Annotated in this window: 40 protein-coding genes, 1 tRNA gene and 1 riboswitch (1 of these 42 running past the window's edge); of the genes, 16 read left to right on the top strand and 25 right to left on the bottom strand. The window is 61.5% G+C overall.

The genetic code is table 11. The annotated features are described in order from the left end of the window. Both AB5Z20_RS04105 and pknB read left to right on the top strand, forming a co-directional pair. A protein-coding gene (locus AB5Z20_RS04105; protein ID WP_368156366.1) for an FtsW/RodA/SpoVE family cell cycle protein crosses the window boundary here: on the top strand, positions 1-2,489 show its 3' portion. 382 nt of this gene lie to the left of the window's left edge; 2,489 of the gene's 2,871 nt are visible here — the last part of the coding sequence; the start codon falls outside the window, past its left edge; the stop codon is at positions 2,487-2,489. Between the two features lie 132 nt (positions 2,490-2,621). After that, positions 2,622-4,559 carry a Stk1 family PASTA domain-containing Ser/Thr kinase gene (pknB, locus tag AB5Z20_RS04100; RefSeq protein WP_368156365.1) on the top strand — a complete coding sequence of 646 codons (1,938 nt, stop codon included), beginning with the start codon at positions 2,622-2,624 and terminating at the stop codon, positions 4,557-4,559. Between the two features lie 306 nt (positions 4,560-4,865). Here pknB and AB5Z20_RS04095 read toward each other — a convergent pair. The 7 genes from AB5Z20_RS04095 to AB5Z20_RS04065 all read right to left on the bottom strand — a co-directional run bounded on the left by AB5Z20_RS04095 (position 4,866) and on the right by AB5Z20_RS04065 (position 12,027). Then, positions 4,866-4,941: transfer RNA gene (locus AB5Z20_RS04095), tRNA-Arg, on the bottom strand. Between the two features lie 135 nt (positions 4,942-5,076). After that, positions 5,077-5,475, bottom strand: coding sequence for a DUF956 family protein (locus tag AB5Z20_RS04090; RefSeq protein ID WP_238022763.1), 399 nt, complete (start codon positions 5,473-5,475; stop codon positions 5,077-5,079). Between the two features lie 120 nt (positions 5,476-5,595). Beyond that, the gene (locus AB5Z20_RS04085; RefSeq protein WP_343006488.1) at positions 5,596-6,516 is read right to left on the bottom strand and encodes a PTS system mannose/fructose/sorbose family transporter subunit IID; all 921 of its coding nucleotides are present in this window, start codon (positions 6,514-6,516) and stop codon (positions 5,596-5,598) included. 16 nt (positions 6,517-6,532) lie between these two features. Further along, a complete protein-coding gene (locus tag AB5Z20_RS04080; protein WP_271739911.1) occupies positions 6,533-7,351 on the bottom strand; it encodes a PTS mannose/fructose/sorbose transporter subunit IIC in 819 nt (272 codons plus the stop codon). A gap of 18 nt (positions 7,352-7,369) precedes the next feature. After that, positions 7,370-8,359 (bottom strand): PTS sugar transporter subunit IIB, encoded by a 990-nt coding sequence (locus AB5Z20_RS04075; RefSeq protein WP_148332486.1) that lies wholly within the window; start codon positions 8,357-8,359, stop codon positions 7,370-7,372. 371 nt (positions 8,360-8,730) lie between these two features. Continuing rightward, positions 8,731-9,159 carry a hydrogenase maturation nickel metallochaperone HypA/HybF gene (locus AB5Z20_RS04070; protein WP_196022362.1) on the bottom strand — a complete coding sequence of 143 codons (429 nt, stop codon included), beginning with the start codon at positions 9,157-9,159 and terminating at the stop codon, positions 8,731-8,733. 90 nt (positions 9,160-9,249) lie between these two features. Next, positions 9,250-12,027 carry an FAD-dependent oxidoreductase gene (locus tag AB5Z20_RS04065; RefSeq protein ID WP_368156364.1) on the bottom strand — a complete coding sequence of 926 codons (2,778 nt, stop codon included), beginning with the start codon at positions 12,025-12,027 and terminating at the stop codon, positions 9,250-9,252. Between the two features lie 189 nt (positions 12,028-12,216). Here AB5Z20_RS04065 and AB5Z20_RS04060 point away from each other — a divergent pair, with 189 nt between their 5' ends. The 3 genes from AB5Z20_RS04060 (at position 12,217) to AB5Z20_RS04050 (ending at position 15,686) form a co-directional block, all read left to right on the top strand. After that, positions 12,217-12,879: a TetR/AcrR family transcriptional regulator gene (locus AB5Z20_RS04060; RefSeq protein WP_368156362.1), complete on the top strand. Its 663-nt coding sequence runs from the start codon at positions 12,217-12,219 to the stop codon at positions 12,877-12,879. 63 nt (positions 12,880-12,942) lie between these two features. After that, on the top strand, positions 12,943-13,950 hold the full coding sequence (locus AB5Z20_RS04055; RefSeq protein WP_368156361.1) for a DUF5692 family protein: 1,008 nt from the start codon (positions 12,943-12,945) through the stop codon (positions 13,948-13,950). 239 nt (positions 13,951-14,189) lie between these two features. Further along, positions 14,190-15,686, top strand: coding sequence for a hypothetical protein (locus tag AB5Z20_RS04050; RefSeq protein WP_368156360.1), 1,497 nt, complete (start codon positions 14,190-14,192; stop codon positions 15,684-15,686). A 73-nt stretch (positions 15,687-15,759) separates the two neighbouring features. On the opposite strand, the gene AB5Z20_RS04045 is transcribed toward AB5Z20_RS04050, so the two are convergent. From AB5Z20_RS04045 to AB5Z20_RS04030, 4 genes are all read right to left on the bottom strand, one after another. Beyond that, entirely contained in the window at positions 15,760-17,112 is a 1,353-nt protein-coding gene (locus tag AB5Z20_RS04045; RefSeq protein WP_368156359.1) for an ATP-binding protein, read from the bottom strand. Positions 17,113-17,433: 321 nt separating this feature from the next. Next, positions 17,434-17,628: a hypothetical protein gene (locus AB5Z20_RS04040; RefSeq protein ID WP_368156358.1), complete on the bottom strand. Its 195-nt coding sequence runs from the start codon at positions 17,626-17,628 to the stop codon at positions 17,434-17,436. Between the two features lie 133 nt (positions 17,629-17,761). Continuing rightward, positions 17,762-20,389 carry an ATP-dependent chaperone ClpB gene (gene clpB / locus AB5Z20_RS04035; protein WP_368156357.1) on the bottom strand — a complete coding sequence of 876 codons (2,628 nt, stop codon included), beginning with the start codon at positions 20,387-20,389 and terminating at the stop codon, positions 17,762-17,764. A gap of 183 nt (positions 20,390-20,572) precedes the next feature. Beyond that, the gene (locus AB5Z20_RS04030) at positions 20,573-21,244 is read right to left on the bottom strand and encodes a hypothetical protein (RefSeq protein WP_368156356.1); all 672 of its coding nucleotides are present in this window, start codon (positions 21,242-21,244) and stop codon (positions 20,573-20,575) included. A gap of 234 nt (positions 21,245-21,478) precedes the next feature. Between AB5Z20_RS04030 and AB5Z20_RS04025 the strand changes: the two genes are divergently transcribed. Beyond that, positions 21,479-22,147, top strand: a complete 669-nt coding sequence (locus AB5Z20_RS04025; protein WP_195232853.1) for a hypothetical protein — start codon at positions 21,479-21,481, stop codon at positions 22,145-22,147. 473 nt (positions 22,148-22,620) lie between these two features. On the opposite strand, the gene AB5Z20_RS04020 is transcribed toward AB5Z20_RS04025, so the two are convergent. The 5 genes from AB5Z20_RS04020 to dnaK all read right to left on the bottom strand — a co-directional run bounded on the left by AB5Z20_RS04020 (position 22,621) and on the right by dnaK (position 29,496). After that, positions 22,621-24,921 carry a hydratase gene (locus tag AB5Z20_RS04020; RefSeq protein WP_368156354.1) on the bottom strand — a complete coding sequence of 767 codons (2,301 nt, stop codon included), beginning with the start codon at positions 24,919-24,921 and terminating at the stop codon, positions 22,621-22,623. Between the two features lie 274 nt (positions 24,922-25,195). Then, on the bottom strand, positions 25,196-25,612 hold the full coding sequence (locus tag AB5Z20_RS04015; protein WP_117746523.1) for a heat shock protein transcriptional repressor HspR: 417 nt from the start codon (positions 25,610-25,612) through the stop codon (positions 25,196-25,198). A 72-nt stretch (positions 25,613-25,684) separates the two neighbouring features. Next, complete coding sequence (locus AB5Z20_RS04010) at positions 25,685-26,650, bottom strand: DnaJ C-terminal domain-containing protein (RefSeq protein ID WP_006235211.1); 966 nt, start codon at positions 26,648-26,650, stop codon at positions 25,685-25,687. Positions 26,651-26,758: 108 nt separating this feature from the next. Further along, on the bottom strand, positions 26,759-27,601 hold the full coding sequence (locus AB5Z20_RS04005; protein WP_320676777.1) for a nucleotide exchange factor GrpE: 843 nt from the start codon (positions 27,599-27,601) through the stop codon (positions 26,759-26,761). Between the two features lie 2 nt (positions 27,602-27,603). Further along, entirely contained in the window at positions 27,604-29,496 is a 1,893-nt protein-coding gene (gene dnaK, locus AB5Z20_RS04000; protein ID WP_055310046.1) for a molecular chaperone DnaK, read from the bottom strand. A 544-nt stretch (positions 29,497-30,040) separates the two neighbouring features. Between dnaK and AB5Z20_RS03995 the strand changes: the two genes are divergently transcribed. Then, a complete protein-coding gene (locus AB5Z20_RS03995; RefSeq protein WP_118080210.1) occupies positions 30,041-30,226 on the top strand; it encodes a DUF362 domain-containing protein in 186 nt (61 codons plus the stop codon). A gap of 198 nt (positions 30,227-30,424) precedes the next feature. On the opposite strand, the gene AB5Z20_RS03990 is transcribed toward AB5Z20_RS03995, so the two are convergent. From AB5Z20_RS03990 to AB5Z20_RS03970, 5 genes are all read right to left on the bottom strand, one after another. Then, positions 30,425-30,970, bottom strand: coding sequence for a transcription repressor NadR (locus tag AB5Z20_RS03990; RefSeq protein ID WP_368156352.1), 546 nt, complete (start codon positions 30,968-30,970; stop codon positions 30,425-30,427). Then, on the bottom strand, positions 30,970-31,830 hold the full coding sequence (gene nadC / locus AB5Z20_RS03985) for a carboxylating nicotinate-nucleotide diphosphorylase (protein ID WP_368156351.1): 861 nt from the start codon (positions 31,828-31,830) through the stop codon (positions 30,970-30,972). The genes AB5Z20_RS03990 and nadC overlap by 1 nt, the downstream gene beginning before the upstream one ends. Before the next feature lie 3 nt (positions 31,831-31,833). After that, the gene (locus AB5Z20_RS03980; protein ID WP_368156349.1) at positions 31,834-33,210 is read right to left on the bottom strand and encodes an L-aspartate oxidase; all 1,377 of its coding nucleotides are present in this window, start codon (positions 33,208-33,210) and stop codon (positions 31,834-31,836) included. A 56-nt stretch (positions 33,211-33,266) separates the two neighbouring features. Continuing rightward, on the bottom strand, positions 33,267-34,292 hold the full coding sequence (gene nadA, locus AB5Z20_RS03975) for a quinolinate synthase NadA (protein WP_368156347.1): 1,026 nt from the start codon (positions 34,290-34,292) through the stop codon (positions 33,267-33,269). A 264-nt stretch (positions 34,293-34,556) separates the two neighbouring features. Continuing rightward, complete coding sequence (locus tag AB5Z20_RS03970) at positions 34,557-40,790, bottom strand: MBG domain-containing protein (protein ID WP_368156346.1); 6,234 nt, start codon at positions 40,788-40,790, stop codon at positions 34,557-34,559. A gap of 242 nt (positions 40,791-41,032) precedes the next feature. On the opposite strand from AB5Z20_RS03970, the gene AB5Z20_RS03965 reads away from it, so the two are divergent. Continuing rightward, positions 41,033-41,755 carry a LytR/AlgR family response regulator transcription factor gene (locus AB5Z20_RS03965; RefSeq protein WP_368156344.1) on the top strand — a complete coding sequence of 241 codons (723 nt, stop codon included), beginning with the start codon at positions 41,033-41,035 and terminating at the stop codon, positions 41,753-41,755. Here AB5Z20_RS03965 and AB5Z20_RS03960 read toward each other — a convergent pair. Beyond that, the gene (locus AB5Z20_RS03960) at positions 41,719-41,973 is read right to left on the bottom strand and encodes a hypothetical protein (protein WP_368156342.1); all 255 of its coding nucleotides are present in this window, start codon (positions 41,971-41,973) and stop codon (positions 41,719-41,721) included. The genes AB5Z20_RS03965 and AB5Z20_RS03960 overlap by 37 nt on opposite strands. A gap of 149 nt (positions 41,974-42,122) precedes the next feature. Between AB5Z20_RS03960 and AB5Z20_RS03955 the strand changes: the two genes are divergently transcribed. After that, positions 42,123-43,031 carry a sensor histidine kinase gene (locus AB5Z20_RS03955; RefSeq protein ID WP_368156341.1) on the top strand — a complete coding sequence of 303 codons (909 nt, stop codon included), beginning with the start codon at positions 42,123-42,125 and terminating at the stop codon, positions 43,029-43,031. A gap of 60 nt (positions 43,032-43,091) precedes the next feature. On the opposite strand, the gene AB5Z20_RS03950 is transcribed toward AB5Z20_RS03955, so the two are convergent. Beyond that, a complete protein-coding gene (locus AB5Z20_RS03950) occupies positions 43,092-43,667 on the bottom strand; it encodes a hypothetical protein (protein ID WP_368156339.1) in 576 nt (191 codons plus the stop codon). A gap of 136 nt (positions 43,668-43,803) precedes the next feature. On the opposite strand from AB5Z20_RS03950, the gene trxA reads away from it, so the two are divergent. The 7 genes from trxA (at position 43,804) to hypE (ending at position 50,129) form a co-directional block, all read left to right on the top strand. Then, positions 43,804-44,124 (top strand): thioredoxin, encoded by a 321-nt coding sequence (gene trxA / locus AB5Z20_RS03945; protein WP_368156337.1) that lies wholly within the window; start codon positions 43,804-43,806, stop codon positions 44,122-44,124. 220 nt (positions 44,125-44,344) lie between these two features. Continuing rightward, positions 44,345-44,593 (top strand): hypothetical protein, encoded by a 249-nt coding sequence (locus tag AB5Z20_RS03940; RefSeq protein ID WP_006235225.1) that lies wholly within the window; start codon positions 44,345-44,347, stop codon positions 44,591-44,593. A gap of 1 nt (position 44,594) precedes the next feature. Next, the gene (gene nikR / locus AB5Z20_RS03935) at positions 44,595-45,101 is read left to right on the top strand and encodes a nickel-responsive transcriptional regulator NikR (protein WP_117583644.1); all 507 of its coding nucleotides are present in this window, start codon (positions 44,595-44,597) and stop codon (positions 45,099-45,101) included. A 29-nt stretch (positions 45,102-45,130) separates the two neighbouring features. Then, positions 45,131-47,539 carry a carbamoyltransferase HypF gene (hypF, locus tag AB5Z20_RS03930; protein ID WP_368156336.1) on the top strand — a complete coding sequence of 803 codons (2,409 nt, stop codon included), beginning with the start codon at positions 45,131-45,133 and terminating at the stop codon, positions 47,537-47,539. Between the two features lie 134 nt (positions 47,540-47,673). Beyond that, the gene (locus AB5Z20_RS03925; protein WP_195920097.1) at positions 47,674-47,934 is read left to right on the top strand and encodes a HypC/HybG/HupF family hydrogenase formation chaperone; all 261 of its coding nucleotides are present in this window, start codon (positions 47,674-47,676) and stop codon (positions 47,932-47,934) included. After that, positions 47,934-49,046 carry a hydrogenase formation protein HypD gene (gene hypD, locus AB5Z20_RS03920; protein WP_368156335.1) on the top strand — a complete coding sequence of 371 codons (1,113 nt, stop codon included), beginning with the start codon at positions 47,934-47,936 and terminating at the stop codon, positions 49,044-49,046. Before AB5Z20_RS03925 ends, hypD begins: the two co-directional genes overlap by 1 nt. A 48-nt stretch (positions 49,047-49,094) precedes the next feature. After that, positions 49,095-50,129, top strand: a complete 1,035-nt coding sequence (gene hypE / locus AB5Z20_RS03915; protein WP_368156333.1) for a hydrogenase expression/formation protein HypE — start codon at positions 49,095-49,097, stop codon at positions 50,127-50,129. A gap of 181 nt (positions 50,130-50,310) precedes the next feature. Here the strand turns inward: hypE and AB5Z20_RS03910 are convergent, their stop codons facing one another. Further along, on the bottom strand, positions 50,311-54,834 hold the full coding sequence (locus AB5Z20_RS03910) for an FIVAR domain-containing protein (protein ID WP_368156332.1): 4,524 nt from the start codon (positions 54,832-54,834) through the stop codon (positions 50,311-50,313). Positions 54,835-55,002: 168 nt separating this feature from the next. Then, a riboswitch (cobalamin riboswitch) is annotated at positions 55,003-55,129 on the bottom strand. A 362-nt stretch (positions 55,130-55,491) separates the two neighbouring features. Then, positions 55,492-57,671: C69 family dipeptidase (locus AB5Z20_RS03905; protein WP_368156331.1), on the bottom strand; the 2,180-nt coding region annotated here is incomplete at its 5' end.

Raw genomic sequence — 57,671 nt, 5'->3', positions numbered from 1 at the left:
TCATCCTGCTGATGCTGCCGATCTTTATCGGCACCACGATCTCGGGCTCCAAGCTGTGGATTCGCATCGCGGGCTTCACCATCCAGCCCGGCGAGTTCGCCAAGGTCTTCATAGTCTTGTTCCTGGCAGGCTATCTGGCCGAGAACCGCGAGCTGCTCTCCATCTCCAACCGCAAGATCCTGGGACTCAAGATTCCGCGCTTCCGCCTGCTGCTGCCGCTGTTTGCCGTGTGGGGCGTGTGCCTGCTCATCGTCGTCTTCGAACGCGACCTGGGCTCGGCCGTCCTGTTCTACACCATCTTTTTGCTGATGCTCTATGTTGCCACGGGACGCTTTTCGTACGTCATCATCGGCCTTGCGCTGCTGGCCGTTGGAGCCGTGGGCGCCTACAAGTTCCTGTCGCACGTGCAAGTGCGCTTTCAGGTCTGGGTCGATCCGTTTAAGGACGCCCAGGGCCAGGGCTACCAGATCGTACAGTCACTTTACTCGCTGGCTGACGGCGGCCTGGTTGGCGTCGGCATCGGCAATGGCATGGCAAACAACATCCCCGTCGTCGAGTCCGACTTTATCTTCTCGGCCATCGGCGAGGAAATGGGCCTTTTGGGCGGCGGCGCCGTGCTCATCCTGTTTATGCTTTTTGCCGTGCGTGGCCTCACCACAGCCGCCCGCGCCAAGTCCGACCTTGCCGCCTTTAGCGCGACCGGCCTTACGGCGGCCATCAGCTTCCAGGCATTCTTAATCGTTGGCGGCGTAACCCGCCTGATCCCGCTGACCGGCGTCACCCTGCCCTTTATGAGCCAGGGTGGCTCCTCGCTGCTGGCGAGCTTTATCATCGTCGCGCTGCTGCTGCGCGCCGGCGACGAGGCAACCGGACGCGAAGCCGAGCTCACCGGCACCGGCACCATGGCCGCCATCACCGATGACCAGGTCGCATCCGCTGCCGCCCCGACCGGTACGCGTTTTGCCAACGCATCTTCCTACAGCCACGGCAACCACTCCGCGGGTTCTCGCATGCGTCGTCGCCTGCTCGACACGCCTGAGTCCGGCGTGCTCGGCCGCGTGGCACTTGCCAACCGTCTGACTCGTACCGTGCTTGCCTTCACGGCGCTGTTCGCCATCCTTATCGGCAACCTCACCTATGTCCAGGTCATCAAGGCGAAGGACTATCAGGACATGCCGACCAACAACCACACCATCGCACGCTCCAAGTACATCCAGCGTGGCTCCATCATCACGTCCGACGGCGTGACACTAGCCGAGTCGCTGCAACAGGAGGACGGCACCTACGCCCGCTCCTATCCCAACGGCAACATGGCCGCGCACGTGGTGGGCTACGTGAGCCAGCAATACGGCACTGCCGGCATCGAGAGCGTCATGAACGATACGCTCACTGGGTCCAAGGATTACTCCAGCTGGAACAACGCCATCGCGTCGCTCGCGGGGCAGACCCAGCCGGGCAATACCGCCAAGCTCACCATCGACTCGCGCATCCAGACGGCTGCCGAGCAGGCGCTCAAGGGCTTTAAGGGCGCTGTGGTGGTCATGGATCCGCGCACCGGTGCGGTCCTTGCGTGCGCGAGCTCGCCCACCTACGACAACACCAACATCGACGCGTTGCTCCAGTCGGGCGGCGGCGAGGACGGCTCCATGTACGACCGTGCCATGGACGCGCTTTACACCCCGGGCTCGACCTTTAAGGTCGTCACACTCTCCGCGGCGCTCGAAACCGGCACCGCCAGCCTTACCAGCACGTACCAGGCGCCCGGCTCCATGGACATCGGCAACGCGCCGGTCACCAACGATGCCAACGAGAGCTACGGCACCATCAGCCTGCAGCAGGCCTTCGCCGTGTCGTCCAACGTCGTCTTTGGCCAGGTGGCCAACGAGGTCGGTGCCAGCTCGCTCGTCCAGTTTGCCAATGCCTTTGGCTACGGTCAAAAGCTCGGTCAGGATCTGACCACCGCGGCTTCCATCATGGCCGACCCGTCGCTTATGACCGAGTGGGAGACCGCTTGGGCAGGCGCCGGCCAGCCCGTCGGCATGGACCACACGCCTGGCCCGCAGACCACCGTTATGCAGAATTGCGTGATTGCTGCGGCTATCGCCAACAGCGGCGTAGTCATGGATCCGTTCTTTGTGTCCCAGATACTCGCCCCGGACGGAACCGTGGTTAAGACCACGCAGTCCCGCTCGCTGGGCCAGGCTGTCAGCTCTGCCACGGCCGACCAGGTTAAGCAGGCCATGCTCGCCGTCGTCCAGTCCGGTACCGGCACCGATGCCCAGATTCCGGGCGTCAAGGTTGCCGGCAAGACCGGTTCGGCCGAGACCGGCGGCACCAACGTCAACTCTATGTTTGTTGGCTTTGCACCTTACGATTCACCCACGGTTGCCATCTCGGTGGCCTTGGAGGATTACGACAAACACGACGTCGAGGCGGCCAAGATTGCCGGCATCGTCCTGACCGCGGCGCTCGCCGCACAGGGAGCGTGATGCCCATGATCAAAGCGGATACTTATGGCGCGCCGCGGCCGATGAGCTAGCGGCAACGCTCCACACGGCCCCAGCGGCCACACATTTGGTACTACACACATCGTTGAGCGAATAGTTATGTTAGGAGCAGGAATGGAACAGAGGGTCCTCGGGGGAAGATACCTCCTCAAGGATAAGGTGGGAACGGGCGGTATGGCGACCGTCTTCCGTGCACAGGATCAGGTCCTCGACCGCACGGTTGCCGTCAAGATCATGCTGCCGCAGTATGCCGGCGATGCCACCTTCGCCGCCCGCTTTAAGCAGGAGGCCCAGGCAGCTGCCGGCCTGTCCTCCCCCTATATCGTGGGCGTCTACGACTGGGGCAAGGACGGCGACACCTATTACATCGTCATGGAGTACCTGCGCGGTACCGACCTTAAGAGCGGCATCAAGAGCCACGGCGCCCTCGATCCCAAGAAGGTCGCGCAGATCGGCTCGCAGATCAGCTCCGCGCTTTCGGTCGCACACAAGCACGAGATCATCCACCGCGACATTAAGCCGCAAAACATCATGGTGCTGCCCGACGGCAACATCAAGGTCATGGATTTTGGCATCGCACGCGCCAAGAACAGCCACCTCACGCAGGATAACAACGTGCTGGGCACCGCCCACTATGTAAGCCCCGAGCAGACCCGCGGCCAGGACCTCGGCCCCACCTCGGATATCTACTCGCTGGGTGTCGTCATGTACGAGTGTGCCACCGGCCGCGTACCCTTTGACGGCGACGACGCCATCTCGGTCGCGCTCAAGCAGGTCAACGAGCTCCCCATCCCGCCGAGCCAGATCAACTCCGGCGTCGATGCCGACCTGGAGCGCATCATCCTCAAGTGCATGGAGAAGGACCCGGCAAACCGCTTCCAGACGGCCGACGAGCTGCGCCAGGTGCTCAACAGCTACCTTTCCGGCCGTGCCGTCAACGTCTCGGAGCCCACGCGCATCATCGGTGCCGCCGGCGACCTGGGTGCCACCAAGACCCGCGAGCTTTCCGACTCAACGCGCGCTATGGTTCGTCCCGTCTCGGGCGTGAGCGGTCAGAACACCGCCCGTAGCGCTGTCTCGGGCTCCACGGGCTCCTACGAGGTCGAGAAGCCTAAGTCCAACAAGAACAAGATCATCGCCGCCGTGATTGCCGCCGTCGCCGTGATTGGCGTTGTGGTGGCCTTTGCCACGGGCATGTTCAGCGGCGAACAGGTCACGGTGCCCGATGTGCTGGGCAAGGACCAGGAAACCGCTATTGAGTTGATCAAGGAAGCCGGCCTTGAGGTTGGCACCGTCGACCAGAGCTACAACGACGATGTCGACGAGGGAAAAGTCGCCGAGCAGACCCCCAACGGCAACACCAAGAAGGCCAAGGGCTCGAGGGTGAACCTGGTAATCTCCAAGGGCCCTAAGCCCTCCGAGAAGGTTGAGGTTCCGCAGCTCGTCGGCCTGACCAAGGACCAGGCCGAGGCCGCACTGGCAAGCGTGGGGCTGAAGGGCAGCGCTTCGGAGGAAGCCAATGAGGCCGAAGAGGGCCAGGTCTTTGAGCAGGGCACTGCTGCCGGCAAGGAGGTCGAGAAGGGCACGACCATCTCGTACAAGGTCTCTGGCGGCCCGGACACCACCTCGGTGCCCGATCTGACCGACATGACCGAGGCCCAGGCGCGCAACGCTCTCGACATGGCTGGCTTTGGCGTCGACGTGAGTTACCAGGAAAACGACTCGGTTACCGAGGGCACCGTAATTAGCTGGAACCCCAGCGGCAAGCAGAAGCCCGGTGCCACGATCACCGTCGTCATCGCCAAGAAGTCCGGCAAGGCCAGCGTCCCGGGCAACCTGTACGGCAAGAGCATCTCCGCCGCCGTCACCGCGCTCAACAACGCCGGGTTCTACAACATCGCATTCTGCGATCAGAACGGCAACCCTGTGAGCGGCAACGAGAATGCCACCGTTACGGGCGTCTCCCCCACTGGTAAGCAGTCCACCGACAGCACGATTACGCTGACGGTTTCCATCTCCGGTTCCGGCGACGACTCCGAGTCTAGCAACTAACGTCAATCGTTTGTTGCTCCGAGCGGTTTAGACCGCAAACACATTCGCTCAGAAGCGCCCGCTTGCTCCCCCAGCAAGCGGGCGCTTTTCTTTTGATGTGGGATTGCCGCCCATGGATGAACGCGGCTTTAAACCAGAAGAGCCCGGCACCATGGCGGTACCGGGCTCAATAAATCTCTGGTGCCCCCGGGCGGATTCGAAAACTCCCCCCGCGGGGAAATTGGTGACGCGGGTGTCGACGGCCCGAATCCGGCCCTTAGACCAGAAGAGCCCGGCACCGTGGTGGTACCGGGCTCGGCAGATCTCTGGTGCCCCCGGGCGGATTCGAACCGTCGACACCCGCTTTAGGAGAGCGGTGCTCTATCCCCTGAGCTACGGAGGCATGTTGTACTAGTGTAGCAGATTTACTGCATCGCCATACACCCCATGACCAGACTTCAAAGTTGCGGTGGAATAGTTCCTGCCTAAAGCATCTAAAGCCGCATTTAAGAACTATTCCACCGCAACTTATGAGGGGCTAGTTGCCTTTGTGGAAGAGGCTTTTGATAACGGAGGGGATGCTCTTCGCGCCCTTGGCGGTCACATCGATAAAGTCGGGCGAACGCACGAGCTTATCCTCATCGACGTACTTACGAACCGCACGAAGCGTCTCTTTGTCGTCGCGCGTCGAAAACGTAAAGTGACCGTTGTCCTTGGTGAAGATGGCAAAACGCGTGATTTTCTTGGTGCCGCGCAAAACCTCAGCGGCAATATAATCGACCTCGTCCCACGGGATTTGAATATAATCCTCGGGATTGCGCTCGTTATAGTACTCAAACGCCTTATTGCCCACCATCACGTTACCGTGGCTGGTAAGCCCCATCAGGCAGGTTGCCGGCGTTGCCAGATCGACCGTGCTGTTCTGAGATTGCGCCATACGCGCCTCGCCCTCCAAATAAAACAATCGGACCGCATCCAGTGTACCCACCGGGTGCGGTCCGTTTCAATGGCTCATAAGCCCTTGCCTAGCAACTCTCGGTCTTAAGCCGAAGCGTGCTTACATGAAGCCGCAGACGCGACCGATGATGCCGACGGCGAAGAGAGCCAGGATGATGACGATCGGGCTGACCTTCTTCTTGAGGAGCTTGCAGACCAGCAGGGTCAGGCACACAGCGGCAAGGCCGGGGATGAGCTGATCGAGGTTGGCCTGAAGCGTGGTGACCTTCACCTGATCAAGGGCGTTAGCACCGATGGAGTTATACATCGTCAGTGCTTCCTTGACACCCTCGGAGCCGGAGGGCAGGTTAGCCCAGTCGATAAAGGCGCCAGCAGACTGCGTGACCTTGGAGACGACCGGGGTGAAGGAGATGGACACCCAGCGCTCGACCAGGGCGCCGATGATGAACATACCCAGGATGGAAGCGCCCTCGGTGACCTTGCCCATCAGACCGCCGGAGAGGTCCTTGGCGATGGAGGAGCCGACCTTGTAGCCAAACTCCTGCGTGTACCACAGGAAAGCGTAACGGATGATGTTCCACGCGAAGAAGAACAGCAGCGGGCCGGCGATGCTGCCGGACAGGGCCATGGAAGCGCCCAGAGCGCCCAGAATCGGGCGAAGGGTGAACCAGAAGGCGGGGTCGCCGACGCCGGCGAGCGGGCCCATCATACCGACCTTGACGCCCTGGATGGCGACGTCGTCGATCGGAGCACCGTTGGCGCGCTCCTCCTCGAGAGCGAGGGTAACGCCAATGACGGGGGCGGAAACATAGGGGTGGGTGTTATAGAACTCCAGGTGGCGCTTAAGAGCGGCAATCTGGTCATCCTTGCTGGTGTAGAGCTTCTTGATCGCAGGGATCATTGCGAAGCACCAGCCGCCATTCTGCATACGCTCGTAGTTCCACGAGCCCTGAAGGAACTGATGACGGAAGCAAACCTTCTTGCGGTCAGCCTTGGTGAGCTGAATCTTGTTCTCTGCCATATGTATCACTCCCCTCCTACTCGTAATCGTTCAGAATATCGCCGAGCGGGTCGCCGGAGCCACCGCCCATGCCGCCACCCTGCTTGGCCAGATCCTTAAGGCCAAGGTAGATGAGGGCAAGGGAGATGCCGATGAGGCCAAGGGCGATCAGCGTGAGCTGAGGGATGGCAGCAAGGACAAAGCCGAGGATGAAGAACGGCCAGGTCTCCTTGGTGGCCATCATGTTGATGACCATGGCGTAACCGACGGAAGCGACCATGCCGCCGCCGACAGCCATGCCGCCGGACAGCCAGTCGGGCATAGCGTTAAGCGCGTTGGTAACAGCCTCGGCCGGGATGATGCACAGAAGTACTGCCGGGATGGCGATACGAAGGCCCTGCATAAGGATGGCAATGTACTGCCAACGCTCAATGCCAGCGAAGTCGCCCTTCTCGGCGCAACCGTCCATGGCGTGAGCGATAGCGGTAGCCAGGGTACGGCAGATCATGGTCAGGAACAGACCAGCGACCGACAGCGGGACAGCGACGGCGATAGCGGCGGTAACGGCCTTCGACGGATCGGTAGCGCCGCCGTTGAGGGCGAGCACCATGATGATCGAAGAGGCGACCGAGGCCAGAGCGGCGTCAGGCGCGACGGCGGCGCCGACGTTAGCCCAGCCAAGGGCCATCATCTGGAGCGAACCGCCCAGGAGGATGCCCTCCTGAAGGTGACCGGTTACGAGACCGATAAGCGTGCATGCCACGAGCGGCTGATGGAACTGGAACTCATCCAGAATGCCTTCCATACCGGCAAGCAACGCGACAATCGCAACAAGCAGAATAGTGATTGCAGACATGTATCGGACCCTCCTTTACTATGCTTGAGCGGCCAGTTCGGCCTTAGCTTTCTTCAACATGGCGTCGAGATCCTCGGAGGAATCCGAAGGAACCTTGCGGACCTCGAACTTGACGCCCTTGGCCTTGAGGGCCTCGAGAGTCTTGACGTCGTCATCGCCCATAGCGACGGCGTTGGTGACGACGACCTTGCCCTTGGAGTGAGCCATGGAACCGATGTTGACTTCCTTGATGTCGACGCCGGCCTCGATGGCCTTGAGCAGATCCTGCGGGTTCTCGAAGAGCAGCATGGCCTTGGTGTCACCAAAACGCGTGTCCTTGACGACCTCGGCCATCTTCTTGATGGGCACGACGTTGGCATGGACTCCCGGAGGGGCAGCCTGCTCGATCATGGTCTTGCGAAGCTCGTCGTGAGCAACGCCGTCGGAAACCACGATGATGCGGTTGGGGTTAATCTGCTTGGTCCACGTGGTGGCCACCTGACCATGCAGCAGACGGGTGTCGATACGGACGTGGGCGATCTTGATGTGCCCGTCGCCGATGACCGTTCCCGGAGGGATGGCGCCTGCAGGAGCAGCAGCGGCCGCAGCCGGCTTCTTCTCCTCGGGCTCCAGAGACTCGGGCTTGACGCGCACGCCAGCCTTAGCCTCAGTCACGAGATGTTTTGCGATCGCATGTGCAGTGTTCTTTGCATCAAAGCGCTGCGAATATGCCTCGATGAGCATAGGCAGGTTGACACCGGTGACGATAGCCCAGGAATCGTGGCCCTCGATGAGCCCGCTGATCTGGTTGAACGGCGTGCCGCCCCACAGATCAACGAGGAAGAGCACCTGCTCCTGGTCCTCGAAGGAAGCGACTGCTTCCTCGACCTTGGCACGGAAGTCGTCGGGGCCCATGCTCGGCTCGAGCGAGACCACGGCTACAGACGGCTGATCGCCAAAGACCATCGAGCCCGTCTGCTTGATTCCAGCAGCCAAGTCCCCGTGGCTAGCAAGAACAATACTTACCATCACATAACCTCCTTTTTGTCTACGTATTTCCTACACGACATTAAGGAAGTATACCTGTTTAGTTTGTGGAATTATCGCTAAATTTGCAAAAGGTTGCATTATTTGTTTAAACGTCTAGGTTTGTTACAAGTTGATTACGTTGCTGGTTTTTCACTCATTACCCGCCAGCTCATCAAGCCGTGCATTTTACAGATACAAGCAGGCTGTTCATTAATATCGATTTTAGGCAAGCGCGAATGCGCTTGTACTGCCGCTATTTTGTTTAAACAGACATAACTTGACTATTAGCGTGACTTATGCTCTAGCGCAAGTAGTCATTGGGGACGTTCTTGTTTGACTAGTCGTTTAAGGACGTCCCCAACGGCTAGGGGCTAGGCGATGTGGAGGGGGTTGGCGGCGTCGACGGCATCGGGGGCTTCAGAAGGGCCATCGGGGGCAGCGCCTGCCGGGTCCTCGTCGGGGGTCTCGATCTGCTTGATCATGACCTCCTGGCCCTGCAGCAGGTATGTCTCGCCGCTGCCGCAATGGGGGCAGGTCTTGCCGTGCTCGACCGTCGCGTAGTCGCAGCCGCACGCCTCGCAATGCGTCACGGCCTCGACAGGCTCCACAATAAGCTCCGCACCCTCGGTGATGGACTTTTTATCTGCCGCCCAGCGCCAAGCGTCGAGTAGCAGATCGGGAACAACGCCCGAGACCTCGCCCAGCAGCAGCGTCACGCTCGAAACGCGACGCACGCCATTGGCGCGCGCCACGTTCTCAACATCGCGAATGATGTGATACACAATCCCTAATTCATGCAAGGTAGAAACCTTTCCACAACGGTTGATGCGATGTCAGCCAAACGTAAGTGAGCGACGCCCCCGCGCCGCTCACTTACTTGTTAGGTTCTTTTACTTCTTCCCGAATTTAATCTTAATCGCGCGCTTGAGCGCGTACTTGCCCAGGCTTGGAAGCTTTTGCTCGTATTTGACCATCGTGGAGCACTCGGGGCGGTCGCGATCCAGATGGATGGCGTCGAACGCGCACTTGGTGGTGCACAGGCCGCAGCCGATGCACTTGTTGGGGTCGACGATCGAGGCGCCGCAGCCCAGGCAGCGGGCGGTCTCGGCGCGCACCTGCTCCTCGGTAAAGGTCTCAACATACTCGCTAAACGGCGCAGCCTTCTCGCGTTCGCGGTCCACATGCGCAACCTCGCGGCTCGCGTTGTCGTAGCTCTCGATCACGACATCGTCGCGGTCGAGCGCGGTGTAGCGGCGCTGGTTGCGGCCGATGGTGAGCGTGGAGCCCGGCTGCACAAAGCGATGGATGGACACGGCGGCCTCGTGGCCGGCGGCAATGGCATCGATGGCAAAGCTGGGGCCGGTGTAGACGTCGCCGCCCACAAAGATGTCGGGTTCGGCGGTCTGGTAAGTCTGGGAATCGGCCAGGGCGCCCTGGCCGCGGCCGAGCTCCACCTTGGAGCCAGCCAGCAGGTCGCCCCACACAATGGACTGGCCAATCGACATGACGACACGGTCGGCATCGACACGGCGCAGATCGTTCTCGTCGTACTCGGGCGCAAAACGGCCCTCGTCGTCAAAGACACGCGTGCAGCGCTTGAAGGTGATGCCGCACACGCGACCGGCCTCGTCCAGGTGAATCTCCTTGGGGCCCCATCCGCAGCTGATGTGCGCGCCATCCTCAATGGCCTCGCGACGCTCCTCCTCGCTGGCAGGCATCTGGGCATCGCTCTCCAGGCAGAACATCTCAACGTGCTCGGAACCCAGACGGCAGGCGTTGCGCGCGACATCGATAGCCACGTTGCCGCCGCCCACCACAATGGTGCGGCCGGACAGGGAATCGATCTTGCCGCTGTTAACCTCGCGAAGGAAGTCGACGGCCACGGTCACGTCCTCGGCACCCTCGCCCGGAATGCCCGCAAGGCGGCCGCCCTGGCAGCCAATGGCAACGTAGAAGGCCTTAAAGCCCTGCGCGCGCAGCTCGTCGAGCGTCACATCGCGACCGACCTCCACGCCATAGCGGAACTCGGCACCCATCAGGCGAATAACTTCGACCTCGGCCTCGATAACGTCCTTCTCCAGCTTAAAGCTGGGAATGCCATAGGTGAGCATGCCGCCCGGGCGCTCGTTCTTCTCGAACACGACGGGCTTGTAGCCCTTCTCGGCCAGATAGAAGGCACAGGACAGACCGGCCGGGCCGGCACCGATGATGGCGATCTTCTGATCGAAGCCGCCGGCGCGCGTCGGCGTCACCACGGGTGGGACATAGCGGGTCGCGGCATCAAGATCGCGCTGGGCGATAAACTTCTTGACCTCGTCGATAGCCACGGCGGCGTCCACACGGCCACGGGTGCAGGCATCCTCACAGCGGCGGTTGCACACACGGCCGCAGATAGCGGGCAGCGGGTTCTCGCGCTTGATGAGCGCCAGCGCCTCGTCATAGCGGCCCTGCGCCGCGAGCTTTAAGTAGCCCTGGACGGCAACGTGCGCGGGGCAAGCCGTCTTGCAGGGCGCGGTGCCGGACTCGTGCGTCTCGATACGGTTATCGTTGCGGTAGTTGGGCGACCACTTGGTGTGGTCCCACTTGGTGGCATCGGGCAGCTCCTGGCGCGGATACTCGGGCACCTGTCCGCCGGCCTTTTTGCTGCAGAGCTTCTGGCCGAGCTTGGCGGCACCGGCCGGGCACACCTCAACGCAGCGACCGCAGGCCACGCACTTGTCCTTCTCGACCTTGGCGACATAGGCCGAGCGCGACAGGTTGGGCGTGTTGAACAGCTGCGAGGTGCGCAGGGCATAGCACACGTTGACGTTGCAGTTGCAGATGGCGAAGATCTTGTTCTCGCCGTCGATGTTGGTGATCTGGTGCACAAAGCCGTTGTCCTCGGCCTGGCGCAGGATGTCGTAAACCTCGTCGCGCGTCACGTAATGGCCGCGGTCGGTCTCGACCACGTAGTCGGCCATATCGCCCACGGCGATGCACCAATCGGCCGGGTCGTCGGCGCAGCCCTCACCCATCACGCGACGGCTCGCGCGGCAGCTGCAGGTGCTAGCGGCATATTTGCCATCGTATTTGTCGAGCCAATGCTCGATATGCTCGATCGGCACCGACGTGCTCGCGGCATCGATAGCCTTCTCGACCGGAATGACATGCATGCCGATGCCGGCACCACCGGGCGGCACCATCGGCGTGGCCTTGGACAGCGGTCCCTTGGACGCCTGCTCAAAGAACTTGGCATAGACCGGGTGCTCCTCGAGCTGGCTCACGCGCATGTTGAGAAACTCAGCGGAACCCGGCACCAGCATGGGCAGCACCCACTGCTTGGCGTGCTCGGGGTTTTCCCAGTTGTACTCGAGCAGGCCCGTGTAGCTCATATCGTCGAGCATCTTCTCGATATCGGCTTCGGGCATGCCGGTGAGCTTGACCATCTCGGGCAGCGTATAGGGACGGCGCATCTTCATCTTGCAGAGCACTTCGGCCTGCTCGTCAGTCGCGGCCTCGGCAAACGACCAGTACTCGTAGCCCAGCAGCTCATCGCGATGCAGCAGACGGTTGGTGCAGTGCTCGCACAGCTTGACGATGGCCTCGCGCGGATGCTCCGGCAGCGGCGGCACGAACTCCGAACCGATGTCGGGCTCGGTGTAGCTAATCCCCGGTCCGTTGAGAATCATGGTTGTCCCTTCTCTTGCCACAGCCCGGCGAGACCGCGGCACCCCTCTTTTTTGCAGGCCGGGCATGCCCCCATGCCGTTCACCCGCCATTAGTTGACATTGTGTCAAAAATAGTATTGACGAACCGTCAACAATATTCAAGACTGTTAGGCGAACGGTCAGGCAAAAGAGGATGAAAGGCGGCAAAACATGAGCAACAACACAGCAGATACCTCTGTGGTCGATGCCGTCCCCGCATCCGATAGCGCGGCAAAGCGCTTGACGGGCGACGAACGCCGTCGCGAGATCCTCGCCGCCGTGCGCACCGTGAGCTCTGAGCTAGGCGTGTCGCATCTATCCGTCTCGGCCGTGACCAAGCGAGCCGGCTGCACGCGCTCATTGTTCTACCACTACTTTGCCGACATGGACGCCGCTGTCACCGCCGCCATGGACGAGGCGATCGACGGTTTTATCTCCGAGCTCGAGCAGTGGAATGCCAACCGCACCGTCGGTGATATCGAGGGCGCACTCGACACCGTCGCCCCGCTCTTTAAGCGCCTGGTCGTCAGCGGCCACGAGCTGCCGAGTACGCTCACCTCAAGCAGCGGCGCGCTCTACGGCGGCTTTTTGCACAACGTGGTCCAGCGTGTGGCGCAGTATATCTGCGACACCACCGTGGTGGATTTTGCCGCCCATCATGAGCTACGCATCGACCATGTCTACGAGACGTTCTACACCCTCATCATGGGGTTGTTGATGTATATCCGCACGCACCCCGATGTGCCCGACGAGACGGTCAAGGAAATCATCGCCTCGACACTCCACATCGAGGGCTATACCGCCAAGTATCCGGAGCGCAAGCCCCAGAACTGACGACATTTGGCCAAACTGCCCGCGATCAGAAGAGGGGCCGCGGGCGTGTGAAAGGAGAGCAGCATGCTGTTCGATGTTTGGGGTAGCGATACCCTTATCCACTGGGCCGGCTGGGCCATGGTCTTTATTGGCCTGATCGTGCTCAACGAGGTCGGCCGCCGCACCAAGCTGGGCGCGGCAATCATCTTTGGCGTGGCTCCGCTGGCCATGACCATCTACTGCGTCGCCATCGCCATCGGCGTCTCGCAGGGTGCCGAGTGGGCGCTCACCAACCCCACCCATGTGTACCAGAACAGCTGGTTCCACTACGCCAAGGTATACGCGGCGCTGGCCGGTTGCTGGGGCTTCATTGCCATTAAGTACCAGTGGGGCAAGATTGGCAAGGCGCATTGGTTCCGCGCATGGCCGTTTGTGATCGTCGCCATCAACATCATGATCGCCGTCGTATCCGACTTCGAGAGCGCCTATCACTTCTTTGTCCTGGGCGAGTCCACCTGGGTCACCTCCGAAGGTGCCACGCAGCTGGCCGGCTGGAACAACGTGTTCAACGGCATCGCCGGTATCATCAACATCTTCTGCATGACCGGTTGGTGGAGCGTCTACGCCTCCGAGGATCAGACCGACATGCTGTGGCCCGATATGACCTGGGTCTACATCATCGCCTACGATATCTGGAACTTCTGCTACACCTACAACTGCCTGCCCACCCACTCCTGGTTCTGCGGCTTTGCGCTGCTGCTGGCGCCCACCGTCGCCGCCTTTATCTGGAACAAGGGCGGCTGGATTCAGAACCGCGCCTTTACGCTGGCCATTTGGTGCATGTTTGCCCAGGTGTTCCCGTTCTTCCAGGAGGAGTCCATCTTTGTGACCCACTCCACGCTCGACCCCGGCGCCGCTACCTCGGTCTCGATCGCCGCGCTGGTCGCCAACATCGCCGCGATCATCTACATCGCCTACCGCGCCAAGAAGCTCGGCCGCAACCCCTACAAGCAGGATGTCTTTGAGGGCACCAGCGATTGGGAGAAGGCTACCGCTCGCCGCGCCAAGGTGGATTACGCACACGCCGAGTAACATGTTGGTCGCTGTTGGCACCTGGGCATAGGCCCGCCTGCCAGATTTTCAATCCAATGTCTCGCAGAGCCCCCGGAAAGCGTTTCACTCGCTTTCCGGGGGCTTTTGTCGTTGCGTCTCTAATCATCATCTATTCAAAAACACGCGCACATATAAAATCGGATTTCAAATCATGCGGCGGCTCTATGGGGTCCCGTTTTTGGGTACAGTGTTGTCCCGATATTGAGCTTGGGGGATGTATGAATGATGAGACGATGGGCCAAGAGGATGCGGCCCAAGATGCAGAAGCGTGTGCCGAAGCCCTGGAGAGCCTAGACCGGATTTCACTTGATGAGATTGCGTTTGACGATTCGGGCGTTGATGTGCAGGATGAGTCGGAAGCCGAGGCGCAGTCCGATGATCAGGATGCAGACGACGTTGAGCCTGCCGAAGATGAGGCAGATCACGAAGACACCGAATGCGAGGCCGACGACCAGCCCGAATCCGACACGAGCGAGGAAACCATCTTGCTCGACAGCTTGCCGGCCGAAGATTCGCTGACCCGCGAGCTTCCCGGCCTGGGCTCCGCTCCTGCCGTGGACGAGACCATCGCCATGGGCGATATTCCCCTGCCGTCCGTTCCCTCGGCACGCGAGGCCGAGGTCCGCCATCGCAAGATGTCGCCCAAGCGCCGCAATCTGATGGTCGCCGGTGTCGTGGCCGTCGCGCTCGTCGCCGGCGGTGCAGGCTATGCTGCCTGGAACGGATATCAGCAAGAGCAGGCTGCCGCTGTCGCCGCCAATGCCCACACGATGATGTCGGTGCAGATTGGCGCGCATGCCGCGGGCCTCGACTGTTCCACTGGCTCCAAGATTCCCGTACAGGTGAGCGGTCAGGATTCTGACGGCTCCTCCGTGAGCGAAACGCTCTATGTTGACGAGCACGGCCGCGGCATCAAACTGCTGCCCGGCGATTACACGCTCTCCATCGCTGCCTCCCCCATCGCGGCCGACGGCACCATCTATACCGTCCCGACCACCAAGACGCAGGTCACCGTTAAGAGCGATGGACAGGATTTAAGTGCCCAGGCCACCTTTAAGCTCAAGGTGCCTTCGGCCGACACAGTGACTGACGACCAGATCGATGCCGCCGCCAAGTATGCCGAAGAGGGCGGTGCGAGCTCCGCCGCGGCTGCCAAAGTGCTCCAGCAGGCAGCAATCGCGCGGCGCGACGCCGCCGTCAATGCCGTGAGCGCGCAAAAGGCACAGGCATCCCGTGATGCTGACGCTCGCCACAAGGCAACTGACCTCTACCAGCTCGATATTCCCGTCGAGTGGTACGGCAAGGTCGAGACTTGGCAGAATGGCAGCACGCTATGCATCTATCTGGGCGACGACGCCAATACGCCGCTCGTGACGCTCGTCGCCGTGCGCGATGGCGAGACCTTTACCCCCGACGACGGCGATACGGTTTTGGGCACGGTCGGCCTGGGCAACGGCTACACCGTCTATGCCAGCGGTCCTGTCTATCCGTATGTGATCCCGCAAACCATCAACGGGCGCACGCAGAACCCTGTGTCGACCTACCCCATGGATACGGCGATTGAGCTTGTCGAGCTCACGACCGGCAACCGCTACACATACAGCCAGATTAAAAACGACCTGGTCGGTAAAGACGGCAAGGCCGACGCCGCCACCAAGCTCGAATGCGACTACCTCGCCCAGATTCTGATGCCGAGCATCAAAGCCCAAGACTAGCCGGGCGCATCATGGTGCTCCCCAACCGTGATAAAGGGGCCAGGAGGTCCTGGCCCCACAGATCCGTAGATGATTAGGCAAGGAGCCACTTCCATGCGGGCACAACGTGTACCGCACCGTGCTCGCATGGAATATCGGCCTGCTCATCCATGGTAACGATTGCCGACTCGCCAAGATCGAACTGGGCCATCGAGGCATCAAGCGCGGCAATTTCGCGCTCGCGCGTTTTCTCACTTGCCATATCCACACTCACCTGAATCAGGCCATAAGCCCGCATGAGAAGTGCGTCCCCAGCCACAAAGTCCACCTCATGGCTTTTGCTCTTCTCTTTGATCAGCAGGCGGCAGACCGAGCCGGTCCTCACCGCGGGAGTCCTTCTTCTTAGCGCATTGAACACTGCGGTCTCGAGCCTCTGGCCCTGGTCCAATGCCGATGCGGGAGAGAATGCTCCAAACATCGCAGGGTCGACAGCGTAGACCTTAGACGCAGACCGCATGTTATTTGCCAATGAACGCGTGAACTCCGGCACAGAAAATAACAGGTAGGCATCCTCATAATACTCAAGTAAATCGCTGAGCGAATTACGACTGACGGGTATCTGTCTGCTCTTGAACTCGTTGTACACTTTGTTCACTGACAGCTCTCGTCCCGAAGATGCCATACACCGCGTCAAGAACAGCGATGCCAGGCGAGGGTTCTTGACGTCGTAACGCTCAATGACGTCCATAGCGACCGTTCGCGAAGCATATTCCTGTAGCAGCTGAATCGCGTCTGCGGGCGTCTGCTCAAGCGTCGCGATGAATCCCCCTCGTTCAAGATATCCGATCAGATGATGTCGAAGCAGCGCTGCATCGCTTGGGGAAAAGGTCGCATCTGGCTCGAAAACGCTCCCCGTCTTATACCGAACGTATTCCGAAAAACTCAACGGAAAAAGCTCCCGTATAAGAGAACGACCCCTGAACTCGCTCTTAAGCTCTGAGGACAGCATCTTGGAAGAAGATCCCGTCACATAGACGGTCGCTTTCTCCGTATCGACTACACGCCGCAGAAACGCACCCCATTCGGGAATTTCCTGGATCTCGTCAAAGAAAATGTAAGCGCCCTCGGTTCGAGCAGCAGGATACAGCGCATAGAACGTGTCGAGCACGTCCGCCAGCAGCGATGACTCATACGGGCGCAAGCGCTCGTCCTCAAAATTAAAGTAAAGCATCCGGTCAAGCTCGACGCCCCGGCCCTGAAGCCGCTGCATCTCCTGATACAGGCGATACGTCTTTCCACAACGGCGGGCCCCCACAACCACATTTACGATGTTGTCGCGCTTTGGCTCCTGTGGGTTTTCCAGATCAAGGTCTCGCTCAAAGACCTGCGGAACCCCCTGCTGTTCAAAGTCCTTTATTTTCTGGGCGATCAAGTCGTTGAATGCCATGATTCTCCAATCTTGCTCTCTAGCTAATCAAAATTATACTGATTCTTGATTAATTAGAGAGCAAGATTGTGTGTAGCTTGATTAACACTTAAGCAAGTTTTATCACCGTTATTGCTCCGAAGGATATCGAGTGGCTAAGAGGACAACCGAGCTCGAATGCGGCTCCCCGAGCAGTCAATTTGGGACGGGGCTTTTTTGACTGCCCTCCCCTGCAGAAAAATCCCTAACGCAGTTGCGGTGAAATAGGGACTGTTTTTGCTGGTCAAACCGCAAAACAATCCCTATTTCGCCGCAACTTATTGGTGGCCTTTTGGGTGGCACTCAGCGCCACGGGTCGGCTTCGAACATCGGCTCGCGCTCGGGGCGGCGATCGCTGTAGGGATCGTAGCCGTCGTCGTCCTCGTTCTCGGCACGGATGTAGGGGTCGCGCGGCTTGGGCGCCGGCTTAGGCGCAGGCTTGGGTGCGGCGGGTGCGGCATCGGTCGCCGACGTGTTCGTCTTGATCTCGTCTTTCATCTGCATAGCTCCTTGCCATGTGCTCACGTTCAACACCATCGATTGTCGCACGAAAAAGGGCGGCGGACCCAATTGAATCCGCCGCCCTTGGCGTTTAGAGACGGCCGGCAGATTTTAAGGCATGGCCCAAAATCTACTCGGCGTCGGGGACCTCGTAGGTGGCCGCCGGCGTGTTATCGCACACGACGGTAAAGCCGCCGTCCTTGTCGGCATCGACCGTCACCTGATCGCCCTCGCGCACCGTGCCGTCGATGATGGCGGCGGCGATGGCGTCCACGACCTCGCGCTGGACCAGGCGCTTGAGCGGACGGGCACCGAACACGGGGTCCAGGCCGCCCACGGCGAGCATCTGCTTGGCCGCCGGGGTGATGGCAAGCGTCATGCGCTCCTTGGCCAGACGCGCGCGGACGTCGGCAAGCTGGATGTCGACGATCTTCTCGATCTGCGCCATGCCAAGCGGATGGAACACCACGATATCGTCGATACGGTTGAGGAACTCGGGGCGGAAGGTCTGAGCCATGGCGGCGTCGACCTGATGGCGCATCTCCTCCTCGTCCTTACCGGACAGATCGGCGATGGCCTTGGAGCCCACGTTAGACGTCATGATGATAATCGTGTTCTTGAAGGACACCTGGCGACCCTGGCCATCGGTCAGGCGGCCGTCGTCGAGCACCTGCAGCAGCACGTTAAAGACATCCGGATGGGCCTTCTCCATCTCGTCGAGCAAGATTACGGAGTACGGACGACGGCGCACGGCCTCGGTGAGCTGGCCGCCCTCGTCGTAACCCACGTATCCCGGGGGCGCACCGATCAGACGCTGGACGCTGAACTTCTCCATGTACTCGGACATGTCGATACGCACGAGCGCGCGCTCGTCATCGAACAGGCACTCGGCAAGCGCCTTGGCGAGCTCGGTCTTGCCTACGCCGGTGGGGCCCAGGAAGAAGAAGCTGCCGATGGGCTTGTCCGGATCGGAGAGGCCCGCACGGCTGCGGCGCACAGCTGCGGCGACAGCGGAGACGGCCTCGTCCTGGCCGATGACGCGCTTATGCAGCTCGCCCTCCAAGCCCTTCAGCTTGTCGAGCTCGCCCTGCATCATCTTGGACACGGGCACGCCGGTCCAGGCGCTCACGACCTCGGCAATCTCATCGGAGGTCACCTGTTCGTTGAGGCCCTCGCCGTCCTGCTGCTTTTGCGCCTCGAGCGCGGCCTCGGAATCCTGAATCTGCTGTTGCAGGCCCGGAATCACGGAGTAGCGCAGCTCGGACGCACGGCCCAGATCGCCGTTGCGCGTCGCGCGCTCCTCTTCGCTCTTGGCCTCGTCGAGCTGGCCCTTGAGCTCCTGCACGTGGTCGATGGCGTTCTTCTGGTTGAGCCAGCCGGCCTTTTGCACGTTGAGCTTTTCCTGGACCTCGGCAATCTCTTGGCGCAGGGCCTCCAGACGCTCCTTGGAGGCGTCGTCGGTCTCCTTCATGAGCGCCTGTTCCTCGATCTGCAGCTGGGTGAGCTGACGCGTGGTGGCGTCGATCTCGACCGGCATGCTGTCGAGCTCCATGCGCAGGCGGCTTGCGGCCTCATCGACCAAGTCGATGGCCTTGTCGGGCAGGAAGCGGTCGGCGATGTAGCGATCGGAGAGGTCGGCGGCGGCCACGAGCGCGCTATCGGTGATATGCACGCCGTGGAAGATCTCGTACTTCTCCTTGAGGCCACGCAGAATCGAGATGGTGTCCTCGACGGTAGGCTCGCTGACCATCACGGTCTGGAAACGACGCGCGAGCGCCGCGTCCTTCTCGATGTACTTGCGGTATTCGTCGAGCGTAGTCGCGCCGATTGCGTGCAAGTCGCCACGGGCAAGCGCCGGCTTGAGGATGTTACCGGCGTCCATGGAGCCCTCGGTGGCACCCGCACCCACAATGGTGTGGAGCTCATCGATGAACAGGATGACCTTGCCTTCCGATTTTTGCACCTCCTTGAGCACGGCCTTTAAGCGGTCCTCGAACTCACCGCGGTACTTGGCACCGGCGACCAGCGCGCTCATGTCGAGCTCGATGAGGTCGCGGTCGCGCAGGGTGCTCGGCACGTCGCCGGCCACGATACGCTGGGCGATGCCCTCGACGATGGCCGTCTTGCCGACGCCCGGCTCGCCAATGAGCACGGGGTTGTTCTTGGTGCGGCGGGACAGGACCTGGATGGTACGACGGATCTCGTCGGTACGGCCGATGACAGGGTCTAGCTTGCCGGCGCGGGCCAGGTCGCAGATGTTGCGTCCGTACTGCTCCAGCGCCTCAAACTGGGTCTTGTCCTCGGCAGACGTCACGCGGTCATCGCCGCGCAGCTCCTCGTAGACTTGCTCGATGCGCTCCTTGGTGACGCCTGCGTCGCGCAGAACGCGGCCGGCCTCGCCCTTGTCCTCGGCAAGTGCCATCAGCAGATGCTCGGTCACCACAAAGCTGTCGCCCATCTTGGTGGCCTTCTTCTCGGCCTTCTCGATGACGCGGACGAGCTCATTGGAAAGACCCATCTGCTGGCCCTCGCCCGAAACCTTGGGCGCGTGGTCGATGGCATCTTGTGTGGAGCGTGCGAGCTGGGCCGAGTCAGCGCCGATGCGCTCGATGATCACGGAGATATTGCGCTCGCCGGCACCGAGCAGGGCGGACAGCAGGTGAATCGGCTCCACCGCGCCGGCCTGCGCGTCAGCAGCCGTGCTCATGGCGGTCTGCAGCGCCTCGCGCGACGTCATTGCTAGCTTATCGATTCTCATGGAATCACCTCTCTTGGGGCGGCCGCCCTACGGGGCGGCTTCACGTTGTTCGAGAAGTATTGTTGCCAGCTTTGCGCGATCTTATACACAAATCTAAGTCTCTATATATAAGATTTTCTGAGTGTTCCCACGACATGCAAACCACCACAAAGGGGACAGGCACCTTTGTGGTGGTCGCGGTCTCTACTCCTTCGCCGAACCCGTGCTTCCCGATTCGGCGTTCCAGGGCATCTCATCCTCGAACAGCCATGTACGGGCAGACCCACTATCGCGTGCAGTCTGCGGGTCGGGCAAGCAGGTCTGTTCATAGGCATCTTGGATACACTGACCCATAAAATCGTTGAGCTCGGCCTGGTCGCCCTCCATGACATAGGCTGCATCGCCGTCCAAGATGTAAATACCCGGACCCTCATTGCCCTCGTAACCCGGATCGTACGAGACATCACATAACTTTGCGCCGTTTGCAGTGTCCAGCTCGATGGAAGAGTGACATCCGCCAACCATGTCGTTCGCTTTTGCCCGATAGGACGCATATCCGTACCAACGCTTAAATGTTTTGCCCTTGAGTAGCTCGGACGCCCTATCGATCAGGCTTGTATCCGTGGTATAGCGCATGGCCCCAAGCTGAATACTCGGATAATTGCTAATACCCAGCACAGCCGGCTGCTCATCAAAATCAACGGTAATGGTCTCGGGCTTGTCGTCGCCGGTCAGAAGTTCGACAGATTGAGCCACAGGCTTGACCAACGGCTCCGTCACCGCAGCAGGTAGAAATGCCATACCGACAGCGCCCGCGCCAACCACAGCGATCGCAAGCGCCAAGACAATCAATCCAATACGGGCAGAACGGCTCACGGCAAAACACCCCACAATGCAAACCTTCGCCACCTGCACTAATGATACCGCCAGCTAACACTATTACCAAAAGAAGCCGCGCGCTCCTCACCACCACAAAGGGGACAGGCACCTTTGTGGTGGTTTTCGACGCTAACGGTCGACCATCTCGCGCCATGAGATTAAACTTGAATTGTTCTCTGAACATATCCATTTCTGCCTATCCTCAACAGATCTTTGTCTCGAGGAGCGCATATGAAGCCGTCTCATTCCACCGGTCGCAACGTCATCGCCATTCTCGCCATACCCATCGTGATGCTCTTCCTTATCGTCATCACGCCCTTTTCTTTTGGTATCGCCTCGCCCTTCGATCTTTGCGGGATGATCGACGCCGGCTCGCGTGCCACCTCGCTCTCCTTTGTCTGCCGTGGCGTGTTCTACGAATATGCAATTCCCACCGGAAGTTGGCAGTCCAAGTTACCGTTGCTCGGCAAGGTCGACGGATGCTCCCCCTATTTCTGCCTTGAACCTCAGGCGCTAAACTATCTGATCGACGACCAGCCACTCGACTCCATCACCCTCGCCTACGACTACGCACCAAACACCGATGAGCGCCACATGAACCAAGTCCTCGACAAGCTGCTTGGACAGTGCGGGCTCACCGCGGAAGCCGGTCGAACCATCTATAGCAACCGGAAATTAAAGCGAACAGAACTCCGCCGTGTCGGAAAAATCAAAGGGCGAAACGGGGCCGCCTACTGGGATGCCTGGGCAACACGCGACAAGGGCGAATTCGGACACAGCACCTATATGGTCACTGTCTACACCAAAGACGGAATTAAGGACAATGTTGACGATTTCGCGTCATCCAAACTCGGCATCCCCAAAACAACCAAACCCGCCAGCCCGGATGAAATCCTGTAGGGACGCTCATTAAAATGCCGCCCAGCGATCACAATAACATCGAGCCCACCCCCACCACCACAAAGGTGCCTGTCCCCTTTGTGGTGATTTTCGGCTCCAGCGCTCAAAATCTCGATCTGTAACATCTAGCTGCCGTTTTTGACCCCAGATGTTACAGATTGAGATGAAATGCTCAGCGGCGCCCGTTTATCTAGATCTGTAACAACTACTCGGCAAATAAGGGTCTACCTGTTACAGGACAAGACAAACCGCGGACCGCCACAAAGGGGACAGGCACCTTTGTGGCGGTTTTCGACAAAAAGAAGCCGCCCCATTAACAGAGGCGGCATCAAGCAAGTCTATTTATTAGCGTCCCTCAAGACCCAACGAGAATGCAGAAATGTAGTCCGGGGCTCACCCTTTCCCGAACGCGACCCTCGCGAAGCGCGTGAGCGGGCGGGAAAGGGTAAGCCCCGGACGGACAATTAAGTGCGTTACTCGGCAGCGGCCTTGAACTTGTTGTAGTTGATCAGGCAGCCGGCCTTAACGATGGCACGCTCCTCGGTCGTCATGTCGGCAATATAGAGCTCAATCTGCTCGACCGTGCCGCCGGCGCGCACCACGTAGGCGGCGATATCCTTTAGGTCGCCGTCGAGCGCGGCGCGGATACCCGGCACAAAGACGTAGTCGCCCACCTCAAAGTTGGGCTCGGCCTCCATCTGGAAGGGCACCATGCCCCAGTTCATCACGTTGGAGCGATAGCGCTTGGTAGCGTACTCGTGGACGATGTTTGCCAAACCGCCAATTACGCGCTGGCAACTCGCGGCCTGCTCGCGGGCAGAACCGTCACCTGGCTTCTTGGCATAGAGCATGGAGCCGTACTCGGTCGTTTTGGCATCGGCCGCGACACCCGCGCCGGCCAGTGCTTCAAACACACCAGCAAGCTCGGCATCGAGCGCCGCCAGGTCGCCCGCGGCCTCACCGGCAACGCGACGCTTCTCCACGGCATCGACTTCCTTGGAACGACCGACGTAGGCCGGATCGCGGCGGCTGAGCGTAAACTCGGCCAGACCCAGCGGGTTGGAGCGGAAGGAGCTCGTCTCGCCCGAGGGGATGAGCTCGTCGGTCGTGGTAACCGGGTCCATGATCTTGGAGCACACCTTGAGCAGGATATCGTCGCCGAGCGGTTCCATCGCGGGCCACGGCTTGATGTTGGGGCCTTCGACCAACTCGTCAGCAGGCTCCGCCTTGCCAAAGCCCCAGTACACGCGCTTTTTGTACGGGGCGTCGTCAAAGGTGTACTCGCAGGCCTCGTCCCAAGTCTCCTCGGGCAGGTCGGTTGCCGGCGTCAGGACGCCACCGTTGGCAGCCGTCGCCGCAATGGAGCGGGCGTCCATCAGGGCTACGGCACTCAGCTGGCCATTACCCGGCTTGGAACCCTCGCGGTTGGGGAAATTGCGCGTGGTGTGGCGGATCGAAAGGCCGTTGTTGGCAGGCGTGTCGCCGGCGCCGAAGCACGGGCCGCAGAATGCCGTGCGCACAATCGCGCCGGCCTCCATAAGGTCGTAAATATAGCCGCGGCGCGTAAGCTCGAGTGCCACGGGCTGGCTCGTAGGATAGACCGACAGCGAGAACTCGCCGCAGCCGGTGTTGGCGCCCTTGAGCACGCGGGCAGCCTGGACCACGGAATCGTAGTTACCGCCCGAGCAGCCGGCGATAACGCCCTGCTGCACGTGCAGCTTGCCGTCGACGATCTTGTCGAGCAGGCTAAAGTGCGTCTTGCCCTCGCCGATCTTGGCAGCCTCGAGCTCCACCTCATGCAGGATGTCCTCGAGGTTCTCGTTGAGCTCGTCGATCTCGAAGCCGTTGGAAGGATGGAACGGCAGCGCGATCATGGGCTTGATGCTCGACAGGTCGACCTCGACGCAGCCGTCATAGTAGGCGACATCGGCGGGCTTGAGCTCGCGGTAGTCGTCGCCGCGGCCGTGCATGGTCAAAAACGCGTGTGTGTCCTCGTCGGTGGCCCAGATGCTCGACAGACAGGTGGTCTCGGTGGTCATGACATCGACGCCGTTGCGGTAGTCGGTCGTCATGCTCGCGATGCCGGGGCCCACAAACTCCATGACCTTGTTCTTGACGTAGCCCTTGGCAAAGACGGCGCGGATGATGGCGAGCGCCACATCGTGCGGGCCGACGCCGGGGCGCGGGGCGCCCGTGAGGTAGATGGCGACAACGCCGGGATAGGCAACATCGTAGGTGTCACGCAGCAGCTGCTTTGCCAGCTCGCCGCCGCCCTCGCCCACGGCCATGGTGCCCAGGGCGCCGTAGCGGGTGTGCGAGTCGGAACCCAGGATCATCTTGCCGCAACCGGCGAAGTTCTCACGCATAAAGGAGTGGATGACGGCGATGTGCGGCGGAACGAAGATGCCGCCGTACTTCTTGGCCGCGGAAAGGCCAAAGACATGGTCGTCCTCGTTGATGGTGCCGCCCACGGCGCACAGCGAGTTGTGGCAGTTGGTGAGCACGTAGGGCAGCGGGAACTGCTCCATGCCCGAAGCGCGCGCCGTCTGGATGATGCCGACAAAGGTGATATCGTGGCTCGCCATGGCATCGAAACGAATCTTGAGCGCCTCGGGGTCGCCGGACGTGTTGTGTGCCTGGAGGATCGAATACGCGATGGTGCCGCGCTTGGCGTCCTCGGGTGTCTGCGTAATACCGCGCTCGGCAGCCTCGGCCGCAGGCACAACCTCGCTGCCGCCGCGCAGGTAGATGCCGTCCTCGTACAGCTTAACCATACTGTCTCCCACTCTGCCCGAAAGGCTCGGGCGCATAGCATACATTCGTTCAATATCGTGCCATAGAACGGTTGCGAGTGGGTTACGAATCTGCGCGTTCACTTTATCTCGGTAAAGTAAAGGACGAGCCCGGTGTGAGCAGGCAAAAATGATCCCTTGGGGACGGAGGAAAACGGATCATTGGGTCAGGCCGACCCCCTCAGTGATCCGTTTTCCTCCGTCCCCAAGGGATCATGAAGTTGAATGCCAGATTGCCCGAATGCATCCCGCGTAACTACAAATCGGTTCCCGCACCCAGCAGCTTGCGCATGACCTGTTCGGGGTTAACTGAGCCGTCGCGCGGGGCCAGGGCGGTGATCTTCTTCTGCATCTTGTACTCGTGTAGCTCGTCCTCGAGCTGGCGAACGCGGGCGCGGAGCTTCTCGTTCTCGCGCTCGCGCTCCTCAGCACGCTCCTTCATATCGAGGATGCGTACCACGCCGGCAAGGTTGATGCCCTCGTCGGTGAGCTGGTTGATGAGCTCCAGGCGCTCGATATCGGCACGCGAATACAGACGCGTGTTGCCGCCCGAGCGCTGGGGGTTCACCAGGCCCTTGGACTCGTAGACGCGCAGGGTCTGCGGATGCATGCCGGTCAGCTCGGCCGCCACGCTGATCATGTACAGCGGTTTGTTCCTATTGTCCTCGGCCATGCTACCTGACCCCTTTCCGTCTCGTTATCGTCCATCATAAGCCCGCGGGCGCGGGCGTGCGCCGCGACCGCCCTAGTACGTCGCCTTGTAACGGTTGACCTTCTCGCGGTAGTCGCGCGTGTCGGCCTCGCGCAGCTTGGTCATGGCATCGCGCTCGTCATCAGACAGGTTCGTGGGAACCTGCACCTTGATCTCGACGAGCAGCGCGCCTGTGCGGCCACGGTGCTTAACGTCGGGCGCGCCCATCTCCTTAAAGCGGAATTTCTTGCCCGTCTGGGTACCCGCGGGCACCTTCAGACGAACCGTCGCACCGCCGGGCGTCGGCACGTCCACCGTGCAGCCGAGCGCTGCCTCATAGACCGAGACCGGTACCTCCATGGTCACGTCGGCACCTTTACGCTTAAACAGCGGGTGCTCCTCCACGTGCGTGGTCACGACCAGGTCGCCGCGCTCGCCGCCGGCAACGCCATACTCGCCGCGACGCTTGTAGCGCAGTTTGCCGCCGTCGACCGCACCCGCGGGCACCGAGACCGTAATGGTCTGTTGCTCGCCTGTCGAGGGAATGCGGTAGGTGACCTTGTGCGTCACGCCGCGAAACGCGTCCTCGGCCGAAACATCGACGGTCAGCGACAGGTCGCCGCCCTTGCGAGCACGGCTGCGGCCCGCGCCGGCACCGGCAGCGCCCGCAGCCCCGGCAAAGCCCGAGCCCCAATCGCTGCCCCAAGCGCCGTTGCCGCTAAAGATGCTGTCGAAGATATCGCCCCAGCCGCTGGCGCCCGCGCCGGCACCGTAGCCGCCGCCATACGCGCCGCCCGCGCCCGGCATGCCGCCAAACATGAGCATCTGGTCGTACTCTTTGCGCTTCTTCTCGTCCGAAAGCGTCTCGTAGGCCTCGCTGATCTCCTTAAACTTGGCCTCGTCGCCGCCGGCATCGGGGTGATATTTTTGCGCGAGCTTGCGAAACGCACTCTTAATCTCTTTGTCGGAGGCGCTCTTGGATACGCCCAGGATGTCATAGAAGGTTTTGCCTGCAGCCATCGTAGCTCCTCTCCTGTTATATCCGCCGCCCCTGCGGACGGCGGCTCATACTGTCATATGGCACTAGGCCAGAAAGGGCCCCGGGTGTTGCCCCGGGGCCCTTCTCAATTACTCCTCGGTGCTCTCGGCCGTATCGGCCGTAGCATCCTCGGGCGCCGCTTCGGGCTCCGGTGCGGGGCGCTTCTCGCCACCGTAGGTCACCGTCACCATCGCGGAGCGCAGAATGCGATCCGCCATGCGGTAGCCCTTCTGGTACACATCGTTGACGGTCTCATCGTACTGCGATGCGTCCTCGACGCGACCCACAGCCTGGTGCTCGAGCGGATCGAACGCCTCACCCTTGGGATCGATGGGCTCAACGCCCTCGTGCGCAAACACATCGAGCAGCTTGGCATGTACCGCGTCAACGCCATCGACGAACTGCTTAAAGTCGTCGGAAAGCTCTTGGCTGCGGGCATGGTCGATCGCGCGCTCGATATCGTCGATCACCGGCAACAGCGCGGTGACGAGCTTCTCGGTCGCGCGCTCGCGCTCGGCGATGCGCTCGTTGGCGGTGCGGCGACGGAAGTTCTCCCAGTCGGCCTGCAGACGAGCGGTGCGCTCGGTAGCGTCCTTCGCCTTGTCCTCGGCGGCCTTCTGAGCCTCTGCCGCAGCATCGAGCTCATTGCGCACGTCGGCAAGCTCCTTTTGGGCCTGCTCGAACTTGAGCTTAAAGTCGTTGTCGGCGGCTTCCTCACCGGCGCGGATAGCGGCTTCCACCATCTCGTCCTCGGTCATCGTCGCCTCCTTGTTGGAATCCTCTACCTGGTTCTCGGCAGCCTCGGCGGCCGGGGCCTCATTGACCTCGGTATCGTCTGCGGCCTCTACGGGAATCTTCACGTCCTTCTCCTCAGAGTCAACGGGGGCGGCGCCGGCGGCAGCCGCCTCCGTGCGAGCTTTACGGGCGGACATGATTACTTGTCCTCGTCGTCCACGACCTCGTAGTCGGCGTCGACTACGTCATCGTCGGCAGGCTGGGCACCAGCGGCACCGTCGGTCTGCTGCTGAGCGTCGGCGTAGACAACCTGGGCCAGCTCGTAGGCCACGGACTGCAGGGACTCGCCGGCGGCCTTGATGGCCTCGACGTCAGAGCCCTCGAGCGCCTTCTTGGCGTCGGCGATAGCGGCCTCGGCCTTGGACTTCACGTCGGCGGAAACCTTGTCGCCCAGCTCGTTGAGGGTCTGCTCGGTGGAGTAGCACAGGCTGTCGGTCTGGTTGCGGACCTCGACCTCTTCCTTCTGCTTCTTGTCCTCCTCGGCATGAGCCTCGGCGTCCTTGACCATACGATCGACTTCGTCGTCGGACAGAGCGGTAGAGCCGGAGATGGTGATCTGCTGCTCCTTGCCGGTGCCCTTGTCCTTAGCGGAGACCTTGACGATGCCGTTGGCGTCGATGTCGAAGGTGACCTCGATCTGCGGCACGCCGCGGCGGGCAGCCGGGATACCGGTCAGCTGGAACTTACCGAGCGACTTGTTGTCGCGGGCAAGCTCGCGCTCGCCCTGGAGCACGTTAATCTCGACGCTGGTCTGGTTGTCGGCAGCGGTGGAGTAGACCTCGGTCTTGGAGGTCGGGATCGTGGTGTTGCGGTCGATCATCTTGGTCATGATGCCGCCCATGGTCTCGACGCCCAGCGACAGCGGGGTAACGTCGAGCAGCAGGATGCCCTCGACGTCACCGGTGAGCACGCCGCCCTGGACGGCAGCGCCGTCGGCAACGACCTCGTCGGGGTTCACGGACATGTTGGGCTGCTTGCCGGTCATGGTCTTGACGAGCTCCTGGACGGCGGGCATACGGGTGGAGCCGCCGACGAGGATGACCTCGGTCAGATCGGAGAGCTTAAGCTTGGCGTCGCGCAGGGCGTTGGTGACAGGCTGCTTGCAGCGCTCGAGCAGGTCACGGGTGATCTTCTCGAACTCGGCGCGGGTCAGCGTGTAGTTGAGGTGCAGCGGGCCGGACTGGTTCATGGTAATGAACGGCAGGTTGATGGTGGTCTGCTGGGCGGCGGAGAGCTCCTTCTTGGCGTTCTCGGCGGCCTCCTTCAGACGCTGCAGGGCCATGGGGTCCTGACGCAGGTCGACACCGTTCTCCTGCTGGAACTTATCGGCCATCCAGTCGATGACGCGCTGATCCCAGTCGTCGCCGCCCAGGTGGTTGTCGCCCGAGGTGGACAGGACCTCAAACACGCCGTCGGCGAGGTCGAGGATGGAGACGTCGAAGGTGCCGCCGCCCAGGTCGAAGACCAGGATGCGCTGGTCGGTGCCCTGCTTGTCCAGGCCATAGGCCAAAGCAGCAGCGGTCGGCTCGTTCACGATACGCTTGACGTTGAGGCCAGCGATCTTACCGGCGTCCTTGGTGGCCTGACGCTGAGCGTCGTTGAAGTAGGCCGGGACGGTGATGACGGCGTCGGTGACGGTCTCGCCCAGATACTTCTCGGCGTCGGCCTTCATCTTTGCGAGCGTCATGGCGCTCACCTGCTCGGCGGTGTAATCCTTGCCCTCGATGTCGACGACGGCACGGCCACCCTGGCCCTCCTTGACCTCATACGGCACGGTCTTGATCTCGGAGGTGCACTCGGAGTACTTGCGGCCCATGAAGCGCTTGATGGAGAACACGGTGTTCTTGGGGTTGGTGACAGCCTGGTTCTTAGCGGCCTTACCCACGACACGGTCGCCGTCGGCACGGAAGCCCACGACGGACGGGGTGGTGCGGTCGCCCTCGGCGTTCACGATAATGGTCGGAGAACCGCCCTCGAGAACGGCCATTGCGGAGTTAGTAGTACCAAGGTCGATACCAAGAATCTTACTCATTAGAAATTCCCTCTCTCTTTTGCGTTCGCGCCGCCTCGACGATCTGTCGCGCGGTGTTTCGGCTTGTCTTTCAGGATGTAGTGTATCCCCTTATGGGCCGGAATATACAAAATCTAAGTCAATTCATATAAGATTTCTTATTGCTGAGAGTTTAGGTTCACAAATGCGCAGGTAGACGCACTGATTGAGTTCTCGGCAAATCTATCGAGATCTATGTAGAGATGGCTGAGGTTTGGGCCCGAGGCCGCATGGGGTGGCTTGAGGCGACCCCGGGGGAAAGCGCGACCTGTTTCACGGCTAAATAACGGGATGCGCTTTCCAAAAGCTCGCTCAATAGCTCAATATTTCAAGTCACCTTTAGCTAACATTTGCGCAGCTCAACGGCCCCACCTGCACGTTTTTTAGTAAACCTTGGCATACTCGGCGAACGGTATGAAGATGCCGGCCAGAGGGTATTGCAAACGGTCGCTCCCGTGGTATGTTTTTGCCCGAATCAAACCGGCGCGCATCGTCTGTAGCGTCGGTCAACAGAGAGGAAACTACCATGGCTCATCCCGTAATTGATGCCGACGAGTGCATCGCTTGTGGCGTTTGCGTCGACACCTGCCCCGCTGGCGTTCTGGAGCTCCAGGACGTCGCCACCGTCGCTGACGAGGACTCCTGCGTCGCCTGTGGCGCTTGCCAGGACGCTTGCCCCGCTGGCGCGATCACCGAGATCGTCGAGGAGTAACAACTCCCCACTTGCACACTCAAAAGTACACCGTGCACAAAAAGGAGGCCTCCGCATCGCCGCGGAGGCCTCCTTTTGCTTATATGGGCAGCTAATTTGGAGCGGGACCCTTGGCAGTTGCGGTGGAATAGTTCCTGTTTTATGGCTTGGGTGCCGATTTAGGAACTATTTCACCGCAACTTATAGATGCGGCGTCGACTAGGACAAATCGTCCTCGTAGGGCATGAGGTCTGCCAAGTAGCCTTTCTCCTTGAGTATGGTCTCGATCTCGTCGAGGGTCTGCTCGTCCTCCGCCGCGATGCGATGGAAGTGATAGCCGCTCGTCACCGTTAGTAACGGGAAACTCTTGCCGCTGGCAATGCCCTCAAGATAGCGCTCGATATCGCGACGGTTGCGAATGTCCAGATCGGCTGTGATCTTGCCATACACGCGATGGTTGACGATTACATTGAGCACGGCACCACCCGCGTCGACGATGCTCGTGAGCTCGTCACCTGCCTGCTCCACGCCATGGTGCACCTTGACCAGGCGCGTGGGCACGGCGGGGCTGCTGGGGGCCTCCTGCAGCACGTAGCCGCGATTGGTCGCCACGATATCGTGCCCATCGGCGCGCAGCAGGGCGATGTCTTGCACGACAATCTGGCGGCTCACACCCACCTCACGAGCAAGCGCACTGCCCGAGACGGGCTCTTTGGCTCGCTCGAGCACGCCCATGATGGCACGGCGACGCTCGCGGGCGTCCATTATTTACCGTCCAACAGACGCAGGTGCTTAAGCGAGAGGTCGAGAATCGGCGCAGAGTGCGTCAACGCCCCCGAGCTGATAAAGTCAACGCCCAGGTCGGCGAGCGCGCGGATATTGCTGGCATCCACATTGCCCGAGCACTCGGTCTTGGCGCGACCGGCGATAAGCTCAATCGCGGCAGCCATGTCGTCGTGGGTCATGTTGTCGAACATGATGATGTCGGCACCGGCCTCCACGGCCTCGTGTACCATGTCCAGGTTCTCGCACTCGATCTCGACCGTCGCGGTAAACGACGCATGGGCGCGCGCCATCTCAATCGCGCGTGCCACGCCACCGGCGGCGTCGATGTGGTTGTCCTTGAGCATGACAGCCGTCGACAGGTTATAGCGGTGGTTGCTGCCGCCGCCGATCTCGACCGCGGCCTTCTCAAAGACGCGCATGCCCGGCGTGGTCTTGCGTGTGTCGACGAGCACGGTCTTGGTGTCCTCGAGCGCAGCTGCCATCCGATGCGTGTAAGTAGCGATGCCGCTCATGCGCTGCAGGTAGTTGAGCGCCACGCGCTCGCCCGAAAGCAGTACGCGCGCGTCGCCGCGCACTTGGCCCACGTGGTCGCCGGCGTGCACCTCATCGCCATCGACGACATCAAACAGCACCGAGCTCTGCGGATCCAGCAGCTCAAAGGTGCGAGCGAACACGTCCAGGCCGGCGATGATGCCATCGGCCTTGGCGATGAGCTCCACCGTGGCGGGACGCGCCGTGGGGCACACGCTCGCCGTGCTCACGTCCTCAAACGTAATATCCTCGCGCAGGGCCTGCAGGATCAGATCATCGACGACGAGCTTCATGGTAATGGGATTCATGGTCTACTCCTCCACGGCCTGCGTGCCGGCGGCACGGGCCAAATCATCGATTGCCAGGGTGTCGGCGCTCAGGGCGCGATGACGGCCATCGAGCGCGGGATCGCCCGCCTGCTCTACGACCAGTGACTCGCCGGTACGCATGTACCACGCGGCGCGGCGACCCCAGACCAGTGCCTCGAGCAGGCTGTTTGATGCAAGGCGGTTCTTGCCGTGAACGCCGTTGCAGGCCGTCTCGCCCGCGGCGTAGAGCTCGGGCATCGAGGTGCGGCCGTCCTTGTCGACCCACACGCCGCCCATAAAGTAGTGCTGCGTGGGCGTGACGGGAATGGGCTCGTCCAGGATGTCGCGGCCGTCCTCCAGGCAGCGTGCGCGGATGTTGGCGAAGTGCCCGGTCACCACGTCGCGCTCGACGGGGGCAAAGCTCAGCCACTCGTGCTCGGTGCCGTCCTGCTTCATCTGCTCGCGAATGGCGGCGGCGACCACATCGCGCGGCTGGAGCTCATCGGTAAAGCGCTCGCCGGCGGCGTTGAGCAAAATCGCGCCCTCGCCGCGGCAGCTCTCGCTGATCAGGAAGGTACGGCCCGGCTGCGGCGAGAACAGCCCCGTGGGGTGAATCTGCACGTAGTCCAGGTGCTCCATCTTAATGCCATGCTCCTGAGCGATGTAGCAGGCATCGCCCGTGAGCTGCGGGTAGTTGGTCGAATGGTCGTATACGCCGCCGATGCCGCCCGTCGCCCACAGCGTGTGGCGGGCATGGATCTTAAACGGCTCGCCGGCATGCACGCCCTCGGCGGCATTTGCCAGTTCGTCGGCGGGACGAACCGAGTTGTCCTCGTCCACGGGAACGGCGACGACGCCGGTGCACACCGTGGCGCCGTCACGCTCGCCCGTCAGGATGTCGGTCATGGCCACGTGCTCCAAAATCTGCACGTTATCCAGCTTGCGAACGGCCTGGAGCAGCTTGGTTGTGATCTCCTTGCCCGTAATGTCGGCATGGAAGGCAATGCGCGGGCGGCTGTGCGCGCCCTCGCGGGTAAAGTCGAGGCTGCCGTCGGCCTTGCGCTCAAAGTCCACGCCCATGGCCAGTAGGTCGTTAATAACCGAGCGGCTCGAGCGGATCATGATGTCGACGCTCTCGCGGCGGTTCTCGTAGTGGCCGGCGTGCATGGTGTCCTCAAAGAAGGCATCGTAGTCCGAGCCTTCGGGCAGTACGCAGATGCCGCCCTGCGCGAGCATCGAGTCGCACTCATCGATAGCGCCCTTGGAGAGCATGGTCACGCGCGTGCTCGTCGGCAGATTGAGGGCCGCGTACAGGCCCGCCACGCCACAGCCGGCAATGACGACGTCGCACTCCATGTCGGGGTATTGTTTGGTTTCCACAGGAATCCTCTCCCTTGTAATGTGACATAAGGGACTGCCCCTCATGTCACATCGTTCTAGCGCGCCGCGTACTCGAGCATGCGGTCGAGCGTAATTTTGGCCTGGTCGGCCGCCTCGTCCGACACGCCGATCTGTACCTCGCCCTCGCCCGTCTCCAGGCATCGCACGAGCTTTTCGAGTGTGATGAGATCCATGTTGACGCAGGTGGGCTGCACCGCGGGAAAATAGAACTTTTTGCCGGTGCCCTCGCAGCGGCGCTCGAGCTCGTAGAGCACGCCGCGGACCGTCACGATGATGAACTCACTCGCGTCCGAATCCTCGGCGTACTTGATGATGCCGGCGGTGGAGCCGATGTAGTCGGCCTCGGCAAGGACGTCGGCCTTGCATTCGGGGTGCGCCAGCACGAGCGCGTCGGGATGCGCCTCCTGCGCATCGACGATCTGCTCGACGGTGATGATGTGATGGCGCGGGCAATAGCCATTGTTGAGGATGACGTGCTTTTGCGGCACCTGCTCGGCTACGAAGCGGCCCAGGTTTTGATCGGGGATGAACAGGACGTGCTGCTGCGGCAGCTCGGACACGATCTTGACGGCGTTGGAGCTGGTGACGCACACGTCGCTCCAGCTCTTGATCTCGACCGTCGAGTTGACGTAGCAGACCACGGCAAGGTCGTCGCCGTACTCGGCGCGCGCCGCATCGACCGTCTCGCGCTTGACCATGTGCGCCATGGGGCAGTCCGCGCCCGGCTCGGGCAGCAGCACGGTCTTGGTGGGGTTGAGCAGCTTGGCGCTCTCGCCCATAAACTCCACGCCGCACAGCACGATGGTCTGCTGCGGCAGGCTCTTGGCGAGCTTTGCCAGGTAGAAGCTGTCGCCGACGTAATCGGCAACGGCTTGGACCTCGGGCGCCACATAGTAGTGCGCCAGGATCACCGCGTCACGTTGGGTTTTTAGTTGCTGAATGGCCTCGACAAGCTCTGCGGGCACCAGTGCCGCGCGCTCCGTTGCCGTCGTTGCCGATGCTAGGCCAGCCGCGATATCGCGTGCAAGCTCCGACGCATCCATGTTCGCGCTCTGTGCCATCAAGGCCCCTCTCTTTTGGCGAATCTTGGGGCTTTAGTATGACACCTAGGTTTACAGCTGACAAGACAGCTGTAAACCTAGGTGTAAAGTTGAACTAAAGATTCAATCATGCGGCAGGTCCATTTTCGAACTGGCAAGCTGAGGATAGTCGAAAATGGACCTGCCGCACGGTTCGAGCAGCCCGTTTTGTCTTGGCCCGAGAAGCGGTAGGCATAAAGCGGGTCCGGATTGCTCGATCCGGACCCGCTGGGGACTGGCATGCGGTTAAGCGCGGCGCTTCATGGCCCACGCCAGCAGCAGAGCTGCCACACCGGCAGCGAGTACGGCACCAGCCATGACGTACGCGCTGTCGCCGGACTGAGGCAACGTCTCCTTGCCAGCCTTCTTCTTAGGCTTGGAAGTCGTAGTCGTGGTGGTCGTAGTCGCGGTGGTCTGGCCAGGAGCGGGCTTGGCAGCCTTGGCAACGGTGAAGGTCGTCTCGGCAGTGCCCGTGGCCGAAACCACGCTCAGCTTGTGTTCGCCCACGCCGAGCGTATTGAGGAAGCTCGCCTTGAGCGTCACGATCGTGGAGCCCTCGGTGAGCACGTAGTTCTCGGCGGCGACCTCCCTATCGTCGACCAGCACCTTCTGGAAGAACTCGATCGGCGCGCTCGAGCGGAAGCTCAGGTCCTTGGCGGCGTCGACCACCATCGTCTGGCCCTTGCCGTCGATGATCTCGGGTGTCAGAATCGCGATCTCCTCGGACTTGCCCTTCTCACGGCAGACGGTGCACTCCTGGTGCTTCTTGCCCTTGGTCTCGGTGGTCGCCGGCGTATCGACGACCCACTCAAAGGTATGCTCGGACTTGTCGAGGACTTCGCCGCAGCGGCAGACATGCCAGTGGTTCTTGGCGTCGTGTGCCCAGCCGGAGCCGTCGGGCTCGTGCTTAAGCACGCCCTCGACCGTCACATTCACGTCGTGCTCGACGTCCTTAAGCTCAAAGGTGCCGGCGTCGGAGAGCTTAACGGCCTTACCGTCAACCTTTACGGCGTAGTCCTTGCCCGCAAAGTACGCACTGTCGATGCTCATGGCGAGCTTTGCGGAGCCGTGCCAGTCGAGCTCGGTTGCCGTCGAGGTGAGCGTGTATCCCACCTGGTTGTCCGGCAGCGTCACGACGAGCTTGCGGCCCGCCTTCACGGTAACCTCGGTAACGGCAGAGGCGTCGTAGTTGGTCTTGGCCTGGTAGCGCACCTCGTACATGCCGGCGGCGAGGTCTTTGAGCTCGGTCACGCCCTCGCCCACGGCCTGGTACTCGGCGGCGCCCTGAGCGCGCCACTCCATGGTGCCGTCGACGCCCGTTATCTTGCCATCCTTCTTGCCGCTCGCGGTCTCCGCCTCGGCCTGGACCACCGGCGCGTCCTGCGCGGCATTCTTGATGGAGAACTCGCACGTCAGACCCCCGACAGGCAGCGTGTAGTTGCCCGCAGCCTTGCCCGTCAGCTCGGCGAGGGTCGCCTTATAAGAGGTGCCGACCTCGGTCTGAGAGCCCTCGACGGTCGCGCCGAGGCCATCATTGCCGATAACATTGCCGAGCGTGGCCACAGGGCAGTGCTCCCTGCCGTCATAGGTGAACTCGGTGGTGCCCCATGTCACAGTGAGCAGACGCTGGTTGATGGTGAACGTGCCATCGACGAACGTGATGCTGTAGTTGGGGTTTGCACCCTCGGGCTGCGTCAGCTTCAGAGCATAGCCGCCCTCGCGCACGCCCTCGTCCTCGTCGCGCTCAATCTCAATACCCTGAAGGCTCTCACCCTCGACAAGCTCACCGGATGTGATCGCCCACGTAAACACGGGGTCAGCCTCGCCGTACGTCTTGGAGGAGTCGTCAGCTGCGACCGTAATCGCGCGCGGCTTGACCTCGAGCGTAACCTCACCCTCGGCCTTCACACCGTCGATCGTCACCTTATAGGAAACAGTCAGTGTGCCGACGTCCTTGATCTTGGGGGCCTCGGGAGACCAGTTCTTGCCGTCGGTGCTGTACTGGGCCGTCGCGCCCTCGGGCAGGCTCGTCGCATCGACCGTGTGATACGCACCGTCGTACTCGTCGGAGTAGCCGGCGATAGCAGCGGCAGGAATCTCGTCTGCAGGCAACGCATGTCCACAGACCGTGCACTGCTGATGCTTGGAGCCAGCCTCGGTTGCCGTGGGCGCCTTGTCGACAACCCACTCAAAGGTGTGCGTGGCCTCGTCGATTTTCTCGCCGCAGGTGCACTCGTGCCAGTGCGTATTGTCGTCGGAGAGCCATTTGTCGTTCACGGCCTCGTGCTTGTGCACGCCCTCGACCGTGATGGCGGTATTCTCCTCGACATCGCTCAGGACGAACCTTCCGCCCTCGTTCTTCTCGAGAACCACACCGTTTGCCTTGACAGCAAAGTCGTCGCCCGCGTAGTAGCCATCGGAGATCTTTACCGAGAACTCCACGCTTTCGTGCCACTGCAGTCTGTTCGGGCTATGCCACACTATCGAGTACGCGTCATTTTTCTCGGAAAGGCTGACGTTCAGGTACTTGCCCTTGCCGACATGCACTTCCACAGGCGTGGACGGCATGTAATTATCGGTCTCGGCATACCAGACCTGGTAGTCGCCAGCGGCAAGATTCTCAATCTTACCGTCTTCGGAAACCATGGTCTCGCCATCGGCGTCCCCGGCTTCGGTGCGGAACAGGCGGTAGGCAACGCCGCCGTGCGCGCCTTCAATCTTGCCGTCGCACTTGCCACGGATGGTTTCGGCGGTAGCCTTCAGGCCCTGGGGTTTCTCCTGCTCGACCTTATAAATCGTGTAGGTATACTCAAGGTTTTCGGTAGGAAGGGCGTAATTCTTGATGACCTCGGGGTCGCCGTCGAGGCCCGTCACCTTTGCCGGATAGCTGCCGGCATCGATGCCCGTCGCGTTCTCGACCTTATAGGAAACCTTGCCCTCGTCACCCTCGGCAACATTGCTGACCGTGACCTTGGGGCCCTGAGGCTTGCCGTTATAGGTATACGTTCCGACCGTCCAGCCAACACCAATTTGGCGCTTGGTGATCTCGAACGTGCCGGTCTGGAGAAGCGTCAGTTCATAGTTACCCTGTCGGATCTTGTCCACCGTGTTGAGGGGCTCGCGCTGCTCAATCGTCAGCTTATAGGTGCCCACGTTCTCGCCGGGCTCACGGTGAATCTTGAGCCAAGAGAGCGACTCACCATTGGGGATCGTGCCCTCAACGGCCTCGAGTTTAAAGTTCGGATCGTCATAACCGTACACCTTTGAAGCATCCATGGGCTTCACCGTCACCGGACAGGGATCGACCTTAAGCTCGACTTCGCCCTTGCAGGACTCACCAGACACGAGCTTTGCCTTAAACTCGAAGGTCTTGGTGCCGGCATCGCGGATGCTCGGAGTCGTTTCGAGCCACAGCGTATCGCCCTTCATGCGATACTGGATAGATGCGATGGTATTGGTGTCAACCGTCACGCTGTGCCACTCGCCATCGTAGGTGCCCGAGTAGCCCTTGATGCCGAAGGCGGGGATCTCGACAGGCTCGCGCTCGTAGCCGCACGTCTTGCAGCGCTCATGCTTGGAACCGGGCTTATCAGCCGTAGCGGCCTGGTCGACGACCCACTCAAAGTCATGCTTTGCGCGGTCAACGTCCTCCTTGCCACAGGTGCAGGTGTTCCAGTGTTCGGCGTCGTCGTGTTTCCAACCGCTACCGTCGGCCTTCTTAGGGCCGTCCTTAACCTCAACCGTCAGGGCCTCGGAGGCGTTATGGTTACGGTCGGCCTTAAGGCGAACGCTGTATTTGCCAGCGGCGAGGCCCTTAACCGACGTCTCGCCTTCGGCAATCCACTGATAGTCGCCGGCGGCCTCGGCTTTCCATTCGTAGGTGTTATCAATCACGTCGATGCTGCCATCCGCCAAGGCATGCCCGGTCGCGGCCGTCGTCTTGACATCCTTGGGAGCGGCCTGATCGGCGGGGGCGATCTTGATCTTAAGCTCTCCCTCCACCGGCACGTAGTCGGGTGCGGTAATGCGGTACTTAATTGTCTCGGCACACACGTTGTCATAGACATCGCGCGTGACATTGGTATAGGAGGGGATTCGGTCTTCGTACAGCAAGCCACCATCGACACTATATTCGATCTGCATGCCCTCGGGGGCGTTGTCGACCGTCACCGACGGCGAGTGAGCCTTGCCATCATAGGTGCCGTCAAAGCCCTTGGCCTGAACATTCTCGAACTGCGTGCCGTAGATGCTCCAGTAGAAAAACTTGCAGGAGTAAATTGACTCGTAGGATGCGAAGTTTCCCAGGCCCCAGAGCTGGCTCCGGTACGCACCTGGATCTTTCTCCGAAACCGATTCGCCCCAAGCGAGGCGTTCGAAATCGACGCCCTCTTTAAGCTCAATCCATTCGTCGCCAAGCTTATACGTCACCTTAATGCGAGGCGTTATCTCCTCGCCCGTCCACTTATAAGACGGAACGTCGTTGAGCACGTCACCGTTGCTGAACCTGACGCTATCCTTCAGCTTGTCGTAGCCGATGACTTCGATCTTGCAAAGATCCTTGCGGTTGGAGTCCTTCTCCGCAAGCGAGGCGGGGTTGATCTTGAACACGCGCTCGAGCGTAACATCGCTTTGTCCCTCGATGGCAACCGTCGCCACCACGCGATAGGTGCCCGCATCGCACGGCTGCGACCCTTCCATCTCGATGCCCACGGTGTCATTCTCATCCGCGCAACGGTAAAAGCGTGCGCACACAATCTTTACCTTGCCCTGGGTCACAGCGTTGTCCTTTTGAGACGGCTTAGTCGTAGCAAGCACGGCGTCGCGCTGTTTGCCGTTGTAGGTAAAGCTCAGGTCGCCTCTCTTGGACGACATCAGCGAGATCGTCTCGCCGTCCCTGGAGTAGACACAGTGTGAGGCCTCATACTGTCCTTTGCACGTAGCCGCGATGCTGTACCCATCCTTGTTGGCGGAATAGGTCCACTCGTGCTCGTGCTTGCGATGGATGACCTTGACCTTGTCACCGGTAACGTCGTATGCAAGGTCGGCGTTGGCAAGCTTGAGCCTGCTCGCAAGATCCTCCTGCGAAAGATCGCTCGTGCCAAGGTTCACATACTCATAGTAGTAGTACTGCTTATTGGACTCGGGATCGAACTTGGTATCGTCGACAGACAGGACGGCTTCGCCCGCAAAAGACTTATCGACGTGAACCTTACCGTAGCTACCGACATCGGACGCATCGACACCCTTCGCCTTGGCCGTAGTGACCTTCGTGTTGCCAGCGAGCGTCACAGAGCCGAGAGCGTATACAGCGCTACGCAGCGAGTCCTGAGCGTCGAGTTTATGACCATAATCATCATAGAAGGGAGACACATACAGGTCGTCGATAGTCGAACTCTCGATAGTGCAAGAGGCATCTGCCGCCACCGCAATACCGCTCGTCATATGCATCTTATAGTCTTTAGTCATGTATTCGCAGGGGCCATCCCACGAAGTCGAGCCCGTATCTGGCGTAGAACGAATGCTGCAGTTCTTCACCGACAGGTCAGCGTTCCCGACAACAATATTGCCCGAGTGCAGATGATTGCCCTCGACCTTCAAGTAGTCGCATGCAATCATCGACTGGGTATTGTTTTCGAACTTGCAACCGTTCAGCGTTACATGGGGCCTGGCGTTTCTTCCGACTACGCTCAGGGCGCCAACACAGTCGTCGGCGTTGTTGCTAAAGGTGCAATTGGTAAAGGTCGCATTAACCGCAACCTGAGAACCGCGAATAGTAACCGGAGCAGGAGATGCAGTGTAGGTGTTCTTGTCGTTGCAATAGCTGCTCCGGCCGTTCTCTACACAGTTCCAACCGCTGACATTCACGTTCGTGAAGCTGGCCGTCTCCCCCGCACCCATGGTTCCATAGAGCGTGATCGCCCGATCGGTATCTTTGTTACCAGTCTTTGAAACAAGCTTGAGGTTTTTCACGGTAAGGTTGAGGCTTTTGCCCGTGCTCGGCTTATCGATGCCGCCGTGTGCCCTGTAATCGTTACTGTCGCTCAAAAACGTTTTTCCATCGCAGCGAACCACAGTCGAGCTGCCTGAATCGCCGATGAACTCGACATAGCCGCCCTTGAGCACAAAGAGCGGGTGCTGTGAATACGTAAGGTCGCGCTTGACGGTCAGCGGACCGCCCAGAGACGAGCTGTCGGTGAAATATAGGCGGGTCGGATTCTCCTTGGTGCCGCCCTCGACCTCATAGTGGTCGATATCAACCGTGCCGGCAAGGACATAGTCCTCGCCGGCCTTAAGCACTACAGGCTTATCTTTCTCGTAGTATGACAGGTCATCCTTCGACCTTATTGGAAACGTCGCGCCCTGCGGATACGCCTCCGCTACCGTAGGCGTGGCGAGCGTCGTCGCCGCACCCCCAAGCGCCAGCGCTGCAACCAGCACGCAAGCAGCAAGTCTGCGCATCCCCATCTTCTTCTCCCTCATCATAGCTCCCCTTACCCCTATGCTTTCGCAATGTTCGTTATCGCCTGGCGCCGGCGGCCGGCATGATTCCCCGTCCGACCGCCGGCATCGATTGACATGTGTATCCATGGAGTATTGTGCGGTCGTCAAAACTGACGCCCTGCCGCTTGGCGCGAGTTGCACGCCTTGGGGCGCAAATGGGACACGCCTCCGCGGGCGGCGCGCACCCAATGTGGCAAAATCGAACTACTAAGGGGGCTCGAATGCTCAAGATTATCGCCTGCGACGACGACGTCGCTTTTCTAGATAGACTGCACCGGATGATCGACCGCTGGTCGACCGAGACGGGCACGGCAGTCGACGTTGCGCTCGTCACGCGCGGCGAGGACCTGCTGGCCCGCCATGCCGCATCGCGTGCCGACATCATTCTGCTCGACATGATCATGCCGCTCGTCAACGGCATGGATACCGCGCGGGAGCTGCGCCAATCCGACACCGCCGTGCGCCTGGTGTTCCTCACCTCATCGCCCGAGTTCGCGCTGGAGTCCTATGAGGTCCGCGCCTTCGACTACCTGCTCAAGCCCGTAACGTACGAACGCCTGGCGCAACTGCTCGACGAGCTTTCGAGCATGCGACCCGCCGTGACCGATGAGCTCGTGACCAAAACGTCCTTTGGCTACCATGCCCTGCGCCTGTCCGATATCGAATATGCCGAGGCCCGCAACAAGCACGTGGTATTCCACCTGCGCGACGGGCGCGACATCGAGGCGCTCGAGCCGTTCCGCAACATCGAGGACCAGCTGGCCAAAAACGCAAGCTTCTTTAGATGTCACCGTAGCTACCAGGTCAACCTGCGCAATATCGACCACTTCAACCGCACGGATATCGTCATGCGCTCGGGCGCTTGCATCCCGCTGGCGCGCAGCTGCAAGCAGGGTTTCCAGGATGCCTACTTTGCGGCACGGTTCGAGAGCGGGAGGCGCTGATGCTCCCCACGGCCGAGATGATGCTTTGGGCAATTCACCACGCAACGACCCTGCTTTTTGGCGTTTTTGCCTCGGCGGCGCTCTGCGGTATCGAGATCAACCGGCGTCATGCGCTTGAGCTCGTGATGGTCAGCGCCGTAACCGGATGCACATTCGGCCTCGCCAATGCCGTCGGCGGCGAGCTTTTCGCCCGTCAGGTATATCCGCTCGTCGTGCATCTGCCGCTCGTCATCTATCTGTGCGCGCGCTATCGCCTGAGCCCGCTGCTCGTTATGCTGGGCGTCACCAGTGCTTATCTGAGCTGCCAGTTCAGCAACTGGATGGGCATGCCGCGCTCGCCGCCACCGACTCGCAAATCGCGTACTACGTGGCACGCATTATCACCACGGCCGTCGTCTTTGCAATCCTGCTGCATTGGGCCAGCGACATCGGCCCGCGCCTGGCGGTTAAAAGCCCCACCGAGCTCGAGATTCTACTCATCCTGCCGCTCGTCTATTACATCTTTGACTACGCCACTAACGTCTACACCACGCTCTTCCACTCGGGCTCCGTGGTGACGGTTGAGTTTTTGGCGTTTGCGCTTTGCGCGTTCTACCTTATGTTTCTTGCTGTGTATCTGCGCGAATACGAGGCAAAGGAAACCGCCGAGCGCGAGCGCTGGATGCTTGCGACCCGCGACAGCGCGGCCATCAAGGAACTCGAGGCCTGGCGCCAATCTGGACGTGAGCTTTCGGTCCTCCGCCATGACATGCGGCACTTCCTGCGCGGCCTTGCGGCTTTGATCGAGGAGGGCCGCATCGACGAGGCACTCGAGCGCATCGACGAGCTCTGCGAGACGAACGACCGCACCGCCGTGCGCCGCTACTGCGCCAACGACACGGTCAATATCGTGCTTTCGTCATTTAGCTCCGATATCAACCGAAACGGCATCACCGCCGATTTGCGCGCCGCCGTGCCCGAGAGCGTCCACGTAGCCGACGTCGATCTGTTTAGCGTGCTCTCTAACGCCCTGGACAACGCCATCGTCGCCGCAAGCGCCGCTCCCCAGGGCAAGCGATTCGTCGATCTGGACCTGCGTTGCGAGGACGGGCAACTGCTGCTTTTGGTCTCCAACACGTTTGGGCGCCCGCCGCGCATGGTCGACGGCATGCCCGTAGCCGGACACACCGGACACGGCTTTGGAACCAAGAGCATTAAGCTTGCCGTCGAACGCATGAACGGCAACTGCCAGTTTCGCATCAACGGCGACCGGTTTGAGCTGCGCGCCGTGATGTAAGGGCGCGACAAGTCGGCGCCGCGCTCGACCCGTCAGGGCCGCCTTACCGGCTCCGGTCCGCTACAGCGGCGCGGCTGCCGGGGTCAGCTGCTTGATGTATGCCCACATGCGCTGCTTGGCGGCTTTGTCAGTGAGCGCCGCCTCAAAACCGTCGAGCGCGAGCACGCGACGACCCTGCACATGGGCGACCAAGCCGGGCTTGAGCATGGCGGTATCGAAGTCGTCGATTGCCACGAGCATGTCGGCATAGGTCTCGCGCATGGTATCGGCCGCGCGATCGTCCAACAGCAGGACCGCCTCGGGGTCCAAGGCCTCGAGCGCTTCGCGGAACAGCTCGCACGGCAGGCCCTCGCCTATCGCAACCGCTCCGTCGCCCGCGCCGGCAACACTTGCCAGCACGCAGAAATCCTCGGGCGCGTAGCCGATGGCACCGAGCGCCTTGCGCAGCGCGGCGCCGTCTGGACCGGCAGCCAGCTCGCCGCCCGCACGCTCGGCATCGTCTAAATCACCTTTTACCAGCACAATCGGCGAGCACGCGTTGCCCGCGATACGCACACCGCGACCCGCGAGCGATGCGAGCTCCTGCTCGGTCGCCTGGGCGATGGCTTCTTTTTTCTGGCTTTGTGACGTGGGCATGTGCTCTCCAATCGTTTGCATGCCCACCATTATATAAAAGAGCCGACCGCGAGTGCTTGCTTTGCGGACCGTTGGGTATAAGCACGGTCGTACTGAGTTTTACGCGGCCGAGCCGCGTCGCACTATGGAGGTCACCATGGCTGACATTAAGCAGATTACCCCCGAGAACTTCGATTCCGTCGTTAACGGCAACCTTCCCGTGCTGGTTGATTTTTGGGCACCGTGGTGCGGTCCCTGCCGCTCGCTCTCGCCCATTGTTGATGAAGTGGCCGACGAGCTGGCCGGCAAACTTGCCGTCGCCAAATGCAACGTCGACGACAATCAGGACCTGGCCATGAAGTTTGGCGTTATGAGCATCCCCACGCTGGTTGTCTTTAAGAACGGCGAGGAAATCGACCGCTCCGTTGGCGCGCTGCCCAAGGCCAGGCTGCAGGCGTTGCTTGAGAAGCACCTGTAATACGCCGCTCATGTGCTGCCGTCCATGAGCGGTTTTGCGCCGCTCACCGGAGAGCCGGGTGCTGCGCCCGCGACCACGGATAGTATGGTAATCACAAACAGCCCCCAGTGAACGGGTGCGGGTCAGACGGACTCGCACCCGTTTTCTTATGCGGCGATGCGCAAAGCGGGCGTAGTAGAATCTGAACCACCGAATAGACCCGTACAAAAGGAGATTTCCCATGCATGACGTCGGAATGAACATGAGCCAGCTTGCCATGAGCGTCAAGCAGGTCGACGACACGATCGAGCTCGCCCACGAGTGGAGCCATCAGCTGCTGCATGCAACCGAGAACTTTGATATGGAGCGCATTGGTGCCAAGCTCGAGGCCGCCATGGCAGCGCTCCACGAGGCGCACGACGCACTCGAGGGCTACGAGGAGGCCATCGAGGCCGACCACAACTCCGTTGGCTCCGTAAAGCTGGTGTAGCGTGGCCGAGCACGAGCACACCTGCGGGCACGAGCATTCGCACGGGCCGACCGGCGACGCGGGCTGCCGTTGCAGCGGCTCCGCCTCCGAGCTGGTCCGTTTTTCGGTCACCGCGCCCGACGACCTGCTGCGCCGCTTTGACGAGCAGATCGCACGCCGCGGTGACGTGGCCAACCGCTCCGAGGCCGTGCGCGACCTGATTCGCGCCTCGATTGCCAAGGAACAGATGCGAACGCCCGACGAGCAGGTCATCGGGTCGCTCACCATGATTTACGACCATCACACCGGCGACCTGACGCGCCGCCTGGACGAGGTGCAACACGACTACACCGACGAGATCGTATCGACCATGCACGTGCATCTGGATCACCACAACTGTTTGGAGATTCTGGCACTTAAGGGTCGCGGCGAGCGTGTCTACGAGCTGGCTGACCGTCTGCTGGGCCTGCGCGGCGTTAAACACGGCGAGCTCACCTGCGCCGCCACCGAGCAGAGCCTGGGGCTGTAACAGCACACATTTCAACGAAGGAGGGTCGCATGCGACATGCGCATATCCATGTAACGGGCATTGTGCAGGGTGTCGGCATGCGACCGTTTGTGTATCGCGAGGCCATGGCGCACGGCATTTGCGGCTGGGTGCTTAACGCGGGCGACGGCGTGCATATCGAGGCGCACGCTCCTGGCGAAGCACTCGACGAATTTGTCGACGCGCTTTCCGAGCATGCGCCTGCGGCGTCTCGCGTGGAGCATGTCGAGGTTGTGGACCTAGCACCCGGCAACTGGGACGCCGCTAATGAGCGGGACTTTCGCATTGTGGCGTCGCAGGATCAAACCGCCCACACGACGCTCATCTCGCCCGACATCGCTACGTGCGATGACTGCCTGCGCGAGCTATTCGACCCCGCCGACCGACGCTTTCACTACCCCTTTATCAACTGCACCAACTGTGGACCACGCTTTACCATCATCCGCTCGCTGCCCTATGACCGAGCGGCCACCTCGATGGATCGCTTTCCCATGTGCCCCACCTGCGCCTCAGAGTATGCCGACCCGCTCGATCGGCGGTTTCACGCGCAGCCCGATGCCTGCTTTGATTGCGGACCGCATATTACGTGGCGCGAGGCCAGCGATGCCATCATCGAACGCTGCGTCGAGCTGCTGGCAGGCGGCGGCATCGTCGCCGTCAAGGGTCTCGGTGGGTTTCACCTAGCCTGCGACGCCGCCAACGAACAGGCAGTGTGCGAGTTGCGCCGTCGCAAGCGTCGCAGCAACAAGCCGCTTGCCGTTATGGTGCGCAGTCTTGCCGACGCCGAGTGCCTATGTCACGTCGATGGCGTTGAGCGCAACCTGCTGGCCGGCAGTGTTCGTCCCATTGTGCTGCTGCGTCGCCGCGCAGCCGGCAACGACGTCCACAGCTCCCCCAACGCCCTCGAACTCGCGCCATCCGTCGCGCACGACTTGCCCGAGCTTGGCGTCATGCTCCCCTACACCCCGCTTCAACATTTGCTGCTCGCCGCAGCCGCGGCGCACGGCATGAGCGCACTCGTCATGACCAGCGGAAACCTGAGCGAAGAGCCCATCGAGACCGACGATGCCCTTGCATGGGAGCACCTTGTTGCCGCCGGCATCGCCGATGCGCTGCTCGGTAACGACCGCGCGATTCTGTCGCGCTACGACGACTCCGTGGTACGCGTAGTCGACGGGGTCGTCATGCCCGTGCGCCGCGCACGCGGATATGCGCCGCAGCCGCTGTCGTTGCCGGCGCTCGACAACGCCACGCCCTGTGTGCTCGCCTGCGGGCCGCAGCAAAAAGCCACGATCGCACTCACGCGCGAGGACGCCGACGGCCATGCGGCCTGTTTTGTGTCGCAGCATATAGGCGATGTCGAAAACGGCGCGACTTTCGATGCTTGGAGCGCCGCACGCACGCGTCTGGAAAGCCTCTTTGACCTGGCGCCTGCCGCCTTGGCATGCGACATGCATCCCAGTTATCTGTCGAGCCAATGGGCGCGCGAGCAGGCACGGGAGCACAATCTGCCGCTTATCGAAGTCCAGCACCATCATGCGCACATCGCGAGCGTCATGGCAGAGGCGATTGCCGCAGGCCGGCTTGCGCCCGATGCACGCGTCCTCGGCATCGCCTTCGACGGCACGGGTGCCGGCACCGACGGCACCATATGGGGCGGTGAGTTTCTTGTCGCCCATCTCGCCGATTTTGAGCGCGTCGCGCATCTGCGCACCTGGGCGCTTCCCGGTGGCGCCGCATCCGTACACGATGCCCGCCGCAACGCCTTTGCCCTGCTCAGCGAGCTCGACCTGCTCGAGCACCCGGGAGCCGTGGGGCTCTTGAACAGCCTTGACGAGCAAACGCGCAGCATAACGGCAACGATGATCGAGCGCGGCATCAACAGTCCGCGCACCAGCAGTATGGGTCGCCTGTTTGATGCCGCAGCCGCGATTTTGGGCATTTGCGGCCAGGCAACCTACGAGGGCGAACCCGCCATCGAGCTCGAAGCCGCCGCTTGGCGTGCACTGGACGGCAAAATCGCCCGTTTTCCCGACGACAACGTCGGCTATTCCACATCTGGCCCATCGTGGTTGGACGGCCCCGATGTGCTGGACCAGAAAGCACTCTTTGAGGCACTTTTGGAGAGAATTGAAGCCGGAGCGCCCGCCGACAGGCTCGCACTCGACTTCCATGTCGCCGTCGCGCGCTCCTCGGCGCGCATCGCCACCGAAATCTGCGCGCGCGAGGGCATTGGCACCGTCGCGCTCTCGGGCGGCGTGTTCATGAACCGACTTCTGCTCCAGCTCCTCACCCGCGAGCTCAAATACGCGGGCCTTGCTGTCTTGGTCCCCCACACCGCACCCGTCAATGACGGCTGCATCGCCTACGGTCAGGCGGCGGTCGCAAGCGCTCGTCTTGCGCAGATTGCATCGCAGTAGCTCGCCCTCACACGCCGCTGTGCCCAGCCGTCTCACAGGCGTAACGCGTTTGCCCGCAAACCCCGCGAGCGCTACCATCAACTGATGGATTATTGAGCGCCTATCCAGCGCAAAGCGTCTAAAAGGGGAACAATATGTGCCTTGCCGTTCCCGGTAAAGTAGTCAAACGCGACGACGACCTCAAGGCCACCGTCGACATGATGGGCATCGAGCGCCCCGTGTCGCTACGACTCGTGCCGACGGCGCAGGTTGGCGACTATATTCTCGTACACGCCGGCTTTGGCATCCAGATCGTCGACGAGCAGGAAGCGCAGGAGACGCTCGACCTGGTCAACACCATGACCGAACTGGCAGAAGAAGACCAACTGGCCAGCAACCCGGCCGAGGCATACTAGTGGCGGCCGGACAGCCGGCGCGCTCCGGTATCGACTTTTCGGCATTTCGCGATTCCAAGCTGGCCCGCGAGCTCATCGAACGCATCCATGAACTCGTCGGCGACCGCATCATCAACCTTATGGAAGTCTGCGGCACGCACACCGTGAGCATCGGTCGCTATGGCTTTCGCTCCATTATGCCGGCCGGGCTCAAGCTGCTGAGCGGCCCGGGCTGCCCCGTTTGCGTTACCGCCAACCGCGACATCGACCACGCGATCGCGCTCGCCAACATAGACGGCGCCATCATCACCACCTTTGGCGACATGATGCGCGTGCCCGGATCGTCCACCTCGCTCGCCGCGCAAAAGGCGGCAGGGCGCGACATCCGCATCGTCTATTCCCCGCTCGACGCGCTCGACATTGCCGAGCAAAACCCCGATCGTCCGGTCATTTTTATGGGCGTGGGCTTTGAGACTACGACGCCCACCATCGCCGCCGCCATCTTGGAGGCCGAGGCACGCGGGCTTTTGAACTTCTCGGTCTATTGCGCCCACAAGACCACGCCGTCGGCGTTGCGCGCCATCGCCAACGATCCCGAGACCGCCATCGACGGCTTCATCCTGCCGGGCCACGTCGCCACCATCACGGGCTTGGCGCCCTTTAGCTTTTTGGTCGACGAGTTCAATACCCCGGGCGTGGTCACGGGATTTGAACCGGTCGATATCCTGCAGGGCATCTGCATGCTGGTCCAGATGGTTGTCGAGGACAGGCCCGCAATCGACAACGCCTACCGTCGCGGCGTCAATGCCGACGGCAATCCCGTGGCGCGCCAGCTGGTCGAGCAGGTGTTTGAGCCGTGCGACACTACATGGCGCGGGCTGGGGCCGATTGCCAACTCGGGCCTTTCCATCCGCCCCGAGTTCTCGCGCTTTGATGCCCGTACCCGCTTTGACGTGCCCGTCGAGGAGACGGTCGAGCCGCGTGGGTGCCGCTGCGGCGACGTGCTGCGCGGGGCCATTACGCCGAGCAGCTGCCCGCTCTTTGGCCGCACCTGCACGCCCGAGCACCCCGTCGGCCCGTGCATGGTGAGCTCCGAGGGCAGCTGCGCGGCGTACTACCGTTATCGCGACTAGCCCGGACGCACCCGCACGCCGGCACCACCCACGATTGGAGTTTTGGATATGTCCCATAGCACCACCGATAGCACCGTCCTGTTGGGCCACGGCTCTGGCGGTCAGATGATGAAACGCATCATCGATGAGGTCTTTTTGGATGCCTTTGGGTCGCCCGAGCTGCTCGCGGGCAACGACGCCGGCGTCGCCGCGCTGCCCGCGAGCGGGCGCATCGCCATGTCGACCGACAGCTTTGTAGTCTCGCCGCAGTTCTTCCCCGGTGGCAACATCGGCCGCCTTGCCGTGTGCGGAACCGTCAACGACGTCGCGACCTCGGGCGCCAACGTGCGCTACCTGTCGTGCGGATTTATCCTCGAAGAGGGCTATCCCATGGATAAGCTCCGCCAGATTGTGCAGACGATGGCCGAAACGGCGCGCGAAGCGGGCGTGTCCATAATCACGGGCGACACCAAGGTGGTCGAGCGCGGCGGGGCCGACGGCGTCTACATCAATACCACCGGCGTGGGCGAGGTTCCCGCGGGCGTGGCGCTCAGCGGTGCCAACTGCCAGCCCGGCGATGTCATTCTGGTATCGGGTACGCTGGGCGACCACGGCATCGCCATCATGAGCCAACGCGAGGGCCTGGCGTTTTCGAGCACGATAGAAAGCGACGCTGCACCGCTCAACCACCTGATTGCCGACGTTTTGGCCGCAGCGCCCGGCACGCATTGCTTTCGCGACCCCACGCGCGGTGGCCTGGCGTCCACACTCAACGAGTTTGCCCAGGCCAGCGGTGTTGCCATGGAGGTCGACGAGGATGCCGTGCCCGTGCGTCCCGACGTGCAGGCCGCCTGCGAGATGCTCGGCTACGATGTGCTGCAGGTGGCAAACGAGGGCAAGATGGTTGCCGTCGTGCCGGCCGAGCAAGCCGATGCCGCGTTGAGCGCCATGCGCGCCGCCCGCTACGGCGAGAATGCCGCCATCATCGGTCGCGTGCTGCCACTTGCCGAGGGCTCCCGTCCCGCCGTGCGCGTGCGCACCGGCTGGGGCTCGACCCGTATCCTCGACATGCTCGTGGGAGAGCAGCTGCCGAGAATTTGCTAGCGGCTGCTCTGCAAGCTGCCCAGCATCCGGCCACAATCGGCCCGCCCATTTTCACTGGGACGTTGGCCCACTCAAACTGCGGGGAGATGGAAGAGCCCTCCTGCCGAGCTGATCGGCAGGAGGGCCCTTCGCTTTGCAAAACCATACTCCTTGCAGTATTTACCTGTCAGGCAGACGCTCGCTACGCCGCGCGACGCTTGGTGTAGAAAAACCAGCCGCCGACGGCCGCGATACCGACGATGCCCACGGCAACACCGGCGATGGCAAAGCCGTTCGAGCCCGCGTCCGCAGCCTTGTTGGCGGCGCCGGCGCTCAACGTGGCGGTCTTGCCGGACGTGCCCGACTTTTTGCCGCTCTTGTCTGTCTTGCCGGCGACGGAAGACTCCGTCGAATCCTTCTTGCCGGATTCGGCCTCGGCCTTGGAATCGCCAGCTGCCTTGGCGCCCTCGCTCGAGGAAGCACCGGCCATCTTGGCGGCCACAGGAGCCATTACGCCCGCAAAACCGGCGGTCCCGTTGCCGGCACCGCCGTCCGACCCGGCACCCGGCGTCAGGACGCCCGGCGCCACCGTGGGCTTCTGCGGGTCCTTGCTGCTCGAGCCCTTGCCCGCCGTCACGGCCGTCTTCCAGGCAATCGTCTCTCCCGAGGAGACACGATACGTCGTGAGCGCGCGGAGCGCCTGCTCGGTCGCCATGGCGTTGGCCGCGCCGCCCTTGCTGTGCGCATAGCCGTTGCCGCCGTCCACGCGGTACAGGTCCAGCGCGCAGACCACGTTGGTCACGGCATTTGCAAACCCGTTAACGGGGTTGGCCGGGTCACGGTCGAGCGAAAGCAGCGCGAGGATCACCTGGGCATTGGCCTCGGCAGAACCGAAATCACAGGTGCCCGCGCTCATCTTGCCCTTGAGGTAGGAGAGGCCGTTCTCGATGGCAGCATCGACCTTGGTGTCGCCCTCATAGGGCGCCACGGCCTGGATCGCCATGGCCGTCAGGTCCACGTCGCCCAGACGCGCACCCTCCACGGCGTCGTCGCTGCCGAGAAGCTCGCAGACGGCGTCCGCGAGGCTCGCGCGCGTCCAGGCAGAACCGGCGGGTACATCCGAGCCGCTCGCATTAAGCGCCATCAGCGCAAAGATCTTCTCGTTGGCGCGCGTCATATCGGTGCGGCTGCAGATGAGCTCGACCAGGTTGACGCCGTCATAGTCGGTGATGTCCTCGCCGATGGCGGAGAGGGCCAGCGCCACACGCTCGGTCTCAGTCAGAGCGCAGGTCGCACTCCCCCACTCGGCCTTGTGCTTGGCCAGCGAGGCGCGGTAGTTGTCGAGCAGCTTGGAATCGATCTTGCGGCCCGCCTTGGCAAAGTCGTAGATCTCCCACTCGTCGCCGTACTGGAAGGCGTCGGAGCTGCGGCGCACGTCGATGAACGCAGCGGCAGCATCGATGCCCGCCGAGGCGGACTCACTCGTGGCGGGGCTCGCGGCCACACCGGCCACGGTGATGGTAAGCGTCACGGGCTCGGCACCGGCGGTCGTGTCCACCGGCGTACCCGTCGCGACCACCGTGCCGGCCGAAAGCGCAGTCACCGTGTAGTCACTCGAGGCCGCGTACAGGCCGTCATCGGGAGCGCCGTCGACGTGCTTCCAGGCGCCCTTCTCGATGCGGTCGATGCCCACGATACCCGAGGCGTCCTTGCCGTCGAGCGTCTTGAACGTCCAGGTGAGGCCGGGCTCGGTCACGCTCCAGCCGTCCGCGTCGTTTTTACCGGTAAAGCTCAGGTCGAGCTTTTGCGCCGAGCCGGCCTTGAGGTAGAGGCTGTCCGTGCCGGCCGTCACGCTCGCAAGCGGATTTTGGTAAGCATAAGTCACGTCGCACGACGCGCTGATGACCTTGCCATCGGCGTCCGTGTCGGGCAGCGTCGCGGTAAACGTGGTGGTGCCAGCCTTGTACGCCGTGTAGCCGATCTCGCCCGCGGTGGCGTAGGCCGCCACGGCAGGATTGCTGCTCGTCACGGTAAAGTTGCCGCGGTTGGTGGCGTTGTCGGGCGCCACCACCGGGCGTGCGTGATCGGTCAAAAACGCGCCGCGCTCGGAGAGCGGGTTGCGGCCCTGCAGGTAGACGGTGGCGCCGTCCTCGTTATAGCCCATCGAGATGGACGTGGCGGCCACGGCTTCTGACGTCAGCGTCACGCTCTTGGAGCCAGCGCCCGCAGATGCGACGTCGCGCGGGGTAACGGTGATCGTGGCACTGCCGGCATGCTTGAAGTAAAAGCAGGCCGAGTAGTCGTTGCTGTAGATGGTCGTAGGATCGCTCGAGGCAAAGTGGAAGCGGCTGAACGAAACGGGCACGTACTCGTCCTTATCGGCGTCGACGTAATGCACGCGCACCTCGAGGTTGCGCACCTCGGAGCCCTGGACGGTAGCCGCACCATCGGTCACGTCGCTCACGGTGCCGTCGGAGGCACGATACCACAGCTCAAAGTCATCGAACTGTTTGGCCTTGGCCTTGATCTTTATGGTGGCCACGGTCTGCTCGGAACCATTGGCCTTATGCTCGGTGGCGGTCACCGTGCCGGTGGCGTTGTCGTAGATGTAGAGCTCGCCCGTGGACTCGTTGATACCGATGTTTCCGCGGTTGGCATCGTCGGTGCCCCAGGTGACGGTGCTCGTGGCCGGCACGCCCTTAAGCGCAAAGACGCCAAGTTTGCGGTAGGCGTTCACAGCGTCGGGCGAAACCTCGAGCATATGGTCGGCAACCGCCTGGCTGGTGCCGTCGTTGGCCGTGAAGCTCACGGTGTAGGTGTCGTCGGGCGTGGTATCCTCGGGCGCCTGGTAGCTGTTGCCCGAGCCAAAGACCGGCGTGCCATTTTTATCGATACCCCAGCTGCTGCCGTTGGCGCCGCAGTTAGCGTTGACGAGGTCGGCGAAGGCGTCGGTGGCCATGTCGGCCGGGTCGACGGCATAGGAGTTGATGAGCGCCGAGGCGGGGGCGTCCATCTTGTTGGTGAGGAATGCGCCCCAGTAGGTGTTGACGAGCTGGCCCGCGTTGTAGGTCGCGAACAGCGCGCCCGCCGTGCCCTCGGAGGTCGACACGCAGTTGGACACGATGCCGCCGTCGAACGTGCGCGCAAAGCCCGCAACGCCCTTGCCGGTCACGCTCGTGGAGCAGTTGAGCACGGCGCCCTGCACACTGTTGCCCAGGGGGCCGAACGCCTTGCCGTCCGTCGCTTGCTTCAGTTTGCCGGCAAACGAGATGTTCTGCACCACGCCCGTGGAGGCAACGCCGCCCATGAGCGACTTCACGCCACCGCCGTTGGCGAAGGTGATGGTGTGGCCCTGGCCGTCGAGTGTGCCCGCAAGTATGCCCATGGGAGCAAAGAAGTACTCGTCATCGATGGTAATGTCGTTGTCGAGAACGTAATAGGCGTCGGCGTCGGCGGGTTTGAACTTGTTTTCGAGGTCGCTCTGCGAGCTCAGGTGCACTACGTTCTGCGGCTGAGCCACGGGCTCGGTGGGCTTGGGCTTCTCGAGCGCGGCAATGGCATCGGTGAGCGTCTTGGTTGCGGCGTTGACCTCGGCCTGCTTGGCGTCATCGTTGGCGTAGACGTCTTGAGCGCTCACAAGGGCCTCAGCGAGCTTCGACCAGCTCTCGGCCGTGTAGTCGTTCTCGATCTTGGCGTTGGCATCGTCAATCGCAGCCTTGAGGGCATCCTTGTTCACGACGACCGCAGCGCCGCCCGAGATCAGCACAGGCAAACCGCCCTGCGCAGACCAGGTAAAGCCGGTGGCAGGGGCATCGGTGTTGAGCTTATCGACCGAGGCCTGGGTCTTGAGGTCGTCGACAGAGATTTTGCTGCCAAAGGAAGAATCGACCTTGTAGCCGCACGCCTGATCGCCCGCAGTGAACAGATTGTTGGTCACGGTGCCAGACTGATACCAGGCAACGAGGCCGTAACCGCCAAAGGACATGCCGCTGAGGCTGCCGGCGTAATACGAGTTGAGCACCGAACCGCCATCGAGCTTGCCTACAAGACCGGCAGCGTCAGCGAAAGTCCAATTGTCGTCAGAGGGGCTTGCCGTCGACCAGCACATTTGCACGGTACCCGAGCATGTGGTGGCGATAGGACCGTCGGTGCCAGAAATCGTCATCGAACCCGTCACGCCCAGATTCTGTACCGTACCAGCCACGCTCTTCGCCAGCGCCTTGCCGTTGAGCACGATGCTGTGGCCCTGGCCATCGAGCGTACCGGCCACGGTCTCGATCTGTTGGCCAGCCTCAAGGCTGATATTCGCCGTGAGCTTCACGACAGCCCCGGCCTCGATGGTGGTGGGCAGCTCATCGGCAAAAGAGACCATCACGGTCTCGCCGGCCTTGGCGACGCGCGCGCCGCGTGCCTGCTGAGCATCGGCATCCTCGTCGTCGATGTCCGCCGCGGCAGCAAGGCTCTCATCGGCAGACGGAGCGGCCTCGGAGCTCGCCTCGTCCGCCGATGCCTCGGCGCCTTCAGCACCCGTCTGCTCGTCCGCAGTGAAACTCGACTCGTCGGCATTCTCGGCAGTATCCGCCTGCTGCGAGGCCTGGGCCTGCGCCTGCACAGCGATCTCTGCCACGCCCTCGGCAAATGCCGACGTACCCGGCATCGACCAGACGAGCAGCGCCGAGAAAGCAGCGGCTCCCAGGCGCTTGAGCATAATGTTGTTTCGCGTCACCCGTTCTCCTTCTTTCGCGAACCTGCAATAGAGCCATGGCGAAGAAGGCGGGACAGGCGATACCCCGGCAGCACAAAGGCGCACGTCAGCCACCCTATCGGCAGCAAAACGCACGCTCAGCAGCACCCCTTGTAGACCGGAATCCAGCGGCAAACAGAGAGGTCCTCGGTTTCGAGAAGAGCGCGGGCAGGTAATCTGACTCGCGGGCGCGCCCGCATACAGTAACCGCCTTGCTCGGGATTCTCACCCGATTCCCCTTTATGCGCTCGCGCGCACCCGTGCTCCGGCTTCTATTTTTAATCGGAGGAAGTGTACGTTACCGCAGGTAAATCGGTCAATGCGCTACACAAAAAACCGCCATACCCGAGCCATATGGCTCCCGGATGACCACCTATAGGCAACCCATATCGCCACTAGGCCGCTAACGAACCAAGCCCGCCCGCAAGATTGAGCGGGCCGAATGTCCCCCGTGGGGCTGAAGGGGCCAAATGTACCTGTTAGAAGCCATTTAAGCGTTTTAACAGGGACTTTTGGCCCCCTCAGTCCCACGGGGGCTTTTTGGCCCGCTCATTTTGCTTTAGCTCAAGCAAACGGTCCCGCACGATTACTCGTACGGGACCGTTTTTAGTTAGGGCTGTCGTCTATGACCCGCTCCGGTTAATTCACACGCTTGCGGATAAGCACGGCCCCCATAACGGCCAGAACTCCAGCCACCGTCAGAAGCGCCACGGTCACCACAGACGAATCACCGGTCTTGGCAAGCCTTCCCTTGGTCGCCTTCTTGGCGGTATCGGTCTTGACGTCCGTCTTCACATCCGTCTTCTGACCGGGCTTCTGCCCAGGCTCCTCCTGCGCAGCCTGCGTCACGGTCACCGTCGCTTCATCGGACGTGGAAACCAGCCCGGCAGCACTCGTCACCTCAACGCGATACACCTTTGAACCGACCTCGGTCGTCGCGGCGACGTACTCAGCCGCCGTCGCCCCGTCGATGGCAGAGAAGTTACCGTCCTCGCCCTTGACGAACCACTGGTAGGTAAGTTGGGCATCCGAGCCATCCACGCTGTCATCAACCGTCGCGGCAACGCTCAGCTTGGCCTCAGCGCCCTGAGTACACGTTACCGACTGCGGCTGAGCCGTGATGCTGGGAGCAACAAAAGCGGACGCGTACATAATCGGGGTCCGGGAGGTTCCATTCTCGGCGTCATAGTCGCTCGGCATAAACGCACTCGAGGTATCTCCCGCATTCACATAGGCGCGCATCTCATCGAGAAGCTTGGCCGCCTTGTTGTAGACCTGTTCGCTCACTGCGGCAAACGCCTTGTTGGCAAGGTCCGTGCGCTGATCGGCAGGGGTCGCCTGCATCAACCCGTCAACAACGTCCTGCTGGGCGATAACCTGCTTCTGAAGGACATCGAGGTAGGCGCGCACGTTCTCACCCATCGAGGCACGGTTGTTGTAGGCGAGCGTGTTGATGTCCATGAAGACGTAGTCGAGGTTCTTGCCGTCCTTTTCGACCAAAGCCTGCGCAACGTCGTCCTTGCGTCCTGTATAAGTGCCGTCCACCGTGTTCCACGCCGGGAAGTAGTCAGCCGGAACTTCCGTCAACAGCGCAGAGTAGCTGGGCAGGTACACGCTGAACTCGCAACGCGAAAGCGCTTCCCACTGAATCGTGGCGATATCACTGGAAAGGCCGGACCGAATCTGGAAGATATTACCCTCGGTCGTCCTGTTGTTGCCGATGGCATACAGGGCACTGTTGAGATTGGCGTTGAGGCTGTCATCCTGCTCACCGCGGGCAGCGAGGGAACGCAACGCCGTGAACGTATCGGATTTGATGCCCGGCGTAAACGTCAGCTGCGGGTCGATGAGCGAGGTGACGCGACCCTGTTCATCAACGGTATAGTCCGTCTGAGGCGCAAGGGCAGCACCGAAGTAAGCACGTCCCTGGGCCAGGCGCGTATTCTGCGACGAGCCCGAATTCTCCTTGCCATACGTCTTGAAGATGTTCGGCGTGCCGTCGTCATAGGTTACGAGAACGCCGTTGGACTCGGGCAGCGTCACGACATCGGCCGAGTGCAGGCACTGACTCGCATCGTCAAGATCGACCTTATACTGCAGGCCGCCGATGTTGGGATTAACGGACGCCATGTCGTCGCCCATCTTGACGGCAATCCACTGATGGCCCGAAAGCTGAGCGAAAATCCAGGTCTCGGTATTGTCGGCAATGACGATCTGGTTGCAGTCCTGAGAGCCATACTGATCGATGATGGCGCCGAGCTTCTCCACGCCATCGCGCGCCGTGGACGAAACGCTCAACAGGTAGTCGGCCAGGTTATACTCGCCGATGCCCGTGTCGACACGAGGGTCGATAGCATCGATTCCGTCGTTGTAATCCGTTGTGAGCGTCGCGGAAACGGAGACGCCGCGCTCGTTGGTGCCGGCCTCGGAATACACGCGGGACGCTGCCTCGTCGTCCTGGGCATCCCACTCATCGGGATTGTCACGAACATAGGTGTAACGATACGAGCGACCCTGATAGGTGTACTCAAAGCCGGTCCCCGGCACAGAATCGTTCTCGAAAGAACGGAAGACAGGGTTGTCGATCGGCTGCTGCACGCCAAAGGTCTTGCAGTAGCGAGGTGAATAGTCCTCGGCGCGGCCGACATAGGTATCGCCCGTCGTTGTCTGGTTCTTACCGATGTAAACCTGCGTGCAGGCGAGCGCGGGCGCGGGCATGGCAAGCACAAGCGCCGCGACTATGCCCATTACAGTCTGAAATAGGCTATCGATAAAATTCGATGGCGAGCATTCGGCGCATTGCCTACGATACGGGCAAG

Source organism: Collinsella aerofaciens (genome assembly GCF_040910245.1).
In the GTDB taxonomy this organism is placed as follows: domain Bacteria; phylum Actinomycetota; class Coriobacteriia; order Coriobacteriales; family Coriobacteriaceae; genus Collinsella.
Note: the sequence above shows the minus strand (reverse complement) of the source record. Positions and strands in the feature narration are given on the sequence as shown.

Bases quoted from the DNA above. Each gene is read 5' to 3' on its own strand.
- pknB (WP_368156365.1), top strand. From the start codon at position 2,622: ATGGAACAGAGGGTCCTCGGGGGAAGATACCTCCTCAAGGATAAGGTG.
- AB5Z20_RS04090 (WP_238022763.1), bottom strand. From the start codon at position 5,475: ATGGCGCAATCTCAGAACAGCACGGTCGATCTGGCAACGCCGGCAACC.
- AB5Z20_RS04085 (WP_343006488.1), bottom strand. From the start codon at position 6,516: ATGGCAGAGAACAAGATTCAGCTCACCAAGGCTGACCGCAAGAAGGTT.
- AB5Z20_RS04080 (WP_271739911.1), bottom strand. From the start codon at position 7,351: ATGTCTGCAATCACTATTCTGCTTGTTGCGATTGTCGCGTTGCTTGCC.
- AB5Z20_RS04075 (WP_148332486.1), bottom strand. From the start codon at position 8,359: ATGGTAAGTATTGTTCTTGCTAGCCACGGGGACTTGGCTGCTGGAATC.
- AB5Z20_RS04065 (WP_368156364.1), bottom strand. From the start codon at position 12,027: ATGATTCTCAACGGACCGGGGATTAGCTACACCGAGCCCGACATCGGT.
- AB5Z20_RS04060 (WP_368156362.1), top strand. From the start codon at position 12,217: ATGAGCAACAACACAGCAGATACCTCTGTGGTCGATGCCGTCCCCGCA.
- AB5Z20_RS04055 (WP_368156361.1), top strand. From the start codon at position 12,943: ATGCTGTTCGATGTTTGGGGTAGCGATACCCTTATCCACTGGGCCGGC.
- AB5Z20_RS04050 (WP_368156360.1), top strand. From the start codon at position 14,190: ATGAATGATGAGACGATGGGCCAAGAGGATGCGGCCCAAGATGCAGAA.
- AB5Z20_RS04045 (WP_368156359.1), bottom strand. From the start codon at position 17,112: ATGGCATTCAACGACTTGATCGCCCAGAAAATAAAGGACTTTGAACAG.
- AB5Z20_RS04040 (WP_368156358.1), bottom strand. From the start codon at position 17,628: ATGAAAGACGAGATCAAGACGAACACGTCGGCGACCGATGCCGCACCC.
- clpB (WP_368156357.1), bottom strand. From the start codon at position 20,389: ATGAGAATCGATAAGCTAGCAATGACGTCGCGCGAGGCGCTGCAGACC.
- AB5Z20_RS04025 (WP_195232853.1), top strand. From the start codon at position 21,479: ATGAAGCCGTCTCATTCCACCGGTCGCAACGTCATCGCCATTCTCGCC.
- AB5Z20_RS04020 (WP_368156354.1), bottom strand. From the start codon at position 24,921: ATGGTTAAGCTGTACGAGGACGGCATCTACCTGCGCGGCGGCAGCGAG.
- AB5Z20_RS04015 (WP_117746523.1), bottom strand. From the start codon at position 25,612: ATGGCCGAGGACAATAGGAACAAACCGCTGTACATGATCAGCGTGGCG.
- AB5Z20_RS04010 (WP_006235211.1), bottom strand. From the start codon at position 26,650: ATGGCTGCAGGCAAAACCTTCTATGACATCCTGGGCGTATCCAAGAGC.
- AB5Z20_RS04005 (WP_320676777.1), bottom strand. From the start codon at position 27,601: ATGTCCGCCCGTAAAGCTCGCACGGAGGCGGCTGCCGCCGGCGCCGCC.
- dnaK (WP_055310046.1), bottom strand. From the start codon at position 29,496: ATGAGTAAGATTCTTGGTATCGACCTTGGTACTACTAACTCCGCAATG.
- AB5Z20_RS03995 (WP_118080210.1), top strand. From the start codon at position 30,041: ATGGCTCATCCCGTAATTGATGCCGACGAGTGCATCGCTTGTGGCGTT.
- AB5Z20_RS03990 (WP_368156352.1), bottom strand. From the start codon at position 30,970: ATGGACGCCCGCGAGCGTCGCCGTGCCATCATGGGCGTGCTCGAGCGA.
- nadC (WP_368156351.1), bottom strand. From the start codon at position 31,830: ATGAATCCCATTACCATGAAGCTCGTCGTCGATGATCTGATCCTGCAG.
- nadA (WP_368156347.1), bottom strand. From the start codon at position 34,292: ATGGCACAGAGCGCGAACATGGATGCGTCGGAGCTTGCACGCGATATC.
- AB5Z20_RS03970 (WP_368156346.1), bottom strand. From the start codon at position 40,790: ATGAGGGAGAAGAAGATGGGGATGCGCAGACTTGCTGCTTGCGTGCTG.
- AB5Z20_RS03965 (WP_368156344.1), top strand. From the start codon at position 41,033: ATGCTCAAGATTATCGCCTGCGACGACGACGTCGCTTTTCTAGATAGA.
- AB5Z20_RS03960 (WP_368156342.1), bottom strand. From the start codon at position 41,973: ATGCACGACGAGCGGATATACCTGACGGGCGAAAAGCTCGCCGCCGAC.
- AB5Z20_RS03950 (WP_368156339.1), bottom strand. From the start codon at position 43,667: ATGCCCACGTCACAAAGCCAGAAAAAAGAAGCCATCGCCCAGGCGACC.
- trxA (WP_368156337.1), top strand. From the start codon at position 43,804: ATGGCTGACATTAAGCAGATTACCCCCGAGAACTTCGATTCCGTCGTT.
- AB5Z20_RS03940 (WP_006235225.1), top strand. From the start codon at position 44,345: ATGCATGACGTCGGAATGAACATGAGCCAGCTTGCCATGAGCGTCAAG.
- hypF (WP_368156336.1), top strand. From the start codon at position 45,131: ATGCGACATGCGCATATCCATGTAACGGGCATTGTGCAGGGTGTCGGC.
- AB5Z20_RS03925 (WP_195920097.1), top strand. From the start codon at position 47,674: ATGTGCCTTGCCGTTCCCGGTAAAGTAGTCAAACGCGACGACGACCTC.
- hypE (WP_368156333.1), top strand. From the start codon at position 49,095: ATGTCCCATAGCACCACCGATAGCACCGTCCTGTTGGGCCACGGCTCT.